The organism is Marinobacter sp. B-21, assembly GCF_056857895.1.
On record NZ_JBSXNZ010000044.1, the window covers coordinates 1 to 48,268 of the forward strand.

At 58.0% G+C, this 48,268-nt stretch carries 56 protein-coding genes; 31 read left to right on the plus strand and 25 right to left on the minus strand.

The genetic code is table 11. The features are described from left to right. Together AC13C0_RS02305 and AC13C0_RS02310 are read left to right on the plus strand one after the other, a co-directional pair. The coding region (locus tag AC13C0_RS02305) for an IS66 family transposase (RefSeq protein ID WP_482953898.1) at positions 1-249 on the plus strand (249 nt) is incomplete at its 5' end. A gap of 14 nt (positions 250-263) precedes the next feature. After that, a complete protein-coding gene (locus AC13C0_RS02310; protein ID WP_482953899.1) occupies positions 264-521 on the plus strand; it encodes a DUF2931 family protein in 258 nt (85 codons plus the stop codon). Between the two features lie 102 nt (positions 522-623). Here the strand turns inward: AC13C0_RS02310 and AC13C0_RS02315 are convergent, their stop codons facing one another. Further along, positions 624-896, minus strand: coding sequence for a Txe/YoeB family addiction module toxin (locus AC13C0_RS02315; protein WP_117617927.1), 273 nt, complete (start codon positions 894-896; stop codon positions 624-626). Then, on the minus strand, positions 877-1,149 hold the full coding sequence (locus AC13C0_RS02320; protein WP_117617926.1) for a type II toxin-antitoxin system Phd/YefM family antitoxin: 273 nt from the start codon (positions 1,147-1,149) through the stop codon (positions 877-879). Before AC13C0_RS02320 ends, AC13C0_RS02315 begins: the two co-directional genes overlap by 20 nt. A 196-nt stretch (positions 1,150-1,345) precedes the next feature. On the opposite strand from AC13C0_RS02320, the gene AC13C0_RS02325 reads away from it, so the two are divergent. From AC13C0_RS02325 to AC13C0_RS02340, 4 genes are all read left to right on the plus strand, one after another. After that, entirely contained in the window at positions 1,346-1,747 is a 402-nt protein-coding gene (locus AC13C0_RS02325; protein WP_205422276.1) for a cupin domain-containing protein, read from the plus strand. A gap of 122 nt (positions 1,748-1,869) precedes the next feature. Next, entirely contained in the window at positions 1,870-1,992 is a 123-nt protein-coding gene (locus tag AC13C0_RS02330) for a hypothetical protein (RefSeq protein WP_264756469.1), read from the plus strand. Between the two features lie 128 nt (positions 1,993-2,120). Beyond that, complete coding sequence (locus AC13C0_RS02335) at positions 2,121-2,402, plus strand: type II toxin-antitoxin system RelE/ParE family toxin (protein ID WP_117617925.1); 282 nt, start codon at positions 2,121-2,123, stop codon at positions 2,400-2,402. Positions 2,403-2,416: 14 nt separating this feature from the next. After that, positions 2,417-2,737 carry a HigA family addiction module antitoxin gene (locus tag AC13C0_RS02340; RefSeq protein ID WP_227539468.1) on the plus strand — a complete coding sequence of 107 codons (321 nt, stop codon included), beginning with the start codon at positions 2,417-2,419 and terminating at the stop codon, positions 2,735-2,737. 37 nt (positions 2,738-2,774) lie between these two features. On the opposite strand, the gene AC13C0_RS02345 is transcribed toward AC13C0_RS02340, so the two are convergent. Continuing rightward, on the minus strand, positions 2,775-4,652 hold the full coding sequence (locus tag AC13C0_RS02345) for a methyl-accepting chemotaxis protein (RefSeq protein WP_117617924.1): 1,878 nt from the start codon (positions 4,650-4,652) through the stop codon (positions 2,775-2,777). A gap of 97 nt (positions 4,653-4,749) precedes the next feature. On the opposite strand from AC13C0_RS02345, the gene AC13C0_RS02350 reads away from it, so the two are divergent. Further along, the gene (locus AC13C0_RS02350) at positions 4,750-5,523 is read left to right on the plus strand and encodes a TSUP family transporter (protein WP_482953900.1); all 774 of its coding nucleotides are present in this window, start codon (positions 4,750-4,752) and stop codon (positions 5,521-5,523) included. Here the strand turns inward: AC13C0_RS02350 and AC13C0_RS02355 are convergent. Further along, complete coding sequence (locus tag AC13C0_RS02355; RefSeq protein ID WP_117617922.1) at positions 5,520-6,185, minus strand: AbiTii domain-containing protein; 666 nt, start codon at positions 6,183-6,185, stop codon at positions 5,520-5,522. The two genes, AC13C0_RS02350 and AC13C0_RS02355, sit on opposite strands and share 4 nt — an antisense overlap. 232 nt (positions 6,186-6,417) lie before the next feature. Between AC13C0_RS02355 and AC13C0_RS02360 the strand changes: the two genes are divergently transcribed. Next, complete coding sequence (locus tag AC13C0_RS02360) at positions 6,418-7,074, plus strand: protein-L-isoaspartate(D-aspartate) O-methyltransferase (RefSeq protein ID WP_117617921.1); 657 nt, start codon at positions 6,418-6,420, stop codon at positions 7,072-7,074. Positions 7,075-7,113: 39 nt separating this feature from the next. Here AC13C0_RS02360 and AC13C0_RS02365 read toward each other — a convergent pair whose 3' ends face one another. Together AC13C0_RS02365 and AC13C0_RS02370 are read right to left on the minus strand one after the other, a co-directional pair. Beyond that, a complete protein-coding gene (locus tag AC13C0_RS02365) occupies positions 7,114-7,920 on the minus strand; it encodes a DUF1338 domain-containing protein (protein WP_117617920.1) in 807 nt (268 codons plus the stop codon). Next, positions 7,910-9,031: an arginine N-succinyltransferase gene (locus AC13C0_RS02370; protein ID WP_117617919.1), complete on the minus strand. Its 1,122-nt coding sequence runs from the start codon at positions 9,029-9,031 to the stop codon at positions 7,910-7,912. The genes AC13C0_RS02365 and AC13C0_RS02370 overlap by 11 nt, the downstream gene beginning before the upstream one ends. A 117-nt stretch (positions 9,032-9,148) precedes the next feature. Here AC13C0_RS02370 and AC13C0_RS02375 point away from each other — a divergent pair, with 117 nt between their 5' ends. Together AC13C0_RS02375 and AC13C0_RS02380 are read left to right on the plus strand one after the other, a co-directional pair. After that, complete coding sequence (locus AC13C0_RS02375) at positions 9,149-9,577, plus strand: Lrp/AsnC family transcriptional regulator (RefSeq protein WP_117617918.1); 429 nt, start codon at positions 9,149-9,151, stop codon at positions 9,575-9,577. Between the two features lie 376 nt (positions 9,578-9,953). After that, a complete protein-coding gene (locus tag AC13C0_RS02380; protein WP_117617917.1) occupies positions 9,954-11,636 on the plus strand; it encodes an AMP-binding protein in 1,683 nt (560 codons plus the stop codon). Between the two features lie 113 nt (positions 11,637-11,749). On the opposite strand, the gene AC13C0_RS02385 is transcribed toward AC13C0_RS02380, so the two are convergent. Continuing rightward, the gene (locus tag AC13C0_RS02385; protein WP_117617916.1) at positions 11,750-11,944 is read right to left on the minus strand and encodes a hypothetical protein; all 195 of its coding nucleotides are present in this window, start codon (positions 11,942-11,944) and stop codon (positions 11,750-11,752) included. A 134-nt stretch (positions 11,945-12,078) separates the two neighbouring features. Here AC13C0_RS02385 and AC13C0_RS02390 point away from each other — a divergent pair, with 134 nt between their 5' ends. Then, positions 12,079-12,978 (plus strand): LysR family transcriptional regulator, encoded by a 900-nt coding sequence (locus tag AC13C0_RS02390; protein ID WP_117617915.1) that lies wholly within the window; start codon positions 12,079-12,081, stop codon positions 12,976-12,978. Between the two features lie 6 nt (positions 12,979-12,984). On the opposite strand, the gene AC13C0_RS02395 is transcribed toward AC13C0_RS02390, so the two are convergent. Beyond that, on the minus strand, positions 12,985-13,692 hold the full coding sequence (locus AC13C0_RS02395) for a transglycosylase SLT domain-containing protein (RefSeq protein ID WP_482953901.1): 708 nt from the start codon (positions 13,690-13,692) through the stop codon (positions 12,985-12,987). A 99-nt stretch (positions 13,693-13,791) separates the two neighbouring features. On the opposite strand from AC13C0_RS02395, the gene AC13C0_RS02400 reads away from it, so the two are divergent. Together AC13C0_RS02400 and AC13C0_RS02405 are read left to right on the plus strand one after the other, a co-directional pair. Then, positions 13,792-14,622: a DUF2059 domain-containing protein gene (locus AC13C0_RS02400; protein WP_117617913.1), complete on the plus strand. Its 831-nt coding sequence runs from the start codon at positions 13,792-13,794 to the stop codon at positions 14,620-14,622. Between the two features lie 84 nt (positions 14,623-14,706). Further along, positions 14,707-15,888 (plus strand): M24 family metallopeptidase, encoded by a 1,182-nt coding sequence (locus AC13C0_RS02405; RefSeq protein WP_117617912.1) that lies wholly within the window; start codon positions 14,707-14,709, stop codon positions 15,886-15,888. Between the two features lie 8 nt (positions 15,889-15,896). Here the strand turns inward: AC13C0_RS02405 and AC13C0_RS02410 are convergent, their stop codons facing one another. Continuing rightward, positions 15,897-16,175, minus strand: coding sequence for a peptidylprolyl isomerase (locus AC13C0_RS02410; protein WP_117617911.1), 279 nt, complete (start codon positions 16,173-16,175; stop codon positions 15,897-15,899). 183 nt (positions 16,176-16,358) lie between these two features. On the opposite strand from AC13C0_RS02410, the gene AC13C0_RS02415 reads away from it, so the two are divergent. From AC13C0_RS02415 to AC13C0_RS02430, 4 genes are all read left to right on the plus strand, one after another. After that, positions 16,359-17,945, plus strand: coding sequence for an ABC-F family ATPase (locus AC13C0_RS02415; RefSeq protein WP_117617910.1), 1,587 nt, complete (start codon positions 16,359-16,361; stop codon positions 17,943-17,945). Positions 17,946-18,124: 179 nt separating this feature from the next. Beyond that, the gene (locus AC13C0_RS02420) at positions 18,125-18,694 is read left to right on the plus strand and encodes a DUF1415 domain-containing protein (RefSeq protein ID WP_117617909.1); all 570 of its coding nucleotides are present in this window, start codon (positions 18,125-18,127) and stop codon (positions 18,692-18,694) included. An 82-nt stretch (positions 18,695-18,776) separates the two neighbouring features. Then, positions 18,777-19,508, plus strand: a complete 732-nt coding sequence (locus AC13C0_RS02425) for a polyamine aminopropyltransferase (protein ID WP_117617908.1) — start codon at positions 18,777-18,779, stop codon at positions 19,506-19,508. 15 nt (positions 19,509-19,523) lie between these two features. Then, a complete protein-coding gene (locus AC13C0_RS02430) occupies positions 19,524-20,426 on the plus strand; it encodes an NAD-dependent protein deacetylase (protein WP_117617907.1) in 903 nt (300 codons plus the stop codon). Positions 20,427-20,565: 139 nt separating this feature from the next. Here AC13C0_RS02430 and AC13C0_RS02435 read toward each other — a convergent pair whose 3' ends face one another. After that, positions 20,566-21,978 (minus strand): sodium-dependent transporter, encoded by a 1,413-nt coding sequence (locus AC13C0_RS02435; protein WP_482953902.1) that lies wholly within the window; start codon positions 21,976-21,978, stop codon positions 20,566-20,568. A 91-nt stretch (positions 21,979-22,069) separates the two neighbouring features. Continuing rightward, positions 22,070-23,191, minus strand: coding sequence for a Glu/Leu/Phe/Val family dehydrogenase (locus AC13C0_RS02440; protein ID WP_482953903.1), 1,122 nt, complete (start codon positions 23,189-23,191; stop codon positions 22,070-22,072). Positions 23,192-23,489: 298 nt separating this feature from the next. Between AC13C0_RS02440 and AC13C0_RS02445 the strand changes: the two genes are divergently transcribed. Both AC13C0_RS02445 and AC13C0_RS02450 read left to right on the plus strand, forming a co-directional pair. Further along, positions 23,490-24,242 (plus strand): AzlC family ABC transporter permease, encoded by a 753-nt coding sequence (locus AC13C0_RS02445; RefSeq protein ID WP_482953904.1) that lies wholly within the window; start codon positions 23,490-23,492, stop codon positions 24,240-24,242. Continuing rightward, positions 24,232-24,543, plus strand: a complete 312-nt coding sequence (locus AC13C0_RS02450) for an AzlD family protein (protein ID WP_117617904.1) — start codon at positions 24,232-24,234, stop codon at positions 24,541-24,543. The genes AC13C0_RS02445 and AC13C0_RS02450 overlap by 11 nt, the downstream gene beginning before the upstream one ends. Before the next feature lie 173 nt (positions 24,544-24,716). On the opposite strand, the gene AC13C0_RS02455 is transcribed toward AC13C0_RS02450, so the two are convergent. Further along, a complete protein-coding gene (locus AC13C0_RS02455) occupies positions 24,717-25,487 on the minus strand; it encodes a DUF3750 domain-containing protein (protein WP_117617903.1) in 771 nt (256 codons plus the stop codon). A 195-nt stretch (positions 25,488-25,682) separates the two neighbouring features. Here AC13C0_RS02455 and AC13C0_RS02460 point away from each other — a divergent pair, with 195 nt between their 5' ends. Further along, positions 25,683-25,898 carry a dodecin gene (locus tag AC13C0_RS02460; protein ID WP_117617902.1) on the plus strand — a complete coding sequence of 72 codons (216 nt, stop codon included), beginning with the start codon at positions 25,683-25,685 and terminating at the stop codon, positions 25,896-25,898. Positions 25,899-25,911: 13 nt separating this feature from the next. Here AC13C0_RS02460 and AC13C0_RS02465 read toward each other — a convergent pair whose 3' ends face one another. The 3 genes from AC13C0_RS02465 to AC13C0_RS02475 form a co-directional block, all read right to left on the minus strand. Beyond that, positions 25,912-26,577: a hypothetical protein gene (locus AC13C0_RS02465; protein ID WP_227539467.1), complete on the minus strand. Its 666-nt coding sequence runs from the start codon at positions 26,575-26,577 to the stop codon at positions 25,912-25,914. Between the two features lie 47 nt (positions 26,578-26,624). Beyond that, on the minus strand, positions 26,625-27,791 hold the full coding sequence (locus AC13C0_RS02470; protein WP_482953905.1) for a GNAT family N-acetyltransferase: 1,167 nt from the start codon (positions 27,789-27,791) through the stop codon (positions 26,625-26,627). Positions 27,792-27,853: 62 nt separating this feature from the next. Continuing rightward, positions 27,854-28,198, minus strand: a complete 345-nt coding sequence (locus tag AC13C0_RS02475; RefSeq protein WP_117617900.1) for a hypothetical protein — start codon at positions 28,196-28,198, stop codon at positions 27,854-27,856. A gap of 178 nt (positions 28,199-28,376) precedes the next feature. Here AC13C0_RS02475 and AC13C0_RS02480 point away from each other — a divergent pair, with 178 nt between their 5' ends. The 6 genes from AC13C0_RS02480 (at position 28,377) to AC13C0_RS02505 (ending at position 33,442) form a co-directional block, all read left to right on the plus strand. Further along, on the plus strand, positions 28,377-29,063 hold the full coding sequence (locus AC13C0_RS02480; RefSeq protein ID WP_117617899.1) for a response regulator transcription factor: 687 nt from the start codon (positions 28,377-28,379) through the stop codon (positions 29,061-29,063). 8 nt (positions 29,064-29,071) lie between these two features. Next, positions 29,072-30,379 carry a sensor histidine kinase gene (locus tag AC13C0_RS02485; RefSeq protein WP_227539466.1) on the plus strand — a complete coding sequence of 436 codons (1,308 nt, stop codon included), beginning with the start codon at positions 29,072-29,074 and terminating at the stop codon, positions 30,377-30,379. 51 nt (positions 30,380-30,430) lie between these two features. Next, positions 30,431-31,036 carry a YigZ family protein gene (locus AC13C0_RS02490; RefSeq protein WP_117617897.1) on the plus strand — a complete coding sequence of 202 codons (606 nt, stop codon included), beginning with the start codon at positions 30,431-30,433 and terminating at the stop codon, positions 31,034-31,036. Between the two features lie 85 nt (positions 31,037-31,121). Then, positions 31,122-31,649 carry a DUF4136 domain-containing protein gene (locus AC13C0_RS02495; RefSeq protein WP_117617896.1) on the plus strand — a complete coding sequence of 176 codons (528 nt, stop codon included), beginning with the start codon at positions 31,122-31,124 and terminating at the stop codon, positions 31,647-31,649. Positions 31,650-31,686: 37 nt separating this feature from the next. Further along, entirely contained in the window at positions 31,687-32,043 is a 357-nt protein-coding gene (locus tag AC13C0_RS02500; protein WP_117617895.1) for a translation initiation factor Sui1, read from the plus strand. A 145-nt stretch (positions 32,044-32,188) separates the two neighbouring features. After that, positions 32,189-33,442: a D-amino acid dehydrogenase gene (locus AC13C0_RS02505; protein WP_482953906.1), complete on the plus strand. Its 1,254-nt coding sequence runs from the start codon at positions 32,189-32,191 to the stop codon at positions 33,440-33,442. Positions 33,443-33,499: 57 nt separating this feature from the next. Here AC13C0_RS02505 and AC13C0_RS02510 read toward each other — a convergent pair whose 3' ends face one another. The 9 genes from AC13C0_RS02510 to AC13C0_RS02550 form a co-directional block, all read right to left on the minus strand. After that, positions 33,500-35,143 carry a fatty acid--CoA ligase gene (locus AC13C0_RS02510; RefSeq protein WP_117617893.1) on the minus strand — a complete coding sequence of 548 codons (1,644 nt, stop codon included), beginning with the start codon at positions 35,141-35,143 and terminating at the stop codon, positions 33,500-33,502. A 169-nt stretch (positions 35,144-35,312) separates the two neighbouring features. Next, positions 35,313-35,594: a pyrimidine/purine nucleoside phosphorylase gene (ppnP, locus tag AC13C0_RS02515; RefSeq protein WP_117617892.1), complete on the minus strand. Its 282-nt coding sequence runs from the start codon at positions 35,592-35,594 to the stop codon at positions 35,313-35,315. Between the two features lie 96 nt (positions 35,595-35,690). Further along, positions 35,691-36,023: a Na+/H+ antiporter subunit G gene (locus AC13C0_RS02520; RefSeq protein WP_117617891.1), complete on the minus strand. Its 333-nt coding sequence runs from the start codon at positions 36,021-36,023 to the stop codon at positions 35,691-35,693. A gap of 39 nt (positions 36,024-36,062) precedes the next feature. After that, the gene (locus tag AC13C0_RS02525; RefSeq protein ID WP_117617890.1) at positions 36,063-36,332 is read right to left on the minus strand and encodes a K+/H+ antiporter subunit F; all 270 of its coding nucleotides are present in this window, start codon (positions 36,330-36,332) and stop codon (positions 36,063-36,065) included. Next, positions 36,329-36,817: a Na+/H+ antiporter subunit E gene (locus tag AC13C0_RS02530; protein WP_117617889.1), complete on the minus strand. Its 489-nt coding sequence runs from the start codon at positions 36,815-36,817 to the stop codon at positions 36,329-36,331. Before AC13C0_RS02530 ends, AC13C0_RS02525 begins: the two co-directional genes overlap by 4 nt. Beyond that, entirely contained in the window at positions 36,817-38,334 is a 1,518-nt protein-coding gene (locus tag AC13C0_RS02535) for a monovalent cation/H+ antiporter subunit D (protein WP_117617888.1), read from the minus strand. The genes AC13C0_RS02530 and AC13C0_RS02535 overlap by 1 nt, the downstream gene beginning before the upstream one ends. Next, the gene (locus tag AC13C0_RS02540; RefSeq protein ID WP_117617887.1) at positions 38,331-38,699 is read right to left on the minus strand and encodes a Na+/H+ antiporter subunit C; all 369 of its coding nucleotides are present in this window, start codon (positions 38,697-38,699) and stop codon (positions 38,331-38,333) included. Before AC13C0_RS02540 ends, AC13C0_RS02535 begins: the two co-directional genes overlap by 4 nt. After that, positions 38,699-41,500 carry a monovalent cation/H+ antiporter subunit A gene (locus AC13C0_RS02545; RefSeq protein ID WP_341582437.1) on the minus strand — a complete coding sequence of 934 codons (2,802 nt, stop codon included), beginning with the start codon at positions 41,498-41,500 and terminating at the stop codon, positions 38,699-38,701. Before AC13C0_RS02545 ends, AC13C0_RS02540 begins: the two co-directional genes overlap by 1 nt. 454 nt (positions 41,501-41,954) lie before the next feature. Further along, the gene (locus AC13C0_RS02550; protein ID WP_117620309.1) at positions 41,955-42,143 is read right to left on the minus strand and encodes a hypothetical protein; all 189 of its coding nucleotides are present in this window, start codon (positions 42,141-42,143) and stop codon (positions 41,955-41,957) included. 284 nt (positions 42,144-42,427) lie between these two features. Here AC13C0_RS02550 and AC13C0_RS02555 point away from each other — a divergent pair, with 284 nt between their 5' ends. Beyond that, positions 42,428-44,230, plus strand: coding sequence for an acyl-CoA dehydrogenase (locus AC13C0_RS02555; RefSeq protein WP_482953907.1), 1,803 nt, complete (start codon positions 42,428-42,430; stop codon positions 44,228-44,230). A gap of 108 nt (positions 44,231-44,338) precedes the next feature. After that, positions 44,339-45,118: a crotonase/enoyl-CoA hydratase family protein gene (locus AC13C0_RS02560; RefSeq protein WP_117617884.1), complete on the plus strand. Its 780-nt coding sequence runs from the start codon at positions 44,339-44,341 to the stop codon at positions 45,116-45,118. Positions 45,119-45,335: 217 nt separating this feature from the next. On the opposite strand, the gene AC13C0_RS02565 is transcribed toward AC13C0_RS02560, so the two are convergent. Next, entirely contained in the window at positions 45,336-46,604 is a 1,269-nt protein-coding gene (locus AC13C0_RS02565) for an alkane 1-monooxygenase (protein ID WP_117617883.1), read from the minus strand. 182 nt (positions 46,605-46,786) lie between these two features. On the opposite strand from AC13C0_RS02565, the gene AC13C0_RS02570 reads away from it, so the two are divergent. The 3 genes from AC13C0_RS02570 to AC13C0_RS02580 all read left to right on the plus strand — a co-directional run. Continuing rightward, positions 46,787-47,038, plus strand: coding sequence for a hypothetical protein (locus AC13C0_RS02570; protein ID WP_117617882.1), 252 nt, complete (start codon positions 46,787-46,789; stop codon positions 47,036-47,038). A 91-nt stretch (positions 47,039-47,129) separates the two neighbouring features. Continuing rightward, positions 47,130-47,411, plus strand: coding sequence for a hypothetical protein (locus AC13C0_RS02575; protein ID WP_117617881.1), 282 nt, complete (start codon positions 47,130-47,132; stop codon positions 47,409-47,411). Between the two features lie 229 nt (positions 47,412-47,640). After that, positions 47,641-48,268, plus strand: a 628-nt coding sequence (locus AC13C0_RS02580) for an alkaline phosphatase (protein ID WP_482953908.1), incomplete at its 3' end; no start/stop codon positions are given.

Consider the following 48,268-nt stretch of genomic DNA (forward strand, 5'->3'; position numbering starts at 1 on the left):
GTACCCTTCACCAACAACCAGGGTGAGCGGGATATCCGTATGCTCAAGGTGCAGCAGAAAGTATCCGGCGGCTTCCGTTCAATCGAAGGCGCGGAGATCTTCTGCCGAGTGCGCAGCTATCTGTCCACGGCGCGCAAGCAGCAGCTGACGGCCTCCGATGCGCTGATGTCCCTGTTCGAGGGGCGTATGCCGGCCTTCATGACGGCGCGACCAGATAATGATCAGAACGTTTTAAATGAAACCGACTGAATAGTTACAAAAAGATGAAGGAAGTTGCACCTTTTGAAAGCTTTGGAGAGATAGTGGAATACCCTCGGGATGCCTTGGTTTTTGGTCTGGCACCGGGCGGAACCGTCGTAGTGTGGATTATGAACCGGAGCGAGAATGCGATTGAGGTAGGACGGTACGAGGCCGGGCCTTACAACAACGAGAAGTCGAGCTATTCTCAATGGGTAGATGAATACTTAGAGAAAGAAGGTGAGCACCTTCGGGATAATGGGATCAAGCTGAATGGGTGGTAGGTACTCGTCCCGATAGTTTGGAAGTTAGTCACCACATAACCCATTCACCGGATGCCAAAACCTCCGCTTCGCCGCGGATTTGTCACCGGTGATGGCGGGCGGTTAGAGCTGGTCGTAGTGCCCTCCAATGGCGAAAACATAAATGGATTTGTCGTCGAATCGGTATATGAGCCTGTCTTTCTGTGAGATGCGCCTTGACCACAAGCCTGATAAGTTGTGCTTAAGCGGTTCAGGTTTTCCGATGCCCGTTGACGGGTCGTCAGAGCGGAGCATTTCTTTCAGCAGTTTGCAGAGTGCTTCGTGCAGCTTTTTGTCTTTCTCTCGCATCTTTTCATAGGCTTCCCAGGTGCTGCCCTCAAATACCAGTGATCTCATTCATCTGCTCATCATTAGGTGTGTATCCTTGGCCGCGGCCGTGAGTATCGAGGGAGGCCGCGATTTGTTGCATCAGGTCTCGGTTTTGAAGAACATGCAGGGTTTCTTGTTCTCTTTCCCAGTCCTCAGCACTCATAATCACGAAAGCCTCTCCGGCGCGACGCGTCACCTTGAGGGGTTCGTGCCTACTAATAACCTGTTCTACAAGGCTTTTCAGGTTGTCTCTGAATTTGTTTACACTGATGATATCCATAACTCCACCATTCTGTACGGAAAGCCCGTACAACTATATCGTAATGGCCCTGACAAGGCCAGTCACGGCGACGTCTACTACATTCTACATTGCGGCTTCGCCTCCATTCCGTTGCCGCTCGGGACATGGCCCTACATAATGGCCTTGCCGATTTGGAATGAGAACTAATTGAGAATTAATAGTGGAGGAAGCTGCGATGAAAACAATCAGGCTACTCAGTATTACTGCGATTTTTCTCGGCGCCCTTCTTGTAGGGCCTGCCCTGGCCGAAGATTCGGAAAATAGAAAGGAGCTTAAGCGGATTGACCTTTCTGGTTCGCCCGGGATGGAGGTGATATCGTCAATTAGTGAATACAAACCCGGCGAGGTTGTCGGGCGCCATTTCCATCACGGAGTCGAATCAGGTTATTTCGTTCAGGGTGGAATGATCCAGCTACCCGGTAAAGATCCAATTAAGATTCCTACCGGCGCGCCCATCATAAACGAGCGTGGCGTACCTCATGCTGGATTCAAAGTGGTTGGCGACATGCCGTTAAAAATCTTCACAGTGCATATAGTCGACAAAGGAAAGCCGCTGTACGAATGGGTTGATAAATAGGTGCGTTACTTTAGTGATGACTGATCACTCACCATTTTGGCACGTAGATGCCGGTGAGGTGAGGAGGAGTCCAATCCATTGCTTACGTCGCAGTGCTGTTGGATGTCCACGAGTACGAGAGTATGCAAGAGCGTTTGGAGGTGCTCGAAGAGGCTTACAGTGCCAAAGACCAGATTGATATTCTAACTGTGCGGCGCAGGAGCCAACTGTTGCGGATGTCTGAGCTTGATGAAGGCGAAACATAACCTGCGGCGGCTGCACGGCGACCGATTTTCCGCCGCTTTGCCGCTCCAAACCGGCGCGTGAGCCGGGCGTTACGCAGGCGTATCTCACCTTGTTGACACGCGTCACGTGACGCAATACGCTTTAATGCATGATCAAATCCTTCGCTGACAAACGAACTCAAGAGCTGTACTCCAAAGGTAAGTCAAAAAGGTTTCCTGCGGATATCGCTCCGAGAGCTGCCAGAAAACTTGAATACGTCAATCTGGCTGAACAGCTGGAGGACTTGAAAGTGCCGCCCGGCAATCGCCTTCACCCACCTTGCGGAAAGAGGCATGGGCAGCACTCGATTGCAATAAATGATCAGTGGCGTATCTGTTTTCGTTTTGACGATGGCGATGCGTACGAGGTCGAAGTGAGTGACTACCACTGAGTGAGGTGATGACTATGGCTATTCCTATTTCTAACACTACCGGCATGCAGCGCAAGCCGACCCATCCTGGTGAAATGCTGAGAGAGGATTTTTTGCCGGACTATGATCTGACGGTTACAGGGCTGGCTGAGTCTCTGGGTGTCTCTCGTCAGTCAGTTAATGAACTGTTGCGTGAACGCCGTGCTGTCAGCCCTGAAATGGCACTTCGGCTGGCACGTTTGTTTGGCAACTCTCCAGAGTTTTGGCTGAATGCACAGCGCGCTGTTGATTTGTGGACGGCGGCTCAATCGGTCAAGGAGGAGGTTAGTCGGATTAAGCCGTTGCATGCTGCATAACCAGGCTGTGCAACCAGAGCTATCCTCCGTTGGCCTGTTACAGCCGGAACCCCTGCGATGCCTGGGTCAGTGACGTTACCTGCGTAGACAGTCGCGCAATGTGGGCATTGAGTTTCTGGCGAATGTCCGAGGTTTCCCGGGTGTGGCCATGAATCTGCTCGACCTTCTGTGCAATCTCTTCCGTTGTGGTTGAAATTCCCTCAACCGAAGAAACTACCTGATTCATATCCCCGGCCAGCTGGCGGATGGAGCCGGTGATCTGCTCGATCGAATGAGCCGCTTCTCTGGAGCTTTCTTCGCCGTTGCCAGCGGAATCCAGCCCTTCCTTCATGAGGGTGGTAATGGCCGAGGTTTCCCGGTTCAGTGAGTCCACGATCTCGGCAATGCCATTGGTGGCGGAAACCGTCTTTTCCGCCAGAGACCGGACTTCATCGGCGACCACGGAGAAGCCGCGCCCGGCTTCCCCGGCCCTCGCTGCTTCGATGGCCGCATTGAGGGCAAGCAGGTTTGTCTGTTCCGCCAGGCCGTTGATCACGCCGACGATTGAGTTGACCTTCTCACCGGTCTTGCTCAGTTGGCCGACCTGATCGTGGGTTTTCTGGATCCGCTCGGCCAGTTCGCTCATGATTTTTGCGCTGCGCCTGACAACCCCGGCGCCGGAATGGGCAGCGTCGTTGGCGTTCTGGACGGCTTCGTTGACCGACTGGGTGTACTGGGCGATGTCCACCGCAGTGTGGGAAATTTCCTGAACTGCGGTGGCGGTCTGCTCGGTTTCATCTTCAACCTGCTCACCATTGCGCCCCATCTGATCGACCAGCGCGTCCAGCTCAACCTGAAGACTGGAGAGTGTCTGGTTGCCTTCAACTACCTGGCCTATTACGCGGGACACATCGTCCAGCATCTTGTTGGCGGCCTGGCCCAGCCGGCTGAACTCATCATTCGGATTTTTGCCCGGTTCGAGCCGCTGGCTGAGATCGCCCCCGGCGACATGGGTGAGCAGGTGCACGGCGTCATTGAGTCGTTTTACCAGAGTTCTGGAGGCGGCTGTCAGTGTAAGCACCAGAATGACCAGCACGGCGGCTGCGGTCATAATGATCAGCCAGGTAGAGGAAGTCCGGGCTTCCTCGGCGCGCTCGCTGGTGGCGACGATAAGCCCGCGCCGGAGCAGATTGTTCTGCTCGGTGATCAGACTGCGAATGCTGGCACCGGCGTCTGCCAGCTGGTTTTCGATAGTGGACAGTGAGGCGATAAGCTCCCCGGCCCGGGTAAATGCGTCATCGAATGCCTGTACGGCCTTACCGATGTCTATTTCCTGCCACTCCATGTCCCGGACAGTAGCCTGCATTCGCTCAAGTGCCTCGCGGGTCGCCTGGGCGTAGGAGGCGTCGAAAGTGGAGAGATAATCCCGATAGGTGGACGAAATGGTATTGATGTCGTCGTTGAAGATCGAGATGCTGATCTTCCGCAGGCCATCGTCGATGGCCCGGGACATTTTCGCCCTTAGCCCGTCGGCGGCGGTCAGGCCCAGTTGCCGGTTCAGGGCCAGCCATTCGGTCCGAAGTCGGGTATACTCCGCAACCTGCTGGCGGATTTTTTGAGCAGCGATATTGATAGCGTCATCCGACAGGGCGCCGGCGGATTCGCTGAGCGCTGATGCCTGTTCGGACAGGGACTCAAGTTGCTCCTGGTAGCTATCAACCTGTTCCGGAGCAAGACTCTCGCTCAGCCTTTCGAGCGCGAGCCAGCTGTTCAGCAGGGTAAGGGAAGCGGATTCATAGGACCTGGCCTGTCCGCGTGCTTCATAGGCATCCGACACCTTGCCGAGCCCGCTCAGGGACGCCATGGTGGCAATCGCCAGCCCGATCAGTGTGGCAACAATCAACAGCATAAACTTCTGTTTCCAGGACAGGGCCATTAACTAACATCCTCCGCTTGCTATTGTTTTTCTTCGCAACTACCAGAGCTTAGATCAGTTTCGGAAAAAGGCCGGTCCATTTTTCAACAGGGATTCCATGTCAGACCTCGCAAACTATCAATATCTGCTGATTGCCCTTATTTTTGTCTGGAGCGGCTTTGTCCGGTCCGGGCTGGGATTTGGTGGTGCCGTCCTATCTTTACCGTTTCTTCTGCTGGTTCTTGATGAGCCGTTGGTGTTTCTCCCAATTATCGCGGTTCATCTGCTGGTATTTTCATCCCTGACCATCTGGATGAATAATCGCACCAGAGCCGGGCAGCCCCGTGACACAGCTGCCGGAACCGTTGACTGGCAGTACCTGTGGCGGATCCTCGGGATCATGATCGTGCCCAAGCTGATTGGCGTGTTCGGCCTGATCACCATGCCTTCCGATATTCTCAGTGCCATCATCTTCGTGATCGTCGCGCTCTATTCGGTGTCCTATATCATCAACCGGCCGTTCCGCAGCGGTAGTAAAACCGTCGATACGGTGTTTCTGATGGTGGGGGGCTACATCAGTGGCACGTCCCTGATCGGGGCGCCGCTGATTATCGCGGTCGCCGCACAGCACCTGCCGAAGGAGAAGCTCCGTGACACGCTGTTTGCACTCTGGTTCATTCTGGTACTGATCAAAATGACAGCATTCGTCTGGGCCGGCGTGGATCTCCAGCTTATCCACCATCTCTGGCTGTTGCCCTGCGCAGCCGTGGGCCACGTGATCGGTCTCTATGCCCACGACCGCATTCTCCGGGCCGAGACGCCGGTTTTCTTCCGTATGCTCGGAGCTGTGCTGCTCCTGGTGAGCAGCGTCGGGATTGTCAGCGTCCTTTAGCCTGCGCGCCCGAATACCCGTTCAAAGAATCCGGCCTCACGAACGTCTGGTATCGGCAGGTTGTCCACTTCTTCCAGGGCCCGGCGCCAGAACTTCTCGGGGTCATCCAGTTGCGCCACTTTCGCACGCTCATCGGGGCTGTAGTGGTTGTGTTCACCGGCTATACCCTCGGCCATGAGCTCCTGGGTCCAGAGGTAGATCGCTCCCCGGATAGTCCTCAGCAGGCGGCAGTAGACGTCCCGGCTGAGATTGATGGCCAGTTCGGCAGTAAGATTGATCTGTTTCTGGAGGACTGCCATGTCTTCTTTGGCCAGCAGTACGCGATTGCCACTGCCCTTCTTGCAATTGACACACACTTTCTCAAGGGCTTTCACGCCCTCAAGCAGGTCCGTGTAACCGAACTCTTTCTTTTGCTGATCCTCCATCGGTGCGGGAATCCAGCCATACTGGGGAGACTTGGCAACGATATGTCCATGCAATTGCCGCCGATAGGGCGGGGCGGCCTCCAGGTCCTGATAGCCATCAAATTCGGTACGCAGCCACGCCGCCATTTTCCGGTGTCGAAGCATCATGGCCAGGGTAATGGCAGAGGGCATGATTTCTTCAAGCAGCTCGGCGGAATCCCGCGTCCGCTCGTCGAGGTGGTTAACGGATGTTGACATTTTTCCTCCTCAACAACGGGGTCCCTGGTTCTCAGCCCGTTGTTCGTTTTATTGTTTTTGCGTTCGGCGGTTGTTTCTGTGACTGTCGGTGAGTAAAAAGTAGTCAGATAATGCGGTGACCGCCGTTGTAAAAAAGTTACTGCTTTGTAACCGCCGGTAAGTGGTTGCCGAAGCTTCGGTGATTCAGCGGACGTCGGCGGTCGCAGGCGTTAACCAGAGGGGTAGGCAGACAATGACACAGGGCAGTGAATTCCAGTCCCGGAGAGCGTCTATGGTGGAGTATCAGCTCGTCGCCCGGGGAGTCGGGTCGCCACTGGTTCTTGAGGCCATGGGCCGGGTGGCACGGGAGAAATTCGTACCAAAGAGCATGCAGGACTGTGCCTACGATGACGGGCCGCTGCCCATTGGCGCCGGGCAAACGATTTCGCAGCCGTACATCGTGGCGTTAATGACGGAAGCTCTGGAGCTTCAGGGGGGCGAAAAAGTGCTGGATATCGGAACCGGGTCGGGTTACGCCGCTGCCGTTCTTGCCTGTATCGCCAGTGAGGTTTTCAGCGTGGAAAGAGTGCCGGAGTTGGCGGAACGGGCAACCAGAACCCTGGCGTCGGAAGGGTTTGATAACGTGGTGGTCCGCTGCGGTGATGGCACCCTGGGCTGGCCAGAACACCAGCCCTTCGATGGCATCATCGTGGCCGCCGGTGCGCCTGCGGTGCCCGAGGCGTTAAAGCATCAACTGGCTGTTGGCGGCTGCCTGGTGATTCCGGTTGGCTCCGAGCATTCCGTGCAGTCGTTACTGCGGATAACCCGGGTTTCGGAGAGCGAATTCAGAACCGAGGACTTCGGAGCTGTCCGTTTTGTCCCCCTGCTCGGTGAGCAGGGGTGGTCTTGACGAGATGGTTTTGGATGGAGTGAGCGGGCGAGAAGTTCCTCAGCCCGCGGCGTTGGTGCTCTCGAAAATCTTGTCTGCCGAGGCCGCCACGAATCCCGAATAGAGCTCGCCGTCCGGTTTCGGATACCGCAGTGCAAACTCGTAAAAGCAGCTCGGGATTGTCACGGCCTGATCGGAAAAGGTAAGAGGTACCCTGTCTGCCATGGTTGAGGACTGTTCCAGCAGATCTTCCGGCGATCCCTTCACCTCCCCGCCGGACGCATTCACCGTGTAACCATGATCTTTTAGCAACTGGTTAATGTCCGGCACCGTCCGGAACTGTTCCAGATGGTTGATGCTGACCGTGAAATGGTTGGCACGATAGCCCCAGGCAGCCATCCAGGCGGCATACTCGCTTTCCTGGAGGAGGTCCCGATACGTGTCGTAATCAATCGTCCAGTGGCGACCGGAATACAGGAAATTATCGGCCTTAACAGCGTCCGGTTGCACCTGAGCCACCAGGTTTTTCACCACGGCCTGTAATGCCGGTGAGCACTGATCAACGAGCAGCTCCGATATGAACACCTTGGGGAGTTCCCTGGAGGGGTGCTCATAATGCCGGGCGTACAGTTTCTTGGCCTCAAAACGGTATTCGCCGCCTTGCTGGTAACCAAGGCTCAGAAAGTGTTCAGCCAGGGCCCCGAGCCGCACCGGATCGAGGTTGAAGGTGCGCAGTGCAATGTGGTCATTGACGATGGCCTGTCCTTCTTCGGCACCCAGGATCTTGTGGATGCGCTCGGCGGAAGGGGTCACCTGACGATAGGACTCCCAGAGCCGGGCGAACAGTGTGTCCGGATCAGTATGCATAGTGAATCTCCTCGGTGGCGTGTGTATGGCGGGTCTGCTGACCAGGCTGTGACTGTTGGCGGGTTGCGGCCAGAGGAAGACAGCAGGCCGGGCTGCCATCGCCCAGAGCCAGATGCTCTGCCAGTCGGGCTGCCACCACAACACGGCCGGCTCCGGGTTCCGGATACGCCTGGTCGGTCACGGTTGCCCTGAAATCGGAACAGCTGGCGTTGGCAACGATGGCGGATGGATAGCCCGCACTCTCATCATTCTCTGGGAACTTTGTCCCCGCGTGAAGCTGAACCTTGCCCATGTGCGTGTTGCGCACACTGGCGATCTCCGCCTTCGGGCACTCCAGTGTCGGGCCGCCGTCAAGGAGATCGACAAAACCCTGATGCCGGAAGCCCTCCCGTTCCAGCATGTGCCGGGCCGGGCGGGTGTCTTCGTGAACCTGGCCGATAACCGCCCGGGCTGCATGGCTCATCTGTTGAGTATAGAACGGCATGGCGGGTATGAATTCCTCAATAAAGCCGGTGTGCCCGGTGCAGGCCAGTTGTGTGGCTGAAGCAAAGTCCAGGTCGGCAACATGGTGTTTCAGCCAGTCCCAGAATGGAGACCGCCCGGCCTGGTCTGAAACACCCCGCATTTCCGCGATGACGGTGTCCGAGAACCGCTCAGGGTGAAGTGCCATGAACAGGAAACGCACCCGGGAAAGAAGTTTGCCGGCATTGGCCCGACGAAACCCTGGTCGCAGGTAGAGTGAACAGATTTCGGTGCAGCCGGTGTAGTGCTGGCAACGGGTCAGGCTTTCCTCAGTGTGCCGCATCCGGCGGACGTTGGCGTGCTGGATAACCGCATTGCGACGAAAGTGGACGAGTGGCCGGTTCAGGCCAGCTGCGGCTTCAATGCCGGTCGTGCCGAGGATCTCTCCGGTCGCGTTGTCCTCCAGGACAAACAGGTAGTGCTCATCACCCGGTGCGGTGACGGGCCTGGCGAAGCTCGATACGGAATGGTCAATCTTTCGCGCAAGGGCATCCCGGTCTGGCAACAGCGAGGTAAAGCCTGGGCCGGATTCAACGGCAATGCGATAGAGCGCATCGAGATCCCAGGGGGTTATAGGTCGGATAATCATGGCCAGCGTCCTGAGCATTGTTTTGGCACAGTATGAGAGCAGGCAATGACAAATTGCAGTTTCAGAAAGGTCGAAATGGTCTACAATTAAGTCAAAATGAAAAATGGAATTGACAAAATGATCAACCTGCAGGACCGGAAGCTGCTGATGCTGTTACGCCAGAATGCCCGGGCCAGTATCACGGAGCTCGCCAAAGCCATGCATGTGTCCCGTTCAACCGTGCAGAATCGCATTTCCCGCCTTGAGGCCAGCGGCGTCATTCGGGGCTATTCGGTTCAGCTGGGCGGGGAATTCTCGGCCAGTCAGGTTGAGGCTCATGTGTCGATCAAGGTGTTCCAGAAACTGACTGGCCGGACAAACACGGCGCTGGAGGGTATCAGCCAGGTGTCACAACTGTTTTCGGTAAGCGGTGAGTACGATCTGATTGCCATCGTCCAGGCCCAGTCCCTGGAGGAACTGAGTGCCGTATTGGACGATATTGGTAACCTGGAAGGGGTGGAGCGGACCAACTCGGCGGTGGTCCTTGAAACCAGGTTTCGACGTTAGTGTCCTGTCTGGTGTCGGATCAGGCCAGTCCAGGACTGGAGCTTGAGGGTCAGGTCCCCAGCAAGCCTGCGTAAGCGCAATAGAGGAACGCTGCCGAACCCGTGAGGATAACGCCCCAGGCGGGAAAAATCAGAAAAGAGCGATTCGATGTTCTCATGGTCACCTCCTAAAGTGATGGAACGCATACGCCACAGTCCTCACTGTAGATCAAACTTGACCAATGTCACGAAAGCTTTTGAGAGACCGTTCTCACGGAAGTATTAATTGGCCAATCGCCCGGGCATTAAATGCTATTGAGTGCGGGTGAAATGGCGCTAGTATGAACAGCAATTCAGAATCTGAAACAGGCAGTACAATAACAACAAAGGAGCCGTTTATGGCGGTAGATCCCCGGAAGCAGACCTCACTCCATTGCCTGTATTATTGGGCAGAGGAAACCCCCGATCATGTCTACCTGACCCAGCCATACCCGGATGGCCGTGTTGAGGGCATCACCTGGAAGCAGGCCGCTGACCAGGTGTCCCGGATGGCAGCTTACCTGAACAGACTGGGCCTGTCCGAACCGAGCAATATCGGTATCCTGGGCAAGAACAGCGCGCACTGGATCCTGGCCGATCTGGCAATCTGGGCCGCCGGCCACGTGTCGGTGCCGCTGTATCCCACCCTCAATGGTGATACTGCGGCCTATGTGCTTGAGCACTGCGAGGCAAAACTGTTGTTCCTCGGTAAGCTCGATGGTATGGCAGACGGCTGGAACGACATCAAAAACCACATTCCGGACGATTTGCCGCTTATTTCCCTGCCCATGTCACCAAGGGACGACACGCCAAAGTGGCTGGAGATCATCGCCGGCCAGGAGCCTGCGGAACCGAAGCTGCCAGACCCGGATAACCTGGCGACCATTGTTTACACATCCGGCAGTACCGGCCGGCCCAAAGGGGTGATGCACAGTTTCCGTACCATGATTTCGGTGGCAGACGGGTTGCAGCAACTGTTCCCGGTCTCTTCCGGTGAACGGATGCTTTCCTATTTGCCGCTGGCCCATGTGGCAGAACGTGCGGCGGTGGAAACCCAGTCCCTGTATTACGGCTTTCATCTGTACTTCGCCAATTCCCTGGATACCTTCCAGGAAGATCTTCAGCGGGCGCGGCCGACGCTGTTCTTCTCCGTTCCCCGCCTGTGGATGAAGTTCTATCTGGGTGTAAACGCCAAATTGCCGCCCAAAAAACAGAAGCTGCTATTCAGCCTTCCCATCGTCAGTGGCCTGGTTAAAAAGAAAGTACTCAGGCAACTGGGGCTGGATCATTGTCGGGCGGCCCTCACGGGTGCCGCGCCCCTGTCAGCCGACATCGTCAACTGGTACCGGAATCTCGGGCTGGAGTTGCTGGAGGTCTACGGGATGTCCGAGAATTTCGGCTACTCCCACGCCAACCGGCCGGGTCAGGCGAGGGCTGGCTCTGTCGGTATGGCCAATCCGGGTGTGGAACATCGCATTGGCGAGGGGGGCGAGGTTCAGGTAAAGAGCCCTGGCCAGATGCTGGGTTATTACAAGAATGATGAAAAAACCAGAGAAGATCTCACCGGGGATGGTTTCCTGAAAACCGGAGACCTGGGAGAAATTGACCGGGATGGCAGCCTCCGGATAACCGGCCGGGTGAAAGACCTTTTCAAGACCTCGAAGGGCAAGTACGTTGTTCCGGTTCCCATTGAAAACCGTTTTAACCACCCCAAAGCTGAAGTGGTCTGTGTTGCCGGTGCCAACCAGCCGCAGCCGTGCCTGATGATCCTGCTTTCGGAGGAGGCGCGGGGTGAACTGGAAACCGGTGCCGATCGCAGTGAACTGGAGCAGGAACTGGCGGCTGAGCTGGATGCGGTGAACGCGGAGTGTGAATCCCACGAGAAGGTGGCGTTCGTAGTGGTGGTCAGGGAGCCCTGGACCATGGAGAACGGCATGTTGACGCCGACCATGAAGATCAAGCGGAATGTGATCGAAGACTTCTACAACCAAAAAATGGACGGCTGGTTCAGCCAGAAGAAAAAGGTAGTCTGGGAGTTCTGATCCCCTGACGTAAAACACCGGTGGCCCCTCGGGTGCCGCCGGCGTTTTCAAATCCCTGTGTTTTGTTTCCAGCCTGCGCGGTCCTCGCGTTCATGCCGGATTTCAGCGTTGGCTCAGTGGCCACCTTGCATCCGGGTCATGTCCGGAGCAACCTGTGCCGCTTTCCGGTTGAAGCCCCGCATCTTGCGACTGAAAAACTGAACCGCCTGCTTTGCCGCAGCACGGGTATACTGGCGCCTGACCTCAGCACTGTTGTGGAGGATACTGGACGGCAGCGGGTGAACGGTTGCGATATGGTTCTGAGTCATAGCGCCTTCCTCCTTTAATCTAATCGGGTGGACTAGTTAGTTATCTACCTTTAATTTACACGGTATTCTAAGGGTTCTTATTTGCAGCTTAAATACGTTAAAATCCGTACTCACGTTGCAAATATGCAGTAACTATGGACTGGGATTATCTTCGATATATCAGGGCTCTGGCAATAGGCGGAACGCTTGCCAAGGCCGGTGAATTACTGGGTGTGCACCAAACCACTGTTTTACGGCGACTTGACCAGATGGAGGAGTCGCTGGGTGTGCAGTTTTTTGAGCGAAGCAGAGACGGACTGCAGCTTACACCAGTGGGTGAAACGGCTTTTCGGGAAGCCGAGCGGCTGGCAGTGGAGATGGAAAATCTCGAACGCAAACTGGTGGGGCAGGACTCCGCGCCGGTCGGCAAGGTGCGCCTGGCAGCCGAAGACGCCATGATGAATGAGTTGCTCAGCCCGATACTGGCGGAGCTGGTGCGGGAGTTTCCGGATATTGAGCTGGAAATTCTGACGGACAACGACGTGGCCAACCTCAGCCATCGGGAAGCGGACCTGACGCTCCGGCCGGAAAACAAGCCGCAGGCAACCCTCGAAGGAGAGCGGATTGCAGCCATCGAATCGGCGGTTTACGGCTCCGCGCGGTATTGTCGGCGAAACCGCAACATGGACATTGAGAATCATCCGGAGGCCTGCCTGTGGGTTATTCCCGATGAAACCTTCAGCCATCTGGCCACGGGTCGTTGGTATCGCAAGCATCTGAAGAACGTGGCATCTGTCATTCGCTGCAACAGCCTGCAGTCCATGCATGCCCTTGCCAGGGCGGGCGCCGGTCTGGCGGTATTGCCGTGCTATCTGGGTGAAGGTACCCGTGAGCTTCGTCGCCTGTCAGACCCGTTGGAAGGCGAGAGTGTGGATCTGTGGTTGCATGTGAACCAGGATACTCAGCAGATGGCTCGTGTCCGGATTGTCATGGAGTATCTGGTGGAGCGGCTGCAGGCGCTTGAACCCCAGTTGGAGATCAGAACAGCGCCTTAACGGGATTCAGCCACAGAAAGGCCAGAACTGGTACCAGCGCCAGCACTGGAACTCCTGTTCACAGGTTTTGAGCTGATGGTCATATCGAAAGGCCCGGGTCTGCACCCGGGAGGCGAGGGCCGTCACGGCCGGTTTCTGCACGAAAGTCTTACGGGCATAACCACCCCGGCCTTCGTGGTAAGCGAGATACAGTTGCCGCGGGGCTGAAAACGGAATATCCAGCTGCCGGTGGGTCAGATGGTTGTACCAGCCGACAAAATCCAGCGCGTACTCCATATCGGTGCGAACGGTAAACCAGCCCTCACCATTGGCCTGCAGGTATTCCTGCCAGGCCGGGTCCAGGGCCTGGGCATAGCCGTAGGCGGTTGTCGGTCTGGTCCAGGGAATAAAGCCCCAGAGCAGCGAGCGCGGCGGGCGGGCATGGCTGCGGAAGGACGATTCGTAGTAGACAAAGGCCATTTGCGTGGCGATCGGTGTGCCCCACCGTTGCTCGGATTCGCTGGCGTAGTCATACCAGACCGGATGTTCCCGGAAGATTTCGCACAGGTTCTCCGGGTTAGCCGGAGGATCCGGTGCCAGCAGGCTGAACCGCAAAGTGGCCCAGGTGGCCATCAGCAAACCCAGCACCGGCAGTCCGTACCATCTGGTCCGGCTTCTCCAGGTCTCGATGGCCGTCCGGCGGCGTCTGCTGTTCCGGCGAGGTTTCTTCCGCATTCCTACCAAACCGTCATCTCCGGGACCGAGGGATTGCTTGCTGCATGCATCACACTCATGGCATAAGGGAATCAACAATACGTCCGGGATGATAGGTAAATGAAGCGATTTGCCCTAGTTAAACCTCTTTTAGTCACAGCCCTGCTCTTTGCCGGAGCGGTCCAGGCGGCACCGGATGCCCGCCAGGTTCTGGCGGCATCACCTGTTGACGATATTGTCGCCAGATATCCTGCCATGATGAGCCAGGGCATTCGGGAAGGTCTGAAACGGAGCGGCCGGTTGCCGCCAGTGGTGGCGGATACGATCGGTAATGTGGTGAGCAACAGTTTCAGGGCCGCTGATATTGAGCAGCAGATTATTACCGATTTGCAAAAACAACTGACGGACGCACAGCTTGAAGCGGTGCAGGACTGGTATGAAACACCGGTTGCAAGGAAGATTTCCGCCGCCGAGATTGCCGCTTCCGCGCCCACTGCCTGGCAGCAGATCCAGGCCCGCGCTCCGGAACTGAACAGCAAATACAAGGGCACCCGCAAAGCGGACATGTTTGATCGCTTTGATCGCGCTTCCCGCGCTACTGAAAGCGCGGTGGATACAACCATCGCAGTACAACTCGGGCTGGCAACGGCCATGGCTGCGTTCAGCAGTGATTCGGTCAATTACGATCAGCTCCGGCAACGCATTGAAAGCCAGCGCAGTATGCTGACAGGTGTCGTCGGCCAGCAGGTGTACGACAGCTATCTCTATACCTACGAGAATATCGGAGCCCAGGAAATGAACCTGTATCTGGGGTTCCTGGAAAGTCCCGCCGGTGCTGCGTTCTCAAAGGTTGTTACCAACAGCATCCAGCAGGCGATTACCGACCCGATCGAATCCGTTGGCAGACAACTGGCGCAATTTCTTTCACCGGCGCCCGCAAACAGCCAGTAAATGCTGCTGAAAGTTCTCTAAAATTTGTGAAAATGCAAATTCGGGTCCACTCTCCTTGTTAAGAGTAACCGAGGAGGTGCGACCATGGATTTTAACGCCTATCAGAAAGCGCTTCCGGCAGAACTAAGGGGCTCTGAATGCCCCTTCGGAGCGAAAGAATTTGACCATCGGCTTGCCCGGGTTAGGGACCGGATGGCCGCTGAAGACATGGACGCGCTGCTGCTGACAGACCCTTCCGATATTTTTTATCTGACCGGTTACAGTACTTTTGAGGTCTCCGTTCACGTCGCCCTGTTGGTCACCGGCTCATCCCTGCTGTTGCAGGTGCCGTCCATTGAAATGGGGCCGGCCATGGTGACCACCCGGGTTACCAGCGTTACCGGCTACCGGTGGGAAGGCATTGGCGAAGTGCTGTCACCATTGATTGATGCCCTCAATGGTTCCGCGGATATTGTCGGGATTGATGCCTGGCACGGTTCGCTCCGGCAGGGCGTGCTTGAAGGCCTGAAAGCAAGGCTCTCCAGCGTTCGATTTGTTGATAGTGGCGGCCTCGTAAAGAAGATTCGCATTGTCAAATCCGCGGGTGAAATCCAGTACTTGCGCGAGAGTGCGCGTATCACCGCAGAGGGGTTAAAAGCGGCGGCTGCCGAAGTCCGGCCAGGGTTAACGGATAACGACATTGCCGCAGTTGGTGCCCGGGCCCTCCTGGAAGCCGGCAGTGAGTTCATGAGCATGCAACCCATCGTAACCGCAGGCCGGCGCAGCAGCGTGATTCACACCAACCACAAACGCTGCCGGATAGAGCAGGACGAGCCGGTGTTTCTGGAGTTCGGTTCCTCCTGGCAGCGCTACACAGCACCCATGATGCAAACGGTGGTGGCCGGAACGCCATCGCGGGAAATGCGACAGGTGTTCGACGGTTGTCGGCGCGTTGTGGACGCCCTTCTGGCGGCAGTGAAACCGGGAGTGACCTTTGATTCTGCCGCCCATGCAGCGGAAAAAGCCCTGGCCCCCCTTGCCGGCACCGTGTTTTTCTCCGGCGTATTTGGCTACACCGTTGGTGCCCAGTTTCCGCCCTCCTGGGTGGAAGGTTCGGGCTTTATCGCACGTGGTGGTAACACGGAATTCAGTCCCGGAATGGTGTTCCATCTCCCGATTTGCCTGCGCGTGCCCGGGAAATGGGGTATCGGGTGCAGTGAGACAGTTCTGGTGACGGATGCCGGCGCGGAGCCGATTACGTCCAACCCCTGGACGCTCGGCTCCTGAGAATCAGATCAGTTGCGGCTGGTCACTTCCAGCAGGTGATAGCCGAACTGGGTCTTGACCGGGCCGATCACGGTGTTCAGCTCACTGTTGAATACGGCCTGGTCGAACTCGGGAACCATCTGGCCCGGGCCGAAAGAGCCCAGGTCACCGCCGTTTCGGCCGGAGGGGCATGAAGAGTGTTGCTTTGCCACTTCGGCGAAATCCTGGCCGCCTTCGATGGCTTTTTTCAGTTCTTCACATTTTGCTTCGCTGTCTACCAGAATGTGGCGTGCGGTTGCTTGTGCCATGTTCAATATCCTGTTGTCGGATGAATGGGTTAGTCAGAATGGGAATGCTGCCCGGACCGCACGCCGGAGGCAAGTGCTTTTTATCCGTGTTTCTGCGGCCTCACAGTCCTGCCTGCAAACCTGTACAATGCCGGCTTTCTTTTAGCCGGCGCCCGGCCGGCCCCACATCGACAGGTTTGTTTCTTGATTTCCACCGCCAATATCACCATGCAATTCGGGGCCAAGCCCCTGTTTGAAAATGTTTCTGCGAAATTCGGCAACGGCAACCGCTATGGTTTGATCGGGGCCAACGGCTGCGGCAAATCCACGCTGATGAAGATACTCGGTGGTGACCTCGAGCCCTCTGCCGGCCAGGTCATGCTGGAGCCCAACACCCGGCTCGGCAAACTGCGCCAGGACCAGTTCGCCTATGAGGACTGCTCGGTGCTGGACACCGTCATTATGGGCCATGAAGAACTGTGGAACGTTAAAAAAGAGCGGGACCGCATCTACTCCCTGCCGGAAATGAGCGAGCAAGACGGCATGGCCGTGGCGGACCTGGAGGTGCAGTTCGCTGAAATGGACGGCTACACCGCCGACGCCCGCGCTGGTGAGCTGCTGCTCGGCCTCGACATCCCGCTGGAACAGCACAATGGCCCCATGAGCGTCCTGGCGCCGGGCTGGAAGCTGCGGGTACTGCTGGCTCAAGCGCTGTTCTCCGATCCGGACGTACTGCTGCTGGACGAGCCCACCAACCACCTGGACATCAACACCATCCGCTGGCTGGAAAGCATCCTGGTGGCCCGCAACAGCACCATGATCATCATTTCCCACGACCGGCACTTCCTGAACAGCGTGTGCACGCACATGGCGGATCTGGATTATGGCGAACTGCGTCTGTTCCCGGGTAACTACGACGAATACATGACCGCCGCTACCCAGGCTCGCGAGCGCATGTTGTCAGACAACGCCAAGAAAAAGGCCCAGATCGCCGAGCTGCAGCAGTTTGTCAGCCGCTTCTCGGCCAACGCCTCGAAGGCCAAACAGGCCACCTCCCGCGCCCGCCAGATCGACAAGATCCAGCTGGAAGAGGTAAAGCCCTCAAGTCGGGTGAGCCCGTTTATCCGTTTCGAGCAGGGCAAGAAACTGCACCGCCAGGCCGTGACCCTCAGGAACATGACCAAGGGCTTTGATGAAAAGCCATTGTTCAGGAACCTGAACCTGCAGGTTGAGGCCGGTGAGCGGGTAGCGATCATCGGCCCCAACGGCATCGGCAAAACCACCCTGTTGCAGTGCCTGTCCGGCGCTTACGCGCCCGACAGCGGCGAAGTAAAGTGGACCGACAGCGCTGAAGTTGGTTACTTCGCCCAGGACCATACCGCAGATTTTGCCGATGATGACAGCCTGACTGACTGGATGGCCCAGTGGACCACCGGGGGCGAACAACTGGTTCGGGGTACCCTGGGGCGCATGTTGTTCTCCGGCGACGACATCGCCAAATCTGTCCGTGTGATCTCGGGCGGCGAGCAGGGGCGGATGCTGTTCGGCAAGCTGATTCTGCAAAAGCCCAATGTGATGCTGATGGATGAGCCCACCAACCACCTGGATATGGAGTCCATCGAGGCGCTGAACCTGGCGCTGGAGAACTATCCGGGGACACTGATTTTCGTCAGCCATGATCGGGAGTTTGTTTCTTCGCTGGCTACGCGCATCATTGAGCTTAAGGCCGACGGTGTTACTGACTTTAGTGGGTCTTATGACGACTATCTTCGTAGCCAGGGGTACCTCTAAGACTTAGACTCTGGGTGCGGGCGGACATGTGGGCCTGGCTTTCCAAAACACGCTCCTTGCGGCACGTCCATGTGACGCTTGGGCTCCGCCATCCATGGCTCCGCACAGTTTTGGAAAGCCAGGCCCACACGCCCGCTTCAATCTTGTGAGTAGCCTTCGGTCATTTTAAGGAAAAGAACATGGGCGAGATTGAAATAGTTAACACAACCCGCAAATGGGTCGAAGATGTCGTCGTCGGCTACAATCTGTGCCCGTTCGCCAAACGGGAACTGGTCCGGAACCGGGTTCGGTTTGTGGTGTCGGATGCAGGGACCGAAGATGAGCTTCTTCACGCTCTTCACTCGGAGCTTCAGCGTCTGGAGGACGAACCGGAGATAGAAACCACCCTGTTGATTCACCCGGGTGTATTGCAGGACTTTGCTTCCTACAATGAATTTCTGGATGCTGCGGATGGTTTGTTGGCGTATCTGGATATGGAAGGTGTTTACCAGATCGCCAGTTTCCACCCGGATTACCAGTTTGAGGGCACCGAGTCGGGTGCTGCGGAGAATTACACCAACCGTTCACCGTTCCCGATGCTGCACCTGTTGCGCGAAGCCAGCCTGGAAGCGGCGATTGACAGTTATCCGGATGTGGATGGGATTCCGCAGAGAAACATTGAGTTGATGGAACAACTGGGCGCAGAGAAGATGCGAAAGACTCTTGCAGCATGTTTCGGTGAGTCCGCCCCTGGGCGGAATGGGGAGTAACCGTTCCTTGCACAGATTTTCAGGCTGGGGACGGCAAACTCAGATTTATCGTTTCCACCGGATACCATAAGAGCCAGAACACATGGGACTGCTTTTCGAGCAAATTGACAGCCAACCCTCGGTGATCGGTGAGATCACCCTGCGCCGGCGTCGGATTCCGGCGATTGGCGACCGGGATATCTACGAGGTGAAGCTGGGCGAGGAATTCCTCATGTCCAGCATGTTCGTGGACGCCGAAGTTGCCCTCTCCGACATCGGACTGGGCGAAACCGAAGGTGAAAACCTCCGTGTGGTTGTCGGCGGACTCGGCCTCGGTTACACCGCCGTGGCGGCTCTCAAACACCAGCGGGTCGACGAACTGCTCGTGGTCGAATACCTCGCGCCTGTGATTGGCTGGCATCAGAAAGAGCTCGTGCCCCTGGGCAAAGACCTTAATGCCGACCCACGGAATCGCTACGTTCATGGCAGCTTTTTTGACCTGGCTATCGCCGACCCCGAAACCGGCGGCTTTGATCCCGATAACCCCGGCAAGCCATTCGATGCCATCCTCCTCGATATCGACCACTCGCCCCGGGCCTTGCTGCATGACTCCAGTGCCAGCTTCTACACCGCCAACAACCTTCGCCTGATGGCCCGGCAACTCCGGCCCCGGGGCGTGTTCGCCATGTGGTCGAACGAGGGCGAGGATGAAAAATTCATGGCCGTGTTGAATGAAGTATTCACCGATGTCGTCTGCCACGTCGTATCCTTCTTTAACCCGTTTCAGAACAGGGAATCGTTCAACACCGTGTATGTGGCCCGCAAGCCGGGCTGAGAAACCGGAGTTTGTATGCCTGTAACCACGCACCGCAGCCGACCTTTCAGCTCCAGTCAGCGTCTGCCCGAACCGGATCAGCCGCCGGTGTTACATGAGCCGGAAGAGGCGGGAGCGTTGCTGGCGGAGTTTATCCATCGCCACCCAAGGCTGCTGATTCTCACCGGTGCCGGGGTGAGCACCGATTCCGGCATTCCGGATTACCGCGATGGCGACGGTGCCTGGAAGCGTAAGCAGCCGGTTCAGCACCACGCGTTCATGGAGGATTTTCACTCCCGCCAGCGCTACTGGGGCCGTAGCCTGATTGGCTGGCCAGTGATGCGTAACGCTGTGCCCAACCCCTCCCACCGGTACATCTCCGACCTCGAGCTGCTGAACCACAGCAGCCTGGTGGTGACTCAGAATGTTGACCGGCTGCACCAGAAAGCCGGTACCCGGGCGGTGACCGATCTTCATGGCCGGGCGGATGAAGTGGTCTGCATGAGTTGCGGCTACCGCTGCCCACGGGACGAGGTGCACGACCGTTGTGTGGATCTTAATCCCGGATTCCGCAGGTATACCGCGGAGCGCGCGCCCGATGGCGATGCCGATCTGGAGGTGGATTTCTCGGATTTCCGGCCGGCGGACTGCCCGAGGTGCGAGGGTATTCTGAAGCCGGATGTGGTGTTTTTCGGGGATTATGTGCCCAAAGACAGGGTTTATTCAGCACTGGATGTGCTCAGGGCCAGCGATGGTCTGCTGGTGATTGGTTCGTCGCTGATGGTGTATTCCGGGTTTCGTTTCTGCCGCTATGCGAGAGAATGGAGCAAGCCCATGGCAACGCTTAACCTCGGCCGTACCCGGGCGGAGGAACTGGTGGACCTCAAGCTCAATGCCCGCATCGGCGAAACGCTTGAAGCCGCACTGAAGCAACTGTGACCGGAAGCTGGCGTTAAGTCGGGGTCAGATGAAAGCGTTCATCTGACCCCGGATTTTGATCCGGGATCAACTGAAGTGAAGGCGGGGTCAGATGAACGCTTTCATCTGACCCCTTTTTCACAGCTCTGCAGGGGCGGCTTCAGGCCAGGTTGTAGAGAAACACCGCGCTAACGGCGACCGGAGTGATGAAGCGTATCGTCACGTACCACAAACGGAACATTGGCGCGGACAGCGACAATTCGTTCTCCAGTGCCTGGCGGGACATCACCCAGCCGGCGAAGATTGCCACCAGAAGACCACCCAGCGGCAACAGGATGTTGGCGGTAAAGAAGTCCAGCAGGTCGAAGATGGTCTTGCCCTCCAACATCGGCACGAAGCCCAGTGGGGCGAAGTCAGCCCACAGGTTCAGGGACAGGATCGACGCAATACCCAGCGCCCAGCAGACCAGGCCGGCGCCCAGGGTGCTCACCGTGCGGTTCATGCCTTTCTGCTCTTCCAGCCATTCCACGATGGGTTCCAGCAGCGAAATCCCGGATGTCCAGGCGGCGAAAATCAGCAGCACAAAGAACAGGGTGCCAAACAGCGAGCCCATAGGCATCTGGCCGAAGGCCAGCGGCAGGGTCTGGAAGATCAGGCCGGGGCCGGCGCCGGGTTCCAGGCCGTTGGCGAACACGATCGGGAAAATGGCCATCCCTGCGAGCAGTGCCACGCCGGTGTCGATGATGGACACGGTAATGGACGTTTTGGCGATGGAGATGTTCTTGGGCAGGTAGGAACCGTAAGCCATCATCACCGCCATGCCAAGGCTCAGCGTAAAGAAGGCGTGGCCCAGGGCCACCAGGACACCGGAGGTGGTCAGCTTCGAGAAATCCGGCTGGAACAGGAAGGCCGCAGCACGACCAAAGCCGCCGCTGGTCATGGCGTAGCCGACTACGATCAGCAGCAGCACAAACAGCGCCGGCATCAGGATACTTACCGCTCGCTCAAGCCCGGAGCGGACGCCGCGGGCGACCACCACCATTACCAGCGCCAGGAACACGCTGTGCCACAGCAGCAGGGTTACCGGATCGCTGAGCAGCCCGGAGAATATCGCGCCAATGGCCTCTGCGGACTGGCCCGCGAGCTGGCCACTGGCGGCGGTTCCAACGTAGGATACGGCCCAACCGCCAATCACCGAATAGAACGACAGAATCAGGAAGCCGGCCAGCACGCCGACGGCGCCGATCATCCGCCAGACCGGTTTCAGACCGTCGCGCTCGGCAATCAGGCGCAGGCTGTTCACGGGGCTGTGGCCACCCCGGCGGCCAATCATGACCTCAGCCATCATGATCGGAATACCGACCACGGCAATGCAGATCAGGTATATCAGGACAAAGGCGCCGCCGCCGTTTTCTCCGGTAATGTAGGGAAACTTCCAGATGTTGCCGAGGCCAACGGCGGAACCGGTGGCGGCGAGGATAAAGGCGAGGCGCGAGGACCAGAGGCCCCGTTTCGCATTGGAACCGTCAAGTGTCCCCGAATAGGTGGCGGAACCTGATGAACTGGCAGACATATCTTTCTCCTGGAGTACTTGTTTTTGTCAGGGATTGGAGCTCTGGAAGCTGCGGAGGTCTGCAGCTTCCAGGGGATGCACAGGCGTCAGGTTACCCGGTGCAGGCCACCCGCTCAGGCGCCAGCCCGGCGCCGGCGGTGTGCTTTTTGAACCGTTCTTCCGCCAGTTCGTTGGCGATCTCACCGGTCGGGCGGCCCGAGCGGTCAGAACGGTTAAAGATTTCGGCCAGGGTGTCGCCGATGGTGTCCACATGGGCGCGAACCGTTTCCGGCGTGGCACCGGTGCGCTCGTAGAACACATCAATGATGCCACCGGCGTTGATGGCGAAGTCCGGTGCATAGAGAATGCCCCGGTCCCGCAGCATGGTGTCATGCTCCGGGTGTTCCAGCAGATTGTTCGCGGCGCCGGCCACGATGCTGGCCTGCAACTGCGGAATGCTGTCATCGTTCAGCACCGCGCCCATGGCGCAGGGGGCGATCACGTCCACCGGCAGGAACAGGATGTCCTCGGCAGAGGCCGGCCTGGCGCCCAGCTGATCCACGGCCCGCTGCATATTATCTTCGTGGATGTCATACACCCACAGCTCGGCGCCGGCTTCCTTCAGGTGTTTCGCCAGCCGGAAACCGACATTGCCAATGCCCTGAATGGCCACTTTCAGCCCGTTCAGGTTATCCTGGCCCAGTTTGTGTTGGACCGCCGCTTTCAGGCCAATAAAGGTGCCGTAGGCTGTCGCGGGTGACGGGTCGCCGTTGCTGGGGTTGCCGTCAAACCCGGTGCGCGAGGCGATTCCGGCGACGTGACGGGTGTGCCGGCCCATCACCTTGAGGTCGGGTACGCTGGTGCCGGAGTCTTCCGCCGCGATGTATTGGCCGCCGAGGCTTTCCAGGTGGCGACCCATGGCTTCCATCAGGGCTTCGGTTTTCTGTTTGCGTGGGTCACCGATAATCACGGACTTGCCGCCTCCGAGAGCCAGGTTCGCCAGGGCAGACTTGTAGGTCATGCCTCGTGACAGTCGCAGCACGTCGCGCAGGGCCGCTTCGTCCGAAGCATAAGGGAACATCCGGCAGCCGCCCAGGGCCGGGCCGCGGGAGGTGTTGTGGATGGCCACGATGGCTTTCAGTCCGGTTTCCGGGTCGCAGAAAAAGGACAGGTGTTCGTGGTTGTCGAATTCAGGATGGCTGAACACGTTTATGGAGGGGGTGCTATCGAGCATTTTGAAATCCTCTCCCACCTGGCCGGATCTCGGCATGAGCGGGTATCTTGTTCTTGTCGTCCGGCTTATGGCCGGCAGTTTGATTTCATCGGTCCGGATTCCCATTGGGAAATGCCCTTTTGGGGCTGGACAGGAACAAATTAGCGACGATTGACGTTAACGTCAATTTCAAATTGGTGAATGGCTGGCAATTTTCATGAGTTATTCAACTAACGGTTTGAGCTTCGGGCAAAAATTTTTTGCCGCATGGTGGTTTTTACCTATTCGTTTTTAACGAGTTACCGCATAGCTTCCTAAGATGTCTGCCACTACCTATTCGTATCAGATTCAGCCGCATAAAGTGCGTGCGGAATTCCTCCGTCTCTTACCCATCTCGCTGTTTGTGATGGCGTTTGGCGCTGCCTTCGGCCTGGCCGCGACCCAGAAGGGGCTTCAGCCGCTGGAGGCGATCCTGATGAGTACCACCGTTTTCGCCGGTGCCGCCCAGTTTGCCGCCATCGATATGTGGGGCAGAGAGGTTTCGGCCCTGCCTCTGGTGGCCGTGGTATTTGCCATCAATTCCCGTCATCTGTTGATGGGGGCTTCGCTGTACCCGATGCTCAAGGACCTGTCACCCGGCAAGCGGTATGGTCTGTTGTTGCTGCTGACGGATGCCAACTGGGCGGTTTCGGCTCAGGAATATCAGAGTGGCCGGCGTAACCTTGAGGTGATTCTCGGTGGCGGGCTGGTGCTCTGGCTGGCCTGGATTATCGGTACCTGGCTGGGTGTTTACTTTGGCGGCTTGTTGCAGAACCCGAAAGCCCTGGGGCTGGATATGGTTCTGGGGAGCTTCCTGCTGGCCATGGCACTGGGCGGCAAGAAATCACCGAGGGTGCTGGTGGCCTGGACCGTTGCGGCGCTTGCCTCGCTGGCGGCCTGGAAATGGCTGCCGCCGAATTCCCACGTTGTGGTGGGCGCCCTGGCCGGTGGCGCGATCGGGTTCTTCTGGCTCGAGCGCAAGCCTGCCATCGATGCGGAGGCAGATACGGAGGAGGGCGCCCATGATCATTGAAACCACCACAGCTGGCATCCTGTTTCTGATTGCGATCATGACCGCCGTTACCCTGGTGACCCGCTTCGGCGGGGTATTCATCATGTCCTTTGTAAAGATCAGTCCGCGGATTGAGAGTTTCATCAATACCATGGCCAGCTCGGTACTGATCGCCATTATCGTGCCCATGGCGGTCAGCGGTGACGCGGGGGCTCTCGCAGCCTTGCTGGTAACCGCAATAACCATGCTTGCATTGCGTAAACCGCTGCCAGCCATCGCTGCCGGCATCGCGGCGGCCGGGATCGTGCGTTATCTGGCGTAAGCTGCCGATTCCAGGCTGATTGGAATTCTCTAGCCTCTGAAACCCTGCATCGGAGCAAGGAACAGGCGGGCAGAGCCTCCCAAAAACCGCTGTGAATACGTCCATGTACGCTTGGCTCCGCCATCCATGGCTCCGCACATTTTTGGAAGGCTCTGCCCGCCTGTTCCCCCTGGCTAAGGAGTGGTATCGGGCATTGGGTTCGTGTTTCGCAACGCGAGTTCTCCAACACCGGGAAGTTTGATGCCCAGCGCCAGCGGATTAACTCCGAACGACAGTCCCAGCACATTCAGCTCCAGACCTTCCCTGATTCCTGCCAGCAGACCGAAATAGCCTCCCAGTGAAATCTGGTAACCGGCCCCGCCCGGCACCTCCGCGACGAACTGATCACCCAGGTAATCCTTGCCAATCGCATGGCTTGGCAGTGCAACTTCGAGCCCCGGCACCTCCCGGATCACCCAGGCAACGAAGGTATTGCTGTTGGGTCCGGGCCAGGCTTCGTACTCGGTCGGGTAGGGGTAGGATTTCACGGCCTGGTAGATATCGGGGATCAGTTTCTCTGCTTCTTTGCCCCGTATGTCCGCATACAGCTCCGGCTTCGCGCCGTACCAGTGTCGGTCCGGTTCACCCGGTAGGGAGTTGACCACATAGTGGCGCCAGCCGGTGACCTCGTGAACACGGTAATAGCTGGCACCTTTCTCCTTGGTGGCAATCCAGGTGTGCACCGAAAAATAACCGCGCCAGCTCCAGGCCCGTGCGCCATAAACCTGCACGATCGCTTCCTCGGTTGTCTCCGGTGCCGGTGCGATGCCCGCGCTCTCCCGGGTGGCGGTCTGCCAGCTTTCCGCGCCCTGCAGGCTGCCGCTGGTGGCCAGGAGGATTGGTCCGGAAAGCAGGAGTAGCAGACCACCAAGAAGCCACCCGATGTATTTGAAAAATCGTTTCATGAACCTGTCCAGTGTGGTCAGACCTTCGAGACTTGGTCAGCGCCGATAAGTTCCGGGCCTGCAGAAGGATTGCAGTGAAGGAGTACGATCGCGGTTACCTCGCGGATGAGCACTGGGTGGTGCCGTGGTTTGCCGGAGCGAAGCTTGTCTTCTAGGCTCAGGGGTATCACGAACAAATTTTCAGCGAGGCCTATTATGTCTGACCATCATGTTTACAAGAAAGTGGAGATTGTTGGCTCGTCCAAAAAAAGCATTGAAGACGCCATCGAAAGTGCGCTTGAAGAATGTGGCAAGAGTGTCCGCAACATGGAATGGTTTGAGGTGACGGAAACCCGTGGCCACATCGTTGAAGGCAAGGTGGGCCACTATCAGGTGGTAATGAAAGTGGGTTTTCGTATTACTGACAGCTAAGGCCCACTGGTCTTCAGCTACTTCGGATGGCCCGTTGCCGGATTGATGACGCCAGCTGATTGATCAGGTCCCGGGCTTCTCCCTCATGCAGACTGTGGCATTTGTCCTGCAGGACCCGCCGGTCGTGGTTCGATGAGGCGCTGGTGACGTCTTTAAGAAGATCCAGATACTGGCAGGCAGCCAGGTGTGCCTTGATTTCGGCGTCAATCAATCGTGTGACCAGTTCATCTACGGATTCACTGCAGAATGGGCGGTTCCTGTTCAGAAGGTGACGCGCTTCCAGGGCGGCGTTCCGGGATTCCAGCCTCAACTCCCCTGCGGGCTCACCCGCTTCTACGGCCCTCAGGAAGGTGCCCAGGCGCTCGTAAAGTTGCCACACCTGTGGCCAGATCTTACTGTAGGCCTCCATCTCGGTATGGTAGCGGGCTTCCTCAAATGACGAGGTCGCCCCAGCGCTTCCGGCATCGCCAGGACGGTTGAATTGCGCCACCCGAATGTCATCTAACTCACGCCAGAGCGTGTCGCACTTCTCGCGTAAGCTCGCCAGCTGGTCCCGGTTGCGGTGTCGGGCGCCGGAAATAAGACTAAGGGAAATCAGGGCCAGCAGTAAGGCTCCCGCAGCGACCAGCAGCGGCAAATTGACTGATGAGAGCATGCGCCAAAGCGCGTCCGTGTCCATGGTATCTGACCCCGTCGAATTCCTGTCTCGGACTTTCAGTATAGAAGCTAATCCTGCCCCTGCTGTCGGAAGGGCAGGACAGATCTGGCGTCTTCAAAGTAATCGAGCACGTGGTCTGCTTCTTTCCGGGTGAAGTTTCCGATGGCCTCGCGAAAGCCCGGGTGCAGAACGCCATGCCAGGAATGGGTAATAACGGGCTCAAAGCCCCGCACCAGTTTGTGCTCGCCCTGGGCGCCGGCGTCGATGTGCGTCAGGCCCAGGTCCATGGCCAGCTCGATACCCTGATAATAGCAGGTCTCGAAGTGCAGGTGGTTGTATTCGTCCCGGCACCCCCAGTAGCGACCGTACAGGATGTTCTCACCGGCCAGGAACAGTGCGCCGGCAATCAGTTCGCCTTCGCGAACCGCCATGATGAGGTGCACATGCCCGGGCAGTTGCTCCAGAAGAAGTTCAAAGAACCGCTTGTTCAGGTAGGGGCGCTGGCCACGCTTCAGGTAGGTTGCCTGGTAGAACACGTAGAAGGCTGAGAGCACATGGTCCGGGATGCCCCGACCGTGAAAGCGGGCAAAAGAAATTCCTTGCTCGGCCACCTGCCGACGCTCCTTGCGGATGGATTTGCGCTTGCGTGAATTCAGCGCTCCCAGAAAATCCTCGAAGTTCCGGTAACCGTGGTTGTGCCAGTGGAACTGGCAGCCGATGCGGTGCAACTCCCGGTCATGATGGAGCAGCTTCTGGTCATCGCTGTCCGGAAACAGCAGGTGCCAGGAGTGGGCACCAAGCTTTCTGGTCAGCGTATCCAGCAAGTCATGAAGCTGTTCCGGTCTCAGTTGGCGGCGCAGATCCGGATCCAGCAACAACCTGGGGCCTGCGGAGGGTGTAAAGGGAACGGCGATCAGTAACTTCGGATAGTAATCGAGGCCATGACGTTGGTAGGCATTGGCCCAGGCCCAGTCAAAAATGTATTCACCCATGGAGTGGCTTTTCAGAAAGGCCGGTGCTATGCCGACGATTATACCGGCCATTCGGAAAACCAGGTGACTTGGCGTCCAGCCAGTAGCCGCAGAGGTGCAGGCAGACGCCTCCAGCGCCTGGAAGAACTCGTAGCGGAGAAACGGGTTGGTGCGTCCTGCCAGTCGTTGCCATTCCTGCGCAGGAATGGCAGTGATGCTGTCACAGGTTTCCAGGGTGAGGTCGGAAAGTCCGGATTCTGGCATGGTCGGGCAGTACTCCTTGATCTACCCGATACCATACGTCAGAACCCGGCTTCTGATCACCCCTAGGATTTGGCGCAGCGTTTTTTCAGTTCCTCCTGCCAGTTTTTCATGCGCTTCTCGTGCTTTTCGCGCCTTTCTTCGTGCATCTGGTTCCAGATTTCACGCTGCTCATCGTTCAGCTTGAGGCGCTCGGCCATAGCCTCACGACGCTCCGCCATCTCTTGCTGGCGTTCTTCCCTGTTGAACTTACCTTTGCCATCTTTGAGGTTCTCACACATCTCCGCCATGTCATGTCTGTCGCCCCGATGCTTGTAACCGTGATCGTCAGCCATGAGGGCCGGGCTGCTCATCAACAGGGCGGAAGCAAGGGCGCCTGCGGCAAGGATTGAACTGGTGCGTGTTTTCATAAAGCTATTCTCCAATAGTTGCTGCGTTGGCAGCTGTTGCGTTAACGGTTGCTATGTTAGCGCCACCTTTCGTCAACGAGCGTCAGGTCTGTGTAAAGGTTCTGCAAAGGAAATTACGCCGAATCAGCGGCTTGTCGTGAGCGTGTTAGACTTCTTGCAGTCAAGGTGGAGAGCAAAGATGCAGAGCAGGGTTTTACTGGTCGAAGACGATGATGAATTGCGAGAGCTTCTGGCCCGCTATCTGAACAATCAGGGCTTCTCCGTCCGTGAAGCGGCCAATGGCCGGGATGGTCTGGCTCTGGCGTTGGGACAGGACTGCGACATTGTTGTTCTGGATATTATGCTGCCAGATATCAGTGGGCTTGAGGTGCTGAGAGAGCTCAGGGCAGAAACTCACTTGCCGGTTGTGCTGCTGACGGCCAGGGGCGATGAAACCGACCGGATCGTCGGGTTTGAAGTCGGTGCCGATGATTACATTCCCAAACCCTGCAATCCCCGGGAACTGGTGGCTCGTTTACAGGCCCTGTTGCGCCGGATTGCCTGGGATCAGAAAACAGAGGTCAATGCTGCCCGGACTTATGGTGATCTGAGAGTCGAACCGGGCCATCGCCGAATTTATCAGAACGATAAAGCACTGGAACTGACGGCCACGGAATACGAAGTGCTGCAGGTTTTGCTGGCCCACGCCGGCAGCGTGGTTCGCAAAACCGATCTGATGCAGTGGGCGTTGGGTCGAAGGCTTGAGGCCTACGACCGGACCCTGGATATGCATGTCAGTAATCTTCGAAGGAAGCTGGGTAACGAGGATCCACCGAGGATCGAAACCGTGCGAGGTCTTGGCTACAGTTATCGGGTACCGGAATGAAGCATCAGGTGATATTTCCACTTTTCTGGCGGATCTTTTTTTCGATCTGGCTCGCCATGGCCCTGACCGTTGTGGTCAGCAACATAGCGACCCGGGTGCTTCTCGACCGGGAGCGGCAGGCCATTGAGCGGCAGGCGGGACTGCTGGACCTTGCCAGGGAAGCGGTAAAAATCCGTGAATCGGGCGAGCGGGGCAGTGTCTGGCGTTTTCTCAAGTCAGAGGGCGAGCGACTCGATCTACACCTGATCCTGCTTGAAAAAGATAAAAATGATGGCAGGCTGCCCCCGCACATTCGTGAGCGAATGGATTCGCGCTGGTATCCGCAGAAGCCTGCGGTGTTGGATATCAACGAGGATTATCGCCTGGTGGCATGGCCAAGGGCCGTGGGGGAGGGCTGGTTGGACCCCCGGTTTTTCCGAGTCATTGAACTCGGCCTTGCCTTCGTGATGATTTCCCTCGCGTGCTGGTGGATTGCCCGGCGGGTATCCCGCCCTCTCAGGCACATGGAAACAACGGCCCAGGCAATTTCACGGGGGGGCAATTCGCTTCGTGTAAGTGATCGCATTGCCCGGCGTAGAGACGAAGTGGGGCAGCTGGCAACGGCCTTCAATGCCATGACGGAGCAGCTGTGCAGCCTGCTGGAACGGCAGAAACACTTGCTCCGGGATATTTCCCATGATCTTCGGACACCGTTGGCGCGCCAGCGTATTGCCATTGAGCTGGCGAGCGAGGCCGGTGCAGATGAGGAGCTGATGGCCAGCATTCTGCGCCAGAACGAGCGACTCGATACGATGACGGGCCAGATTCTGACACTGTACCGGGTAACCGAAGCTGGCGGGGATATTGAGCGTGAGCCCCTGAAGCCGGTAAAGGTGATCAACCGGGTGTTGCAGGATGCGGCGGATTACGCGGAGCATCAGGGCGTCGACTGCAAACTTGTTGCCTCGCCGGAAAGTGCCGGCACCTCGGTGCTTGGCGATGAGGGGCTGTTGCAGCGGGCGATCGATAATATTCTGCAGAATGCCCTGGACCATACTCCGCCAGGCAAGGCCGTGAAACTTGCCCTATCGGTCTCCGATGGGTGGCTTAGTCTGGCCGTTGAAGATGATGGCCCGGGGGTCCCGGAGGAGGCACTGTCACACCTGTTCGAGCCGTTTTTCCGGGCCGATAAGTCCCGGGGTGGAACGGGCTGGGGGTTGGGGCTGGCTATTGCCAGAGATATCGTTTCCGCTCACGATGGCCGGATTGATGCAACCATCGCGGAGGCGGGCGGCCTGAGGGTGACGGTTCGCCTTCCGGTGTTTATCGGTGGGTGAGGGCGCCGGCTCGCTGCTGTATTTGTCGTCAGAGGCCATAGGTCATTTTCCATGAAAAAAGATTACCCGGTTCCTGCGGGATACCTTGAGCGGGAAACGGAAGTGAAAAAAAGCCGTTTTATCGCGCGGGTAGCCCCGGTGGGCTCCCGCGATGAGGTGAAAGCCTGGCTGGCGCAGGCCCAAAAGGACCACCCGGACGCCCGCCACATCTGCTGGGCCTACCAGATTGGCCGCCCCGGCTCCGCGGCCGAGGCCGCCATGAACGATGACGGCGAACCTTCCGGAACCGCCGGAAAGCCCATACTGAATGTGATTCAGTACAAGGATATGGGCGATGTGCTTGTGATGGTCATCCGGTATTTCGGGGGCATTAAACTCGGTGCCGGAGGACTGGTGCGGGCCTATGCGGGTGCTGCCGAGCGTGTTCTTTCTGCGGTAGACCGGGTTGTCCGGCAGCCCGTGATTGAGGCGCGGGTTACCCTGTCTTTCGCCGACGAGCAGCCTCTGAGACACTGGTGCGAGTTGCATGGCGCGTCGGTGGACTCGGTCGATTACGGTCCGTCCGTGCATGCCCGCGTGTCGGTCCCGGAGAACAGGGCGCAGCAATTCGGGGCCTTCTGCGATGCCCAGAAACTGGATTACAGTTTTGAAAGGTGATGGGTCTGAAGGGCACCCTCGCGCGTTTCGCGTTTCCTGTGCGTATACTGGTTATCAGTTAAATCCTCCATTGAGGGAAGAAGTGATGATGCGTTTACTGATGTTGTCGATAGTCGCACTGGCCATGACCGGTTGCGCCAGCAATGTGGTGACAGACTACAACTCGTCTGTGGTTTTCGGAAACTACACGTCCTGGGCGTTTGTGCCTGGCACGGAGTCCTCCTTTGTCTCCCTGGACGGCAACCGGGTGCGGAGCGCCATTGAAAGGGAGCTTAATCGCAAAGCGCTGCTGCAGGTTCCGGAGGCGGAAGCCGGTTTGCTGGTGAGCTGGCAGATTGTTCCCGAGGACAGACTCGAGCAGACTGGCCTGGGACTGGGGTTCGGCTTTGGCCACGGGAACTTTGGATGGGCGTTGTCCGCGCCGCCTCCGGTTCGCGAAATCAAAGAGGGTAAGCTGGTGGTCGAGCTGGCGGACAGCAAGTCCAAGCAGGTTGTATGGCGGGCTGCCAGTCGCCGCTATCTGAACGAGAACCAGTCGCCCGAAACCCGGAGAGCGCTGATCGACGAGTTGGTGGCTGAAATGTTTACCAAGTATCCTCCCGGCCTTGACTGAAAGATGGAGTGAGCAAAACAGGCAGCACGGAGACAGAATGAAGAAGCGATCTGAGGGCGGGCTGGTTTTTTCAACCGGGCTGGGTCGAATGTGCCCGGGTTGCAGAAACCCCGTCGCTGACTGCACCTGCGGTGATTCCAGGCGGCCCGCCGGAGACGGCATTGTCCGGGTTAGCCGCGAAACCAAAGGGCGCAAGGGCAAGGGCGTGACCCTGATCACTGGCATTCCCCTGGACGACAAGGAACTCAAGGCCTACGCAAAGATTCTCAAGGCGAGGTGTGGTACCGGGGGCACCGTGAAAGACGGCGTTGTTGAAATTCAGGGTGATCAGCGAGACATCCTGGTGCCCCTGCTGGAGCAGAAGGGCTGGGCAGTCAAGCGCGCCGGTGGCTGATGGTATAACACGCAATCACCGGACGCTCACATTACAATAGTGCCCTCAAGCAACAAATCCCAAGTTCCAAATTGACCGGAGTCTGGCCGGAAAACCCCGGGGTATACCCCCATGGGTGGCGGGTTCCGTTTGACCGGAGGCAAGCATGCATATACTGGTTTTGGGTGCAGGCGTCGTGGGCGTAACAACGGCCTGGTTTCTTCAGACGCAGGGGCACCAGATTACCGTTGTTGACCGGCAGAACCAGGCGGGTCTGGAAACCAGCTACGCTAACGGTGGTCAGATTTCCGTTTCGCACGCCGAACCCTGGGCTAAACCGTCGGCTGTCCTGAAAGTCCTGAAATGGCTCAGCCAACCGGATGCGCCCCTGTTGTTCCGGCCAAAGCTCGACCCTGCCCAGTGGCGCTGGGCGCTGTCCTTTCTGGGGGAGTGCACCTCTGCCAGGGCAGCTCACAATATTCGTCAGATAGTCAATCTGGGTACCTATAGCCGTAGCCAGTTACAGGCGCTGCGCAAGGTTGCCAATGTGCAATACGACCACCTCGAGAAAGGCATTTTGCACTTCTACACCAATCCTGCCGAGTTTGAGGGTGCCAAAGAGCCTACCCGGATCATGCAGTCTCTTGGCTGCGACCGCCAGATTATCGATGCCGATCAGGCGGTTGAACTGGAGCCGGCCCTGAAACCCATCCGGAACCGGATTGCAGGGGCAACCTACACCTCCGAGGACGAATCCGGTGACGCCCGGATGTTTACCCAGAACCTGGCCCGGCGTTGCGCGGAGGCGGGTGTGGCGTTTCGATACGGCACCCGGATCCTCGGTTTTGAAGAGGCGGGTGAGCGAGTGCTGGGCGTTCAGGCACTGACTGATGGACGCCATGAGACACTGCGGGCGGACGCCTACGTTCTGAGCCTTGGCAGTTACAGTGCCGCACTGGCCCGGCAACTGGGTATCTTCCTGAATATCTACCCGGCCAAGGGCTATTCCATTACCGTGCCGGTCAGGAATGAAGAAGCGGCGTTCAAGGTCAGCCTCACCGATGATGAATACAAGCTGGTTTACTCACGTCTTGGCGATCGGATCCGTGTCGCGGGCACGGCGGAACTCAGTGGTTACAGCCGAAAACTCAATTACACCCGTTGCCGCGCCATCGTCCGCCGCACCGCGGAAGTGATGCCCGAGGCAGGCTATTGGGACCGGGCCGAATTCTGGACCGGCTTGCGCCCGGCCACGCCTTCCAACGTTCCGTACATTGGCAAAAGCCACTACGCCAACCTCTACCTGAATACCGGGCACGGTACGCTGGGCTGGACCCACTCCTGCGGCTCGGCGGCGGCCCTGGCCGATATTATTGATGGTCGCACGCCGGAGGTGGATTTTACGTTCTCCGGACTGTAAAGACTGAAAATGGGGTCAGATGAAAGCGTTCATCTGACCCCTTTTTCACACAGCAAGTTACTTCAACTGATCCCGGATCAGCTTCTTGTTGATCTTGCCAACACTGGTCTTCGGGATATCCTCAACAAAATCAATCTGCCGGGGGATGGCCCACTTGTTGATCTCACCGCTGTCCACGAACTGCATCAGATGATTCTGGATGTCCTCGACACCGGCATTTTCACCGGGCTTGAGGGTGACCAGCGCGTGCGGGCGCTCGCCCCATTTTTCATCGGGTACACCCACCACCGCAGCGCCGGCCACAGCCGGGTGCTGGCTGATCAGGTTTTCCAGGTCGAGGGAGGACAGCCACTCACCGCCGGTCTTGATCACGTCTTTGATGCGGTCCTTGATGGTGAGGGTGTTGTCCGGCTCCATGGAGGCCACGTCACCGGTGTGCAGCCAGCCGCCTTCCCAGAGCTGCTCGCCTTTTTCGGGCTCCTTGAAGTAACCCTGGGTCAACCAGGGAGCGCGAGCCACGACTTCGCCTTTGGCCTGGCCATCGTGCGGAACCGGGTTACCGTCCGGGTCCACGATTTCCAGCTCAACCATCGGTGTTGCAATCCCTGTCTTTACCCTGATAGCGGTCTGCTGCTCAAGGGGTAGCTCCAAATCTTCGGGTTTCAGGTGTGAGGCGCTCAGCAGCGGGCAGGTTTCAGACATGCCATAAGCGGTGTACATCTTGATTCCGAGTTTTGTCCCTGCGTCACATAGTCCTTTGGTCAGTGCGCTGCCACCGATCAGGACGTGCCAGTTGCTCAGGTCTGCCGTCTTGATGGACTCGGTGGCCATCATCATCTGCATGATGGTGGGTACGCAGTGAGAGAAGGTGACTTTATGCTCTTTTAGAAGGTCTACCAGCAACTCGGGCTCGTAACGGCCGGGATAGACCTGTTTGATGCCCATCATGGTGGCGGCATAGGGCACACCCCAGGCGTGGACGTGGAACATGGGCGTTACCGGCATGTAAACCGATGAGGAGCGCATTAGCGGCATCTCATCGAATGAGGCCACCGTGCCTGTCATTGCCAGTGTGTGCAGTACCAGTTGGCGATGACTGAAGTACACGCCCTTGGGGTTGCCTGTGGTACCCGTTGTGTAGAACGTGGTCGCCACGCTGTTCTCGTCAAAGTCCGGGAAGTCGAACTGGTCATTCGCTTTTGCAAGCAGGGTTTCGTAGTCACCGATGGCATCGACAGAGGTTGCTTGTGGGGCATCGTTGTCGGTGAGCTGAATCCAGGTCTTGACCGTTTTGATGTCGTCTTTCACGCCCTCGATAATCGGCAGGAAGTCGTCGTGCACCAGCACAACGTCGTCCTCGGCGTGGTTCATGGTGTAAACGATCTGTTCTGGTGATAACCGGATATTGACCGTATGCAGAATGGCGCCAATCATCGGAATGGCAAAGAAACACTCCAGGTACCGGGGTGTATCCCAGTCCATTACCGCAACCGTATCACCCGGTTTAACACCGGCATCCGTCAGGGCGTTTGCCAGGCGGTGAATGCGTTCAACCAGATCGGTATAGGTGTATTTGCTGCGGTTTGAATAGACAATTTCCTGGTTCGGATTGTACCGGGGGCCTGAGAGCAGGAGTCGTTTGATCAGCAGCGGATACTGATAGGCGTTGTCAGCCGGGGATAAAATGCGGGTCTGTGCCATTACTCGTTTCCTCTTTCCCAGTTGTTGGTGTTATCGCGAGAAACAGGATTAAATCTGACACAGATTGGGTGAAACGGGAACCGGTAAAAGTGAAAAAATGCAGAGCGAACGGTGGCTTAGGCAAAAATCCAGTTTCGCTCTGCGGAAAATTCTGTTGTTGTCCCGGATGTTACTCGTAAGTGCAGAGATAGGCGGTGTCGATGTCGGTCTTTGCCTTGAAACTTGCCTGCCCGGCAACATCAAAACCCTCACCGGCACCGTAGGTCATCCATTCCTCCATGCCTGGCAGCAGAACCGTCAGGGCCCCGCTGATCACCGTCATGGTTTCCTTCTTGCTGGTGCCAAACTCGTATTCGCCCGGGCTGATTACGCCAACGGTGGCGGGCAGGGTGGCGGTCTGGAAGGCAATGGACTTGGCCTTACCGTCGAAATACTCATTTACTTTCAGCATATGCTGGGCTCCTCATAAGGGTTTGGGGGCCTACTATACGGCAAAAATCTTCAAGTCCAATGACAAAATCCCGGTCAGTGTGCCAACTGCGGCCATTCACTGCTCCCAGGGCTTGCCTGCGGTGTTTTCCACCGTTCTGACGCCTATATGCATGGCCGCCTTGGCAAGAATGTTAGCGCTGACCGGGGCCGTGATTACCAGGAACAGGGTAATCAGGATCTCCGAAATGCCCACGCCCTCGCCCCTGGCGCTGAAGTAAATCACCGAGCTGAGCATGATGGCGCCGACCCCCAGGGTTGTAGCCTTGGTTGGGCCGTGAAGGCGGGTAAAAAAGTCCGGCAGCCTGGCCAGGCCGATGGCGCCAACCAGGGTAAAGGCGCTCCCGAGCAGCAGCAGGGCAGAAATAACGTATTCGGTGATCAGACTCATGGTCAGTATCCTCCGCGACGAAACCGGTTCGGGGCAATCCTATTCAATGACACTGCCCCGCTTCAGGTATTTGGCCATGGCCACGGTTCCGACAAAGCCCATGACAGCAATAAGCAGGGCGGCTTCCAGGTACATCCGCGTCCCCAGGGCGATTCCGAGCAGGATAATCAGGGCAATGGCGTTGATGTAGAGCGTGTCCAGTGCCAGTACCCGGTCTGGTGCGTCCGGCCCCTTGATCAGCCGGTAGACGTTGAGCAGGGTCGCCAGGGTGACCATGGAAATCGAGGTGTAGAGGGCGATTGTCATCATTGGAACATCTCCATCAACGGCTTCTCGTAGCGGTTGTGTATGGCGCCAATGACCTCCTGGTCGCTGGCTGCATCAAGGGCGTGGATCAGGAGGGTCTTGTTGTCATCGCTGACATCGACGCTGACGGTGCCCGGTGTGAGCGAAATGGTGCTGGCGAGGATGGTAATCGCCAGCGGCTGCTCGAGCTGAAGAGGGTAACAGACGAAAATCGGGCGCGGCTGGCGCGGGCTCAGAATCAGGCGGGCGACCGAGAAGCTGGCAACCACAATGTCCTTGAGCACGACAGCCAGATACATGGGCATCCGCCAGGACTTAACGAACGCCGGCCGCTCGGGCCAGAAGCCCTGAGTCAGTTGCGGGATCAGCCAGGCCAGGATCAGGCCCATCACGATACTGGCGCCGGACACGCCGTCGCTGAGCAACTGCCAGGTAGTGAACAGGATCAGGCTCAACCAGGGTTGCGGAAAACTCAGACGATCAAGCATCAGTCACCCTCCCCGACCATGGGGGTCTTTAAGGTTTCGATGTAGGCGTCATTGTTATGCAGCTGTGCTGCCGTCGCGTCGGTATAGCGGGTGATGGGACCTGCCAGCACAACCATGACAACCGCAAGGGCGACCAACGCGCCGGTGGCGATGGAAACCCGGCCGTTGAGTGGGTCTGGCGTTTCCATATGGCCGTCCACGGTCCGCCAGAAAACAATGCTTCCCGCACGACTGTAGGCGATGATAGTGAGGAAGCTGCCGATCAGGAGCACCGACCACAGCCAGGCCATCTCGGTTCCCGGCTCAACGGCTTTCAGGATCAGTACCTTGCCGAAGAAACCGCTCAGGGGCGGGAGGCCGGCCGCGGCAACGGCACCGATCAGGAACAGGACACTCAGGAAAGTGCGGTTCTGCATCGGTGGAGCGGTAACGATTCGGTCAGTGGCCGTGCCCCGCTGGTCAGCCACCAGCTCCGAGACCAGGAACAGGCCGCCGACGGTCCAGGTGGTGCTCAGCAGGTAGAACAGGGCAGCGGAAAGACCGGCCTCGGAGCCAAGCGCGACCGGAGCCAGCAACGTGCCCACCGAAATGATTACCTGCCAGGCGACCAGGGTTTTCAGGCTGCCGGAGCCCAGAGCGCCAATGACACCCATGGCGAGGGTAGCCAGGGCAATGGGGAACAGCCAGTCCATACCGAGATTGGCGAGTTCGCCAGCATTGTCGCCAAAGATCAGCAGATAGACCCGCAAAATGGCGTAAACGCCGACTTTGGTCATTACCGCGAACAGAGCGGCGACGGGAGCCGTGGCTTTCGAATAGGCTCTTGGCAGCCAGAAACACAGGGGCAGAATGGCGGCTTTCAAGCCGAACACCACCAGCAGCATCATGCCGCCGGCCTTGACGATATTCAGGTTTTCACCGGAAACCTCGGGGATCTTGACCGCCAGATCCGCCATATTCAGGGTGCCGGTAACGCTGTAGATCATCCCGACACTGATCAGGAATATCGCGGAGCCAACCAGGTTCAGCACCACATAATGCAGGCCCGGCACGGTTCTTACCGTTCCTCCGCCGTGCATCAGCAGGCCATAGGAGGCAATGAGCAGAACCTCGAAGGCAACGAACAGGTTGAACAGGTCGCCAGTGAGGAAGGCAATGTTCAGGCCCATGAGCTGAAACAGGAACAGGGCATGGAACTGGCGATTGCCCTCATCGGCGCCACCAATAGCGAAGGTATGGCAGAACAGGGCCAGAACGGCGGTCATGACCAGCATCAGGGCGGCCAGCCGGTCAAGCACCAGAACAATGCCAAACGGAGGCTGCCAGTTCCCGAGGGCGTAAATCCGGTAGCTGCCGTCGTTGGCCAGCACCAGCAGCACAATGGCCGAAACCAGTATCAGAACGGTGGTTGCCAACGCCAGCGTGCGGCGCAGGCTGATGGGGGCGTAACCCATCAACGCCTGCAGGATACCTCCGAGCAGGGGAATCAGAACAGGAGCGGTAAGCCAGTGGTTCATTGGCCGGTTACCTCCTCTTCTTCCTCGGGGGCGGGGGATTTATAGGGTTTCTGGCCATCGACATGGTCGTTCTCGTGATCCGCCAGATTTCGTAGTGACAGCACAACAACAAATGCGGTCATGGCGAAGCCGATCACAATGGCGGTAAGCACCAGCGCCTGGGGAAGCGGATCGGAATAGTTTGCTGCGGTGCCGATAACAGGCTGCTGTCCGGTCGCCAGCCGGCCACTGGAAAAAAGAAACAGGTTCACGCCGTAGGACAGCAGAGTGAGACCCACCACCACAGGAAAGGTGCGTGCCCGCAAAACCAGATAAACGCCGGATGCTGTCAGGGCACCGATAACCAGTGCGAAAACAAGCTCCATTACGCACCCTCCTTTTTACTCTTGATGGCGGAGTGGGGAGACAGCCGGCCAATGCTCACCAGGGCCAGCAGGGTGGCTCCGATAACCGTCAGGTAGACGCCCAGATCAAAGACCAGGGCCGAGGCAACCTCAAACTTGCCCACCACCGGCCAGGTAATGTAACCAAAGGTGGAGGTGAGGAACGGATAGCTGAAGGCAAAGCTGCCCGCGCCGGCAACGGTTGCGAACAGCAGGCCCAGACCGATCACATTGTGATAGCGGAACGAAATCCGGTCCTGGGTCCAGATCATTCCGCTGGCAATGTACTGGAGGATCAGGGCAACCGACGTGATCAGGCCGGCGATAAAGCCGCCGCCCGGAAGATTGTGGCCCCGCAGGAAGATGAACACGGAAACCATCAGCGCCAGCGGCAGCATCGGGCGGGCAATCTGGCGCAGCATCAACGGATGGGCATCCCGTGTCCACGCGTGTCCCTGACCATCGCCGGGTGGCGGTGTCAGGGCAATGTTCTTGAGCATGGCGTAAATGCCCAAGGCCGCGATGGCCAGAACGGTAATCTCGCCCAGGGTGTCGAAGCCACGGAAGTCCACGAGAATGATGTTGACCACGTTGGTGCCGCCACCGCCGGGCTTGCTGTTTTCGAGGAAGAAATCGGAGATGGAGCTGAACGGTTGTGTCAGCATCGCCAGGGTAACCAGCGTCATGCCGGTTCCCGCTGCCAGGGCAATGGCAATGTCGCGGAACCGCCGCCCGTTGGAGGTTTCGACGGGCGTCCAGGATGGCATGTAGAAAAGGGCAAGCATCAGCAGAACAATCGTGACAACTTCCACGGACAACTGGGTCATCGCCAGGTCCGGCGCCGAGAAGCGGGCGAACGCAAGGGCCACCATCAGGCCGACCACGCTCAGCAGAACCAGTGCGTAGAACCGCTCCCTGTGCATGGCTGCGGTGGCCAGCGCACAGAGGATAAGCACCCCGGCCGCAATAGCGGTTGGCCAGTCTATCGGGCTGAGACCGTTCTCCCCGACAAAAATGCCAAGGCTGAGAACAGGCATGGCCGCGACTGTGATCACGCTGACGACCAGCAGCACCGCGTAACGCTGGAGCGAACCGTTTTCCAGCCGTGCGGTAAACCGGTTGGCCAGGTCGACAATGCGGGAGACGACGGCCTCGAATACGGCCTTTTCATCGATTTCCCTGAACCGGGCATGGAAATCGAAGAAGCGCTGGCGCTGACTGTACATGAGCAAGCCGCCGGCAAAAGCGAAAAAACTCATCATCAGCGGGAGGTTGAAACCGTGGAACGCCGCGAGTTGGTAATCCGGCACATTGCCGCCAAATGTGGCGGATGCCGCCATGTAAAGCAGCGGGCCGACCGAGATGGCCGGAAAGATGCCGATCATGACGAGCGCAAACACGAGAATCTCCGCCGGGATCTTCATGTAACGGGGAGGCTCGTGTGGAGGGTAGATCGGAAGATCAACTGGCTTGCCGTTGAAGAAAACGTCGTGGATAAAACGTGCGGAGTAAGCCACCGTGAAGATGCCCGCCAGGGTCGCCACGATTGGTGGCAGCCAGGCCCAGAGCCCCGGCAGGTTCAGCGCCAGTGATTCGGCGAAGAACATTTCCTTGCTCAGAAAGCCGTTCAGCAGCGGCACCCCGGCGTTCGATGCGGCAGCAACCATGGCCAGGGTGGCCGTGTGCGGCATGAAACGCCAGAGCCCGTTAATGCGGCGCATATCCCGGGTGCCGGTTTCATGGTCGATGATGCCCGCGGCCATGAACAGGGAGGCCTTGAAGGTGGCGTGGTTGATCACGTGGAAAATCGCCGCAACGGCCGCAAGCTGGGTACCCATGCCGAACAGCAGGGTAATAAGGCCCAGTTGACTCACCGTTGAATAGGCCAGCAGGCCTTTCAGATCGTGCTTGAACATGGCGGTGTAGGCGCCCAGCAGCATGGTGGCCATGCCGGTAAAGCTGACCATGTAGAACCATTGCTCGGTGCCCGCCAGCGCCGGGTAAAGCCTGGCCATCAGAAAGACGCCGGCCTTAACCATCGTGGCTGAATGCAGGTAGGCCGATACCGGCGTGGGTGCCTGCATGGCATGGGGCAGCCAGAAATGGAACGGGAACTGGGCGGATTTTGTGAAAGCACCCAGCAGAACGAGAGTGAGGACAACCGGGTAGAGGGCATGGTTCTTGATCAGGTCACCCGCTGCCAGGACATCATCAAGCTCAAAGCTGCCAACAATGTTGCCGATGATCAGTATGCCGGCAAGCAGCGCAAACCCACCACCGCCCGTCACGGCCAGGGCCATCCGGGCGCCGCGCCGGGCGTCCTGTTTGTGGGTCCAGAAGCTGATCAGCAGGAATGAGGTAAGGCTGGTCAGCTCCCAGAAAATCATGATTAAAAGAAGATTGCCCGAAAGCACGATCCCGAGCATGGAACCCTTGAAACACAGCAGGAGCGCGTAGAACTTGCCGACGTTTTCGTGGGCTTTCAGGTAGTAGCGGGAATAAAGAATGATCAGCAGCCCGATGATCAGTATCAGCAAGGCAAACAGCAACGAAAGCCCGTCGAGCCGGAAACTGAACGAGAGACCGAGGGCCGGCAACCATTCATAGCTGTGCAGCACCACACCGCCATCAGCCAGGGTTTGCCAGTGGGGAAAGAGGGCCGCAAGGGCAATCAGGGCGGGTACCGACGATGCGATGGCAATCGCGGTCCGCCCACCCTGGACGAACAGGGGTGCGGCCATGGCGCCCAGGAAAGGCAGTAAAACAACCAGCGGTAGCGACATCGCAACCTCGTTATTGGTTTTCTTTCACGTGAACATCTAAGGCGTATTTGCCTGAGTCTAGTCTTCGGCCAGCCACCCCGCCTAGTGCATTCCGGTGCCTTTACCGTGGGGGTGTCAGGGTGGATCAGCAGGCAACGGGCGGGTCCGGGAAGTACGGCAGGCGTCCCCGGTGCCGCGCGATGTCAGCGGCAACAGGTGGGCGGATAATGCTAATGCAGCCGAAAGACCTTACGGTCATGGTTGCTCCGTCAGTGAAACTTGAAATCCGATGATACGTGGCCAGTTCGTAAGGTCAAGTCAACTTGCCATTGATCAAGGTGTGCCCGGCACCTGATTGGTGGCGCGGATGTCGCCGGGGAAGTTCGGCGTACAACGGGCCACCCGTCAAGGTGCCGAAGTGGTGCCGGCCATCTGATACCGTCGGAAAACGGCAACAGGTGACCAGGAATGGCAATCAACAGCCGATAGGGGCAAGCGGCTCCCGAACGGATTTCAACGCGCTTGAAATAGCCTCGGCTTCTGCTTCAAGTACCTGGCAGCGCAAGCTGTTCCCCTGCTGGAGGGCGTGTTCGATCTGTTTGCGTTTCATATCATAGAGCCGGCCCAGAATATCTGCCTGGCTTTGTCTGATTGGTGCGTTCATGGCGAACCTCCCCATATCTACACCTGTCGGTATTCTTTACGTTACCGGCCGGAACCTGGCCTTCAGGAAAATTAGCTGCATAACCCGCGCCAGAAAGCGATTCTGCGGGAGATCAGAGCCCGAACCCGCCCGCTTCATGCCCCGGCCAGCGAGCACCTGATGAGTCCGGTAGCAGGCAGGGTTTGGCCAGAGTGTGGCAATAGTGACCATGATTATGTCGCAAGCGCCGGTTCCCAGAAAAAACCAGTTGTGAGAGGCTGTCTGCAACAAACAGGAGACCCAGCATGACCGACACCCTGATCGACCGCCGCGACCTGGCGTTCCAGCTCTACGAAGTTCTCGATACTGAAAACCTCACCACCCGCGAGCGCTTCAGCGAACACAGTCGCGACACCTTCGATGCCGTCATCGAAACCGCCGACAAAATGGCCCGGGAAAAGTTCGCCACCCACAACAGTGCCGCCGACAAGGACGAACCCAAATTCGTCAACGGCCAGGTCGAGATGCTGCCGCAGGTCAAAGAAGCCGTCGAGGCCTATGCCCAGGCTGGCTTTATCGCCGGGCGTTATGACTATGAGCTGGGCGGCATGCAACTGCCAGAATCGGTGATGGCCGCCTGCAATGGCTTCTTCACCGCGGCCAATCCCGGCACCGCCGGCTACCCGTTCCTGACCACCGCCGCCGCCAACCTCATCCGCGTCTTCGGCAACGAACAGCAGAAAACCACCTTCCTGCCGAACATGCTCTGCGGCCGGTTCAGCGGCACCATGGCCCTGACAGAGCCCCACGCCGGCTCCTCCCTGGCAGACATCCGCACCTCGGCATCGCCTGCGGATAACGGCCATTACCTGATCAAGGGCGCCAAGATCTACATCTCAGGTGGTGAACAATCCATCACCGACAACATCGTTCACATGGTGCTGGCCAGGATCAAAGGCGCTCCGGCGGGTGTGAAGGGCATCTCCCTGTTTATCGTGCCTAAATTCCTGGTGGACCAAGAGGGCAACCCCACCGAACGCAACGGCGTCAGCCTTGCCGGCCTGATCCACAAACTCGGTTACCGGGGCACCACCTCCACTGCCCTCAGTTTCGGTGACGACGCCCCGTGCCAAGGCTACCTGGTTGGCGAGCCCCACCAGGGCCTGAAATACATGTTCCAGATGATGAACGAAGCCCGGGTTGGCGTGGGTTTTGGCGCTGCCGTGATCGGATATCGCGGTTACATGCACAGCCTGGAATACGCCAAAGACCGCCTGCAGGGCCGCAAGGCCAGCGAGAAGAACCCGGAATCCTCGCAGGTCCCCATCATCGACCACGCCGATGTCCGGCGCATGTTGCTGGCCCAGAAAGCCTACAGCGAGGGCGGTCTGGCCCTGTGCCTCTATGGCGCCCGACTGATGGACGACCAGCACACCCACCCGGACGAACAGAAACGCGAAGAAGCCGGGAAGCTGCTGGACCTGCTCACTCCGGTGATCAAGGCCTGGCCCTCCGACTACGGCCCCAAGGCCAACGATCTGGCCATTCAGGTCTACGGCGGCGCCGGCTACACCCGGGAATACCCGGTTGAGCAATGCTGGCGCGATAACCGCCTGAACCCTATCCACGAAGGTACCAACGGCATTCAGGCCCTGGATCTGCTCGGCCGCAAGATCTGGCAGGACCAGAGCCACGGCCTGCAGCTGCTGATGCAGGAAATGCAGGTGGACCTGCAGGCAGCCACCACCGACCGCTGCCAGCAATGGGCCCTGTCCCTGAGCGAAACCCTGCAGCAGGCGGTGAAAGTCACCCAGAGCCTCGGCAAATCCCTGGTGGGCGGCGAAGTCGACAAAACCCTGGCCAACGCCTCCTGCTACCTGCACCTGTTCGGCCACATCATTGTCGCCTGGATGTGGCTCCGCCAGGCCAACGCGGCTGCCCACGCCCTGGGTTCCGCCAACAGCGATAACGAGCGCAACTTCTACCAGGGCAAACTCCAGGCTGCGCAGTACTTCTTCCACTGGGAATTACCAACCGTGGCTCAGGACCTGGTATTGCTGAGGAATCAGGATGACACCTGCCTCAACATGAAATCCGAGTGGTTCTGATCTGAGAGGAGGCACAATCGGCTGGGGCCCTGAAAGGGGTCCCAGCCGATTGCGCCCAGACTTAGGTGCAGCACGCGGAAAAGAAAAACGATATATAAGGTGAAGGCAATGGCCCTGGTTAACGTTGAAAAGAAAAACCACATCCTGCTGATCGGGCTGAACCGCCCGGAAAAAATGAACGCCATGAACCGCGAGATGTACCACCAGATCGCGGCGGCTTATTACCAGCTGGAGAGCGACCCGGATCTGCGGGTCGGGCTGATGTACGCCGAAGGCGACCACTTCACCAGCGGCCTGCAACTGGACGACTGGGCCGGCGTGTTTGCCAACGGCAAAGGCATCGAGCCGGGCGAGGGCGAACTGGACCCGTTCCACATTACCGGAGCCGGCCTCAGCAAACCCGTCATCTTCGCCGCCCAGGGCATCTGCTTTACCTGCGGCGTGGAAATGATGCTCAACACCGATGTGCGGGTTGCTGCCAAAGGCACCCGCTTTGCCCAACTGGAAGTCAAACGCGGCATCTTCGCCTGCGGTGGCGCCACCATCCGGCTGCAACGGGAAATCGGCTGGGGCAATGCCCAGCGATACCTGCTGACTGGCGACGAATGGACCGCTGATCAGGCCTACCAATGGGGGTTGATACAGGAACTGGTGGAGCCGGGTGAGCAGTTTAATGTCGCGCTGGAAATCGCCGAGAAAATTGCAAAGGCAGCCCCTCTGGGTGTCCAGGGTAGTCTGAGATCGTCAAAGATCGCAGTCAGTGAAGGGCAGGAAGTCGCGAAACAGCGTTTATTCCCGGATCTGCAGCCGGTAATGGCCAGTGACGATGTAAAAGAGGGAATTCAGTCCTTCCTGGAAAGGCGGGAAGCGGTATTTCGAGGGAAGTGAGCTACAAGCTTGTTCCCGGGGAAGATTTGTCTTTAGCGCTTCAGGCAAATTCGACTATCTTGCCAAAGTTCGGGGCAGTCGACCGGGGCGCTCCTTCCGGGAGTGTGCGCAGCAGGGATGCTGCGCTCAAGCCCCCAGGGATGGGTTTATGGCGTCTCCCGGAAGGAGTGCCCCGGTCGACCGCTTGCACCAACCTAAGAAGGCTGGGCGCAGAGCTTCAGGCAGCTTCGGATTTGGCGGCAGCGCGCCGGGCCCTCGCCTCAGCCGCCACCTCCGCTGCGTAATCCGCATATTTGGCCATCAGCTCTTCCTTACGATCCGGATCCCAGTTGATCTTGCTCAGATCCCCCTCGTAGTGATCAATCACCCGCTTATCCATGGTTTCATACCACCACTGCGGCAGGTAAGCCGGCAGCAGCATCGACGCATAACCACCCGGCAACTGCGGCGCCTTCTCGAAGTGCCTCAAAGCCTGGAAGCTGCGTTGAGGATGGGCATGGTGATCTGAATGTCGCTGCAACTGATACAGGAACAGATTGGTCACAATATGATTACTGTTCCAGCTATGCTCCGGCTGGGTGCGCTCGTATTTTCCGTTCTTGTCCTTCTGGCGCAGCAGGCCATAGTGCTCAATGTAATTCACGCTCTCCAGCAAACTAGCGCCATACACCGCCTGCGCCGCCAGGAACGGCAACGCCCGAGGGCCGCAAATCAACGTCGTCGCACCAAAGAACCCGGCACTCATGGCCCAGCCCTGAAGCAGCTCATTGTCCAGGCTCCAGAAGCCCTTGCCTTTGCGGGCAAGTCTCGCCTTCTCAATCCTGATGGAGGACTTGATGCCGCCTATTACTGTCCGTGGCAGGAACTTCCAGAAGCTTTCGCCCATCCGGCTGCTGGCCGGATCCTCCGGTGTGGCCACCCGCATGTGATGGCCGAAGTTGTGTTCGACAACAAAGTGGGTATACCCGGTGGGTGCCAAAGCCGCCATCGCCAACAGCTTGTTCAGCCTGTTCGATTTGTGGCCCAGCTCATGGGCGGTGTTGATGCCCACACCATTGATGGCGCCCACGGTGAGCGTCAGGCCAATCCTGTCGTCCAGGGGGGTATTCCTGCGGCTGGCCAGCCAGGCGCCCAAAAAGGTCATGGCGTACTGGGTCGGAATAAAGGCTTTTACGATCCGGTCGTAGTACTTGTCCTGTTCCAGGGTCTGCACCGCCGATTCCGGCGGATTGCTCTGATCCTCGCCAATGGCACGGTCCAGCGCCGGGATGATGCCGTGTACCAGGGCCGGGCCGGTCCAGGCCAGGGCTTTCAGCTTCTTCGGTGCCAGGGCGTAACCGGTCAGGGCCGCGAGCCCAATACCCGGCAGGGCAGGGCCGAGCAACCACATATAGCGTTTCGGATCCTTCCAGTTGCCAGTGGAATCGGTTTCGCCAGGGGATATGACTTTATGCGATTCCAGGTTGTCAGAGGTCTTGGCGTTCATTGTTTTCTCCTGTTCGGTGCGCGTACTATCAATTTATGTCGAACAATCTGACAATGCAACGGTCGGCGCATTATCGCGGGCGCCTTGGCTCAAAATGACAAATGACATTTTTTGGCCAAAGGCGGCTTTTTGAGCCAGACTCATGAGTTAAAGAAGAGCCCGATCACAGGGAAGAATCAGCCATGGCAGACCGGCCCTCCACCACCGCCTCTTATGCCGTTCAGGCTATGCTCCGGGAGTATCTCGGCTCAGGCAAACTGATCGAGGTGGCCTACCGGGACAGTGCCGGCCAGATATGCCTGGTTCACGATGTTATTCGCGAGCTTTGCAGTCGGGCCGGGCAGGACTTCCTGCTGCTGGGGCGAGGCACCATGCTGCCGTTTGACCACCTCATCACCATCAATGGCCGGTCGCTGTCTGACTGCGCCGGCTAACCAAAGGGTAATCGCCCGGTAATTGCCTTTAGGCCGGGCCTCGCCGTACCCTGTTTCGCGTTGTAAATACTTACCAACAGAGGGATATGGTATGAACAAGCTCACACTGAGTGCGCTTTTGGTGGTTCTGACACTGGGCCTCGCCGCCTGCAGCTCCGAAGACAACGAGGGTGTCGATGTAGAAAAAGCTGCGGACAATGCCGGCGATATGATGGAAGAGGCTGGCGATTCAGTCGAGGAAACCTACGAGGAAGCCACCGGCCAGGACGAAAGCGCCATGGGCGAGTTACAGGAAGGCGCGGAAAACGCAGCCGAGGAGATGGGCGATGCCGCCGAAGAAGCGGGTGACAGGATGGAGGAGGCTACTCAATAACGCTTGGATTTCCGCCGGCGTGCCTCTGTCCGCGCCGGCAGGTCCTGGCCAGCGTCCGGGGGAGGAAAGTATTGAAGCTGCCAAGCAACCTTCATGCCTGAGTAACACAAATGCAGGATTAACGTCATAACGAGCCCCTATCTTTTTAGCGGAGTCGATCCGGAATTCTGTTCGATGAACAGGTTGTACCGGAGTGGCAGACAACAACACCGTTGAAAGGATGTGCGCTATGAATCTGGAAAGAACGTTAGTTCCGGTGGCAATCGGGCTGGCATTGTCCGCCAGTGTCCTCGCAGGGATACTACCGACCTCACAAAAGGACAATGGCTGGTTTAGTAACGCCGAGGCACAGCTTCAGCAGAAGCTCTCCCTGAAGTCCTCGGATAAAGCGAAAAACGTCATTCTGTTTGTGGGCGATGGCATGGGGGTGTCCACCCTTACCGCTGCGCGCATTCTGGAAGGCCAGAGGCAGGGCCGTCCCGGCGAGGAAAATCTGCTGAGCTTTGAAAGCTTTCCCTTCTCGACACTCGTGAAAACCTATAACACCGATGCCCAGGTTCCGGATTCAGCTGGCACCATGACCGCCATGATGTCAGGTTTGAAAACCGATGCGGGTGTGCTGGGCGTGGACGAGGATGTCCAGCGGGGTGATTGCGGCACGGTCGCAGGCAATGAAGTAGTAACGGCCCTGGAACTTGCGGAAATCAAGGGTTTATCCACCGGTGTGGTCTCCACCGCACGCATTACCCACGCCACACCGGCCGCTACCTATGCCAAATCGGCGGAACGCAACTGGGAAGACATTTCGGATATGCCTGCCGAAGCGGTTCAGGCCGGCTGCAAGGACATTGCCGATC

Excerpts from the sequence above, each read along its gene's own strand:
- AC13C0_RS02310 (WP_482953899.1), top strand. The coding sequence starts at position 264 with ATGAAGGAAGTTGCACCTTTTGAAAGCTTTGGAGAGATAGTGGAATAC.
- AC13C0_RS02315 (WP_117617927.1), bottom strand. The coding sequence starts at position 896 with ATGAGATCACTGGTATTTGAGGGCAGCACCTGGGAAGCCTATGAAAAG.
- AC13C0_RS02320 (WP_117617926.1), bottom strand. The coding sequence starts at position 1,149 with ATGGATATCATCAGTGTAAACAAATTCAGAGACAACCTGAAAAGCCTT.
- AC13C0_RS02325 (WP_205422276.1), top strand. The coding sequence starts at position 1,346 with ATGAAAACAATCAGGCTACTCAGTATTACTGCGATTTTTCTCGGCGCC.
- AC13C0_RS02330 (WP_264756469.1), top strand. The coding sequence starts at position 1,870 with ATGCAAGAGCGTTTGGAGGTGCTCGAAGAGGCTTACAGTGCCAAAGAC.
- AC13C0_RS02335 (WP_117617925.1), top strand. The coding sequence starts at position 2,121 with ATGATCAAATCCTTCGCTGACAAACGAACTCAAGAGCTGTACTCCAAA.
- AC13C0_RS02340 (WP_227539468.1), top strand. The coding sequence starts at position 2,417 with ATGGCTATTCCTATTTCTAACACTACCGGCATGCAGCGCAAGCCGACC.
- AC13C0_RS02345 (WP_117617924.1), bottom strand. The coding sequence starts at position 4,652 with ATGGCCCTGTCCTGGAAACAGAAGTTTATGCTGTTGATTGTTGCCACA.
- AC13C0_RS02350 (WP_482953900.1), top strand. The coding sequence starts at position 4,750 with ATGTCAGACCTCGCAAACTATCAATATCTGCTGATTGCCCTTATTTTT.
- AC13C0_RS02355 (WP_117617922.1), bottom strand. The coding sequence starts at position 6,185 with ATGTCAACATCCGTTAACCACCTCGACGAGCGGACGCGGGATTCCGCC.
- AC13C0_RS02360 (WP_117617921.1), top strand. The coding sequence starts at position 6,418 with ATGACACAGGGCAGTGAATTCCAGTCCCGGAGAGCGTCTATGGTGGAG.
- AC13C0_RS02365 (WP_117617920.1), bottom strand. The coding sequence starts at position 7,920 with ATGCATACTGATCCGGACACACTGTTCGCCCGGCTCTGGGAGTCCTAT.
- AC13C0_RS02370 (WP_117617919.1), bottom strand. The coding sequence starts at position 9,031 with ATGATTATCCGACCTATAACCCCCTGGGATCTCGATGCGCTCTATCGC.
- AC13C0_RS02375 (WP_117617918.1), top strand. The coding sequence starts at position 9,149 with ATGATCAACCTGCAGGACCGGAAGCTGCTGATGCTGTTACGCCAGAAT.
- AC13C0_RS02380 (WP_117617917.1), top strand. The coding sequence starts at position 9,954 with ATGGCGGTAGATCCCCGGAAGCAGACCTCACTCCATTGCCTGTATTAT.
- AC13C0_RS02385 (WP_117617916.1), bottom strand. The coding sequence starts at position 11,944 with ATGACTCAGAACCATATCGCAACCGTTCACCCGCTGCCGTCCAGTATC.
- AC13C0_RS02390 (WP_117617915.1), top strand. The coding sequence starts at position 12,079 with ATGGACTGGGATTATCTTCGATATATCAGGGCTCTGGCAATAGGCGGA.
- AC13C0_RS02395 (WP_482953901.1), bottom strand. The coding sequence starts at position 13,692 with ATGCGGAAGAAACCTCGCCGGAACAGCAGACGCCGCCGGACGGCCATC.
- AC13C0_RS02400 (WP_117617913.1), top strand. The coding sequence starts at position 13,792 with ATGAAGCGATTTGCCCTAGTTAAACCTCTTTTAGTCACAGCCCTGCTC.
- AC13C0_RS02405 (WP_117617912.1), top strand. The coding sequence starts at position 14,707 with ATGGATTTTAACGCCTATCAGAAAGCGCTTCCGGCAGAACTAAGGGGC.
- AC13C0_RS02410 (WP_117617911.1), bottom strand. The coding sequence starts at position 16,175 with ATGGCACAAGCAACCGCACGCCACATTCTGGTAGACAGCGAAGCAAAA.
- AC13C0_RS02420 (WP_117617909.1), top strand. The coding sequence starts at position 18,125 with ATGGGCGAGATTGAAATAGTTAACACAACCCGCAAATGGGTCGAAGAT.
- AC13C0_RS02425 (WP_117617908.1), top strand. The coding sequence starts at position 18,777 with ATGGGACTGCTTTTCGAGCAAATTGACAGCCAACCCTCGGTGATCGGT.
- AC13C0_RS02430 (WP_117617907.1), top strand. The coding sequence starts at position 19,524 with ATGCCTGTAACCACGCACCGCAGCCGACCTTTCAGCTCCAGTCAGCGT.
- AC13C0_RS02435 (WP_482953902.1), bottom strand. The coding sequence starts at position 21,978 with ATGTCTGCCAGTTCATCAGGTTCCGCCACCTATTCGGGGACACTTGAC.
- AC13C0_RS02440 (WP_482953903.1), bottom strand. The coding sequence starts at position 23,191 with ATGCTCGATAGCACCCCCTCCATAAACGTGTTCAGCCATCCTGAATTC.
- AC13C0_RS02445 (WP_482953904.1), top strand. The coding sequence starts at position 23,490 with ATGTCTGCCACTACCTATTCGTATCAGATTCAGCCGCATAAAGTGCGT.
- AC13C0_RS02450 (WP_117617904.1), top strand. The coding sequence starts at position 24,232 with ATGATCATTGAAACCACCACAGCTGGCATCCTGTTTCTGATTGCGATC.
- AC13C0_RS02455 (WP_117617903.1), bottom strand. The coding sequence starts at position 25,487 with ATGAAACGATTTTTCAAATACATCGGGTGGCTTCTTGGTGGTCTGCTA.
- AC13C0_RS02460 (WP_117617902.1), top strand. The coding sequence starts at position 25,683 with ATGTCTGACCATCATGTTTACAAGAAAGTGGAGATTGTTGGCTCGTCC.
- AC13C0_RS02465 (WP_227539467.1), bottom strand. The coding sequence starts at position 26,577 with ATGGACACGGACGCGCTTTGGCGCATGCTCTCATCAGTCAATTTGCCG.
- AC13C0_RS02470 (WP_482953905.1), bottom strand. The coding sequence starts at position 27,791 with ATGCCAGAATCCGGACTTTCCGACCTCACCCTGGAAACCTGTGACAGC.
- AC13C0_RS02475 (WP_117617900.1), bottom strand. The coding sequence starts at position 28,198 with ATGAAAACACGCACCAGTTCAATCCTTGCCGCAGGCGCCCTTGCTTCC.
- AC13C0_RS02480 (WP_117617899.1), top strand. The coding sequence starts at position 28,377 with ATGCAGAGCAGGGTTTTACTGGTCGAAGACGATGATGAATTGCGAGAG.
- AC13C0_RS02490 (WP_117617897.1), top strand. The coding sequence starts at position 30,431 with ATGAAAAAAGATTACCCGGTTCCTGCGGGATACCTTGAGCGGGAAACG.
- AC13C0_RS02495 (WP_117617896.1), top strand. The coding sequence starts at position 31,122 with ATGATGCGTTTACTGATGTTGTCGATAGTCGCACTGGCCATGACCGGT.
- AC13C0_RS02500 (WP_117617895.1), top strand. The coding sequence starts at position 31,687 with ATGAAGAAGCGATCTGAGGGCGGGCTGGTTTTTTCAACCGGGCTGGGT.
- AC13C0_RS02505 (WP_482953906.1), top strand. The coding sequence starts at position 32,189 with ATGCATATACTGGTTTTGGGTGCAGGCGTCGTGGGCGTAACAACGGCC.
- AC13C0_RS02510 (WP_117617893.1), bottom strand. The coding sequence starts at position 35,143 with ATGGCACAGACCCGCATTTTATCCCCGGCTGACAACGCCTATCAGTAT.
- ppnP (WP_117617892.1), bottom strand. The coding sequence starts at position 35,594 with ATGCTGAAAGTAAATGAGTATTTCGACGGTAAGGCCAAGTCCATTGCC.
- AC13C0_RS02520 (WP_117617891.1), bottom strand. The coding sequence starts at position 36,023 with ATGAGTCTGATCACCGAATACGTTATTTCTGCCCTGCTGCTGCTCGGG.
- AC13C0_RS02525 (WP_117617890.1), bottom strand. The coding sequence starts at position 36,332 with ATGATGACAATCGCCCTCTACACCTCGATTTCCATGGTCACCCTGGCG.
- AC13C0_RS02530 (WP_117617889.1), bottom strand. The coding sequence starts at position 36,817 with ATGCTTGATCGTCTGAGTTTTCCGCAACCCTGGTTGAGCCTGATCCTG.
- AC13C0_RS02535 (WP_117617888.1), bottom strand. The coding sequence starts at position 38,334 with ATGAACCACTGGCTTACCGCTCCTGTTCTGATTCCCCTGCTCGGAGGT.
- AC13C0_RS02540 (WP_117617887.1), bottom strand. The coding sequence starts at position 38,699 with ATGGAGCTTGTTTTCGCACTGGTTATCGGTGCCCTGACAGCATCCGGC.
- AC13C0_RS02545 (WP_341582437.1), bottom strand. The coding sequence starts at position 41,500 with ATGTCGCTACCGCTGGTTGTTTTACTGCCTTTCCTGGGCGCCATGGCC.
- AC13C0_RS02550 (WP_117620309.1), bottom strand. The coding sequence starts at position 42,143 with ATGAACGCACCAATCAGACAAAGCCAGGCAGATATTCTGGGCCGGCTC.
- AC13C0_RS02555 (WP_482953907.1), top strand. The coding sequence starts at position 42,428 with ATGACCGACACCCTGATCGACCGCCGCGACCTGGCGTTCCAGCTCTAC.
- AC13C0_RS02560 (WP_117617884.1), top strand. The coding sequence starts at position 44,339 with ATGGCCCTGGTTAACGTTGAAAAGAAAAACCACATCCTGCTGATCGGG.
- AC13C0_RS02565 (WP_117617883.1), bottom strand. The coding sequence starts at position 46,604 with ATGAACGCCAAGACCTCTGACAACCTGGAATCGCATAAAGTCATATCC.
- AC13C0_RS02570 (WP_117617882.1), top strand. The coding sequence starts at position 46,787 with ATGGCAGACCGGCCCTCCACCACCGCCTCTTATGCCGTTCAGGCTATG.
- AC13C0_RS02575 (WP_117617881.1), top strand. The coding sequence starts at position 47,130 with ATGAACAAGCTCACACTGAGTGCGCTTTTGGTGGTTCTGACACTGGGC.